Here is a 57,671-nt window from a genome sequence, read left to right on the forward strand (position 1 = left end):
TCGCTCATCGCGCGCGGCGCGACATTGGCCGTGACGGAAATATTGCCGTGACCGCCCAGCAGCATCAATGCGATTGCGCTGGGATCGTCGCCGCTGTAGATGCCGAAATGTGCCGGCGCCGATTTGATCAGATGCGCTGCACGGTCGATGCTGCCGGTTGCTTCCTTCACGCCGATGATGCCTGGCACCTGGGCGCAACGCAGGATCGTTTCGTTAGACATATCCGCGACCGTACGGCCCGGCACGTTGTACAGGATCACCGGCAGATCAACCGTCTCCGCGATCTTCGCGAAGTGACGGTAGATGCCTTCCTGGGTCGGCTTGTTGTAGTACGGCACGACCTGCAGCGAAGCGTCTGCGCCGACTTCCTTAGCCTGGCGCGTCAGCTCGATGGCTTCCGTGGTCGAGTTGCCGCCCGAACCGGCGATCACCGGAATGCGCCCAGCCGTATGCTCGACGGCAGTCTTGACCATCAACACGTGCTCTTCCACCGACAGGGTGGCCGATTCGCCGCTCGTGCCGACCACGACCAGCGCATTCGTACCCTCTTCGATGTGCCAGTCGATCAGCTTGCGAAACGCCGGCAGGTCGAGGCTGCCGTCTTCGAGCATGGGGGTCAGGATGGCGGGAATGCTGCCGCGAATCTGCGGGCCGTTGCCGTGAATGCTGTTAGTCATGAAACGCCATGAATTTAATCAGTAAACCGCGATTGTAGCGGATTAGCCTGTCACTCCGTAACAAGGCCGAGGTCCGGTTTCTCCCTAAGCTCGTGTTTCGCCGGGTTCGTGGCCGAGTTCGTACTGCGGTGGGTCGTCCTGTTGCTGCCCAGCAGCGGGCGCCGTCTCGCGCACCGCGCAAATGCGCTGGATGAAAGCCGCGCGCGGTTGCGCGAGAAAACCATCCTGAAACGCCACCACGCGTAGCCGCGGCCGCACCGCATCCAGCAGTTCACCGGCCCGCAATAAAAAGGCCGGATTGGATGGCTTACCGACCGTTTCATTGCCTTGCGCGAACGTCTCGTAGATGAGGACACCGCCCGGCGCCAGCGCATTCAGCAACGCACCGAACAGCGGGCGATGCAGATAGTTCGTCACCACCACGGCGGAGAATCGGGCGTCGTCCGGCAGCGGCCACGGGGCGCCTTCCAGATCGGCGGTCAGCGTGGTGATGTGCGCTACATCGCGCATCGTGGCGAGCGCTGCGGCATCGCGATCGAGCGCCGTTACCGGATGCCCGCGCGCCGCAAACCAGCGGGCGTGCCGCCCTGCCCCTGACGCGACATCGAGCACCGAGCCGCCCGCGGCCACCAGATGCGCCCACTTGCGCACCCAGCGCGACGGCTCGCCGAGCGTCGCGTGGGATTGAGAGGCGGTGGTTTCGCTCATGGCTGCACAAATAGACAGATCAATGCCGACGCGCGTTGAAGCAGATCGTGCTCATGCTCATGCTTCGCGCGCCTCGATCATTGCATCCATCAGTTGTAGGAGAGGCCCATCGCCTCGCGTACGTCACGCATGGTTTCGGTGGCGAACTTGCGGGCCTTGTCGCAACCGTCGGCCACGATCGCGCGCAGCAGCGACGGATCGTCCATGTACTTCTGCGCTCGCTCGAGCATGGGCTGCTGTTCACGCAGGATGCCTTCGATCACCGGTTGCTTGCACTCCAGACAGCCAATGCCCGCCGAACGGCAACCCTTCTGCACCCATTCGTGCGTGGTTTCGTCGGTGTAGACCTGATGCAGTTGCCACACCGGGCATTTGTCCGGATCGCCTGGATCGGTGCGGCGCACGCGCGCCGGATCGGTCGGCATGGTGCGGACTTTCTTGCTGATCGTCTCCGCGTCCTCGCGCAGACCGATCGTGTTGCCGTACGACTTGGACATCTTCTGCCCATCCAGACCCGGCATACGCGAAGCTTCAGTCAGCATGGCCTGCGGCTCGACCAGAATGATCTTGCGCGAACCTTCCAGGTAGCCGAACAGTCGCTCACGGTCGTTCATGGACAGGCTTTGCGACTCCTGCAACATGGCGCGCGCCTGCTCGAGTGCTTCGTCGTCACCTTCCTGCTGATAGGCGTTGCGCAGTTCGTGATACAGCTTCGAGCGCTTGCCGCCGAGCTTCTTGGCGGCTTCGTTCGCCTTCTCCTCGAAACCCGGTTCACGGCCGTACAGATAGTTGAAACGGCGCGCGATTTCGCGCGTCATCTCGACGTGCGGCACCTGATCTTCGCCGACCGGCACCAGCGAGCCGCGATACAGCAGGATGTCCGCCGCCATCAGCACCGGATAGCCGAGGAAGCCGTAGGTGGACAGATCCTTGTCCTTCAGCTTCTCCATCTGCTCCTTGTAGGTCGGCACGCGTTCGAGCCAACCGAGCGGCGTGCTCATGCCGAGCAGCAGCGCCAGTTCGGCGTGCTCCGGCACCTTGCTCTGGATGAACAGCGTGGCCTGCGCCGGATCGATGCCCGAAGCCAGCCAGTCGATCAGCACTTCCCAGACGTTCTTTTCGATCACCTCGGGGGTTTCGTAGTGCGTCGTGAGGGCATGCCAGTCCACCACGCAGAAGAAACACGGATACTCGGATTGCAGACGGACCCAGTTTTTCAGCACACCGTGATAGTGGCCGAGGTGCAGGGAGCCGGTAGGCCGCATGCCGGAGAAGATACGGTCAGGGAACATGGTTTTATTGAAAGAGCGAAACGAGGGGAGTCAGGATAGCGGTGACAGCGTCGTAACCCAAGTTGACGAGCGGCGCCAGCCAGTAACGGGTCAGGATACCGGTCATCACCAGTGCCATCACGATAAAGAAACCATACGGCTCGAGGCGCGCCAGTGCAATGGCCTGACGCGGCGGCAACAACGCGGTCACCACGCGGCCGCCGTCGAGTGGCGGCAACGGGAACAGATTGATCACGCCCAACACCAGATTGACGCCCACGCCGGCCGCCGCCATGCGGTTAAAAAACGGCTCGTCCACGCTCAGCACCGCGAGCGCAACACCGAATACGCCCCACACCAGCGCCTGCACGAAATTGCACATCGGACCGGCCAGCGCCACCCACAGGCTGCCCCAGCGCGGATTGCGCAGATTGCCGAAGGCCACCGGTACGGGCTTGGCGTAACCGAACATGAACGCACCGCTGGTGGCGAAATACAGCAGCAGCGGAATGGCGATCGTGCCGAGCGGATCGATGTGACGCATCGGATTGAACGACACCCGGCCGAGCACGTAGGCCGTATTGTCTCCCAGCAGACGCGCCACATAGCCGTGAGCGGCTTCGTGCAGCGTGATGGCGAAGATGACGGGTAAAGCGTAGACCGCGACGGTCTGAATCAGGGAAGAGTCCATAGCCTGCTATTGTAACAACGCGATTGCGTGCGTCTGTCCGCTTTCGCTCACGCGGGCTGTTCGAGGCCAAATGGTGCGAGGCTCCCACGCCCTGCCCGCACCAGCACGGGTTCCGCGCCGGTCAGATCGACGATGGTGGACGGCTCGCACGGGCACGGACCGCCGTCGATCACCAGATCGAGTTGCTTTTCGAGGCGCGCGCGGATTTCCTCCGCGTCGTTCAACGGCTGGGTTTCGTCCGGCATGATCAGGGTTGTGCCGAGCAGCGGCTGACCGAGTTCTTCGAGGATCGCCAAAGTGATGGCGTGATCGGGCACCCGCAGTCCGATCGTTTTGCGCGACGGATGCGAAAGGCGCCGCGGCACTTCCTTGGTGGCCTGCAACACGAACACGTAGGGCCCCGGCGTCACGGACTTGATGAGCCGGTACTGACGGTTATCGACCATCGCGAAGTTCGACAGCTCGGACAGATCGCGCACCAGCAACGACAGCAGTTGCCGCTCGTCGAGTCCGCGGATGCGGCGCAGGCGTTCCACGGCGTCCTTGTCGTCGAGATGGCAGGTGAGCGCGTAGCTGGAGTCGGTCGGCATCGCGACCACGCCGCCGTCGTTGATGATCTGCACGGCCTGCTTGATCAGGCGCGGCTGCGGATTATCCGGATGGATCCGAAAGAATTGGGACATGGTGATGGATGGATGCGGCGCGGCCGCTGGCTCGAAAAGGGGCTGTGCGCGATGCGTGCAAGGCAGACAATGAACGGAGCGTGTGCGTTTTCGAAGCAAGCCGCGGAACCGCTCGCGGAATCACGCGCAAAGCCCCTCGCGCTTTCCCCTTCGCGGGCACGCCCCTCGCGTGACGTCACAGCCAGCGTTCCCACACGGGCTTCAGATCGGACGGCAGCGGCGGCAGGCTGCCCAGGTCGACGCGGCCTTCGCCCGCCGCGTGAAAATCCGAGCCGCGCGACGCTTCGAAGCCGAAGCGGCGCGCCACGTCCGCGTATTCGCGATACTGATCTGGCGTGTGGCTGCCGGTTACGACCTCGATCGCCTTGCCGCCCAGTTCGATGAATTCGCCGAACAAGGCGTCGAACTCGACCGGCGTGTATTCATAGCGCCCCGGATGGGCGATCACCGCTTCGCCGCCTGCCTGCTGGATCCAGCGTACCGCGTCCGTGAGCTTGGACCAGCGGTGCGCGATATAGCCGGGCTTGCCGTCGCCGAGGAAGCGCGTGAACGCATCCTGGGTGGATTTCGCGTAGCCGTGTTCGACCATGAAGCGGGCGAAGTGCGTGCGCGAGATCATGTCCGGATTGGAAACGTATTTCAGCGCGCCCTCGTAGGCATTTGGAACGCCGAGCGTTTCAAGCAGTTCGCCGATGGCCTCGGCACGCGCAGCGCGACCGTTACGGGTGCGCTCGAGACCGTCGATCAGCGCCTGGCAATCGGGATCGATGTTCAGCCCGACGACGTGCACCGTACGCGAGGCCCATGTCACTGAAATCTCGACGCCCGCGAGGTAGCCCATGCCGAGCTCCTCCGCGACGCGACGCGCCTCGTGCTGGCCGCCCACCTCATCGTGGTCGGTCAGCGCCCACAGCGTGACACCGCCCGCGTGGGCGCGGCGCGCGACGTCGGCGGGAGCAAACTGGCCGTCGGAGACAGTGGAATGGCAATGCAGGTCGGCGTTCATGAGCGTCTTAAGAAGGTTCTGCACTCATTTTACTGCAACGCAGTAAATCAAAGCGGGCGATTGATTGGCCCTTTATTGGACCCTTTTGCTCCGCCGGGAAAGTCGCTTTGCCCGAGCCGCATGGCCGCCACGCCTTCGTTCTTTGGCGCGGTTTCCGTTGGATTTCCTTTGGCATCGCATCGGCCCCGCGTTGACGATCTTTCGGAAACCCTTCGCGGCAATCCTCTGGGATCGGCCCGCCCTCCGCAGGCACCAGGCAGGGCGCTTTGCTAATCACGCCCCTTTCAATGCCGCCCTACTGAAGCCTGGTCCGAGCCCCGTCACGCGCAAAACGCCTCGATCAGCGCCGCCACCTGTTCTGGCTGATCGTGATGCACCATGTGGCCGGCATCCTCGATGATCTTTTCGCGCCAGTCGGGGAAGGCGCTGAAGCGCGCCTTGAATTCGTCGAGCGGAATGTCGCCGGCGATCTGCGCGAGCGTGGGTGACGCAACAGCTTCGACGTGCAGGACACGGGCTCGCACTTTGGCCCAGACCGCCATCACTTCGTCGAGACGGTACAGCAGCGGCCCGCGCAGCTTGTGCGCCGGGTCGGCCAGCAGCATGAAGCCGCCCTCGCCGTCCGGCTTCGACCAGTGTTCGGCAAGAAAGCGCGCGCGCTGCGGCGCGAGGCGCGGATTGGTTTTAGTGAGCCGCGCGGCGACTTCCTCGAGCGACGCGTAATGTCTTAGGCGCGGCGGCTCACGCAATTCGTCGAGCCAGCTACGCAGCCTATGCGGTGACTGCGCCGCCTTCCCCGGCGCGAGACCAAAGCCCTCCAGGTCCACCACGCGCCGCACCCGCTCGGGGCGCACGCCGGCATACAGGCAAACCACGTTGGCGCCCATGCTGTGCCCGACCAGATTGACCTCGCCCGATGGCGCGTAGTGGTCGAGCAACGCGTCGAGGTCGGCCAGGTATTCCTGGAACCAGTAGGTGCTGCCACCGTGTTCCGCCACCGGCCAACCGGAAAGGCCGAAACCCCGTGCGTCCGCCGCGATCACCTGCCAGTCGCCACCCAGCGCGTCCACCACGAACTGGAACGACGCTGCCACGTCCATCCAGCCGTGCAGCATGAAGAGCGTGGGGGCATGCGGATTGCCCCATCGCCGCACGTGAAGGCGAACGCCACGGACGGTCAGGAAATCGGACTCGGAAGAGTTCATGGACAAGGCGTACCCGAAAAAAAAGAATGGTCGTTCGATTATAACGAGATAGCGGGCATTGCGCTTGGGATGGCGAGTGCTAGCCTCGCGCCGGAACCGCCGTTTCTAGGGGTCTTCATGGTGTTTCGGACCTGGCAGTACAACTTGGCTCATACCCCTCGAGGCTTCAGGCCCACCTCGCTCACTCGCCGACCGCCTCAGTCCACCGTTGGCGCACCGGCTTCGAGCCCGGCCAGCGCCGCCAATTCAGCCTCGTCGAAACCCGCGTCCCGACGCGCCTCGAAGTTGAACGGACCGCGCAAGCGGGGCGCGTGATATTGCCCGGCGAGCCGGGTATAGGTGATGTGCGGATCGAGCGCGCCCGCCTCGCACAGGTGCCGGAACCAGCGATTACCGATCAGCACGTGACCAATCTCGTCACGCAGGATCACGTCCAGTATCGCCGCCGAGGCGTGATCGCCCGCCTGTTGCAGACGCGCGCGAATCGGCGGCGAGGCGTCGAGACCGCGCGCCTCCAGCGTACGCGGCACCAGCGCCATGCGCGCCAGCACGTCGCCACGGGTGCGCTCGCACATGTCCCACAGGCCGTCGTGAGCGGGAAAGTCGCCGTACGCGTGGCCGAATTCCGCAAGCCGCTCGATCAGCAGCGAAAAATGATGCGCCTCTTCCGCCGCCACCTTGAGCCAGTCCGTGTAGAACGCGACCGGCATGCCGGGAAAGCGCCAGACAGCGTCGAGGGCGAGGTTGATGGCGTTGAATTCGATATGCGCGAGGGCATGCAGCAACACCGCCCGCCCTTCCGGCGATTGCATGCTGCGCCGCCCGAGCTTGCGCGGCTCGACCAGTTCGGGGCGCTCGGGACGCCCCGGCAAGTCGGAGGGCTCGTCGAGAGCGATAGCGGACGAACAGATGGCGCGACCGTCCAGCACGGCCGCATACAGGCTGCGCGCGGCGGCGGCCTTGACGAGCGGGTCACGCTCACGCAATGAGGCCAGCGCATCGCGGCGGGCGCAAAACGGAGCGGAAGTCGTCAAGGGCGTGGCGGAATTCATCAGGAACGGGCAAAGGAAACGGTGTGCAGCCGCATAGTGGCGGGCCTACACAACCGTTTACAATACCCGATTCGATTGCATGGCGCGTTACGCTGACGCGTCCGGGAAACCCGCCGGGGAAGTCAGTGCTGGTCAACGGTGGTCGTGCCGAACGGCTGGAAAGCGGCCGGAAAAAGCGGCTCTGAAAGGCAGCAGTCAATGCCAGCGGCAAACACGCCGCTGCGGCAGGACCCTGACGCTTTCCACGCCGCACCGCGTTGAGCCGCAAAGCACCCGCGACGGCAAGCGGCAGGCGGCACAGCACCGGGAGCGCCCAGCCAGACCCTGCGCCACCCCGCATGCGAAACGCAGGACGGCCGCAGCCCGCGCCGAGGCGCAAGCGCTCATCCACACAGGAGACACAATGGCAATCTACAAGCTTGGCGATGCAGCCCCGACCATCCACGAAAGCGTGTTCGTCGCGGATACGGCGACCATCATCGGCAATGTGACCCTCGAAGAAAACTCGAGCGTGTGGTTTGGCGCGGCGTTGCGCGGCGATAACGAGCCAATCACGCTTGGCGCGGGTAGCAATATTCAGGAAAACGCCGTGCTGCACACGGACGCCGGTTTTCCTCTGACCATTGAAGCGAATGTGACCGTCGGCCATCAGGCCATGCTGCACGGTTGCACCGTCAAGGAAGGCGCGCTCATCGGAATTCAGGCGGTGGTCTTGAATGGCGCGGTAATCGGCCGCAACTGTCTGGTCGGAGCGGGCGCCATCGTGACCGAGGGCAAGGTGTTTCCCGATAACTCGCTGATCCTGGGCGCGCCCGCCAAAGCGGTGCGTGAACTGACCGAGGCGGACATCGCCCGCATGCGTGACGGCACCACTCACTATGCCGAGCGCCGGGCCTATTACAAGGCGCAGCTCGTACGGATCGGCTAATCACGCCGCGACGTGCGACGCGCCGGCGCAGCAGCCTGCTGCGCTATTTGACCGAGGAAATGTTGTGAACGACCAGTTGCAAAAATTCATGTTCAGCGCGGCGCCGGTGCGTGGCGAAATCGTTTCGCTGCGCAATACCTGGCAGGAAGTGCTGACCCGTCGCGACTATCCGGCGCCGGTGCGCACGGTACTCGGCGAAATGATGGCCGCGTGCGCGCTGCTTTCCGCGAACCTCAAGTTCGACGGCACGCTCATCATGCAGATTTTCGGCGACGGTCCGGTCAAGATGCTGGTGGTGCAATGCAGTTCGGACCTGTCGATGCGCGCCACGGCCAAGTTTTCCGGCGATGCCGACAGCACGATCAGCGACAGCACCTCGCTCATTGATCTCGTCAACGCGAGCGGCCACGGCCGCTGCGTGATCACGCTCGACCCGCGCGACAAGCAGCCCGGCCAGCAGCCCTATCAAAGTATCGTGCCGCTGTCGGGCGTCGATGGCCCGCTCAAGTCGATGGCCGAAGTGCTCGAACATTACATGCATCACTCCGAGCAGCTCGACACCCGTCTTTGGCTCGCGGCCAATACGGAGCGTGCCGTCGGCATGCTGTTGCAGAAGCTGCCGGGCGACGGCGGCATCGTCCCGCATCCGGGCGAGCTCGACGCGGACACGTGGGAGCGCGTGTGCGTGCTGGGCGGCACGCTGTCGCAGGAAGAACTGCTGAAGGAAGAGCCGGAGACCCTGTTCCGCCGCCTCTTCTGGCAAGAGAACGTACAGCATTTCGAACCCGCGCCGGCGCGCTTCGAATGCACTTGTTCGCGCGAAAAAGTGGGCGCGATGCTGAAGATGCTCGGCCGTGAGGAAGTGGACAGCGTGCTCGAAGAACGCGGCCACGTGGAGATTCACTGCGAGTTCTGCAATCAGCGTTACGAGTTCGATCCGGTGGACGTCGCGCAGCTTTTCGTGGCAACTGAACTGTCGCAGGGCGTGTCGCCGGCTGCGCAGCAGCGGCATTGAAGTGAGACGCTGCCCGTCACTGCGGTGTGCGGCGGGCGGCTGATAGCAGGGCTATTTAGAGAAGACGGCGCAGCGCAGTGCGTGTCGCGAGCGCCACTCAGTGCGCCACTCAGTGCGCCACTCAATGCGCCGGTTTGGCTTCCTTGGACGCAACGTCCTTCGAGCCTTTATGCTTGCGATCCGGCTTCGCACGCGATTCCGGATTCGGCACGACACGGACGGGCGCGGCCGACACTTCACCACGCGTCGAGGTAGTCGGTGAAGCATTGCTCGGCGTCGGCAGCGGCGCGTTGGGCGCCACGAACTGCACGAACACTTCGCCGTCTTTCACCATCCCCATCTCATAACGGGCGCGTTCTTCGACCGCCGCGGTGCCGGTTTGCAGATCCTGCACTTCCCCGCCGATCCGCTCGTTACGCAGCTTCTCGTCGTTATTCTTCTGGAGCTGTTGCGCCAGTTCATTCTGGAGTTCATGCACGCGCAGCCAGCCGCCATGCCCCCACCAAAGCGGGTACTGGATCAACACCAGCAGTACGATCAGGACAGCAGTGACAAGCCGCATGAGGTCAGCACGATAAATACACGCCGCCCTGCGCTATACGCAGGGCGGCGTGCTGAATCAAAAACGAAGGATAACCGGCTCAATGGTCAAGCCCGGTGGTCAAGACGGGCGTTCAACGCAGATTGTAGAACGCCGACTTGCCCGGGTAGCTCGCGATATCGCCCAGATCCTCTTCAATACGCAGCAACTGATTGTATTTGGAGATACGGTCGCTGCGCGAGAGGGAACCCGTCTTGATCTGACCGGCGTTCAGGCCGACCGCGATATCCGCGATGGTCGAATCTTCGGTTTCGCCCGAACGGTGCGAGATCACGGCCGTGTAACCGGCGCGCTTGGCCATTTCGATGGCGGCGAAGGTTTCCGTGAGCGTACCGATCTGGTTGATCTTGATCAGGATCGAGTTGGCGATGCCCTTCTCAATGCCTTCCTTCAGGATGCGCGTGTTGGTGACGAACAGGTCGTCGCCCACCAGCTGGATCTTCTTGCCGAGCTTTTCGGTGAGGACTTTCCAGCCGGCCCAGTCGCTTTCGTGCATGCCGTCTTCGATCGACACGATCGGGAATTTGTCGGCGAGCGCGCCGAGGTAGTCCGCGAATTCCGTCGACGACAGTTGCAGGCCTTCGCCCGCCAACTGGTACTTGCCGTCGTGATAGAACTCACTCGCTGCGCAGTCGAGCGCCAGCAGCACGTCTTCACCGGCACGGTAGCCGGCTTTCTCGATAGCCTGTACGACCGTGGAGAGACACTCTTCGTTGCTACCGAAGTTCGGTGCGAAACCGCCCTCGTCGCCCACTGCCGTGCTCATGCCGCGATCGCTCAGGATCTTCTTCAGCGCGTGGAACACTTCGGCGCCGCAACGCAGTGCTTCGCGGAAGGTCGGCTGGCTGACCGGCACGATCATGAATTCCTGGATGTCCAGGCTGTTGTTGGCGTGCGCGCCACCGTTGACGATGTTCATCATCGGCACCGGCAGTTGCATCGCGCCCGAGCCGCCGAAGTAGCGGTACAGCGGCAGGCCGGCCTCTTCAGCGGCGGCCTTGGCCACGGCCATCGAAACAGCCAGCATGGCGTTGGCGCCGAGACGCGACTTGTTGTCCGTGCCGTCGAGTTCCAGCAGCGTCTTGTCGAGGAAAGCCTGCTCGGAAGCGTCGAGGCCCATGATCGCCTCGGAGATTTCCGTGTTGATGTGCTCGACCGCCTTCAACACGCCCTTGCCGCCGTAGCGGCCGGTTTCACCGTCGCGCAGTTCGATGGCTTCGCGCGAACCCGTCGATGCACCCGACGGCACCGCAGCGCGGCCCATCGTGCCCGATTCGAGCAGCACGTCACATTCGACGGTGGGGTTGCCTCGCGAATCGAGAATCTCCCGACCGATGATATCTACGATAGCACTCATGGTTTCCTCAAGAAATGACGTTGGATTCTTACGGTGAAACAGCGTCCGGCGTACGAAGCTGCGCCTCTAACCGGACACTTTCGACGACCATTGGGTTCGAACGATAAGCAGACGCGCTGTCCCGGTCAATACGGCTCGTGACCTGGTACAGCGCATGGAACAGCATCAGTTGAAGTCGCTTTCAAGGAACGGCGCGCGCTTCACCGCCTGATCGAGCGTCAGCAACGTTTCGAGCAGGTCGGCCATGCGATGCAGCGGCACGGCGTTCGGGCCATCCGACTTGGCTTCCGCCGGCTTCGGATGGGTTTCCATGAAGAGCCCCGCCACGCCCGTTGCTACTGCGGCGCGCGCGAGTACCGGCACGAACTCGCGCTGACCGCCCGAGCTGGTGCCCTGACCGCCCGGCAACTGCACCGAGTGGGTGGCATCGAAGACAACCGGCGCGCCGGTTTCGCGCATGATGGCCAGCGAGCGCATGTCCGACACGAGGTTGTTATAGCCGAACGACACGCCGCGCTCGCACGCCATGAAGCGGTCTTCGGAAAGACCGGCTTCTCGCGCAGCCTCACGCGCCTTGTCGATGACGTTTTTCATGTCGTGCGGCGCGAGAAACTGGCCCTTCTTGATATTGACCGGTTTGCCCGAACGCGCGCAGGCATGGATGAAATCGGTTTGACGGCACAGAAACGCGGGCGTTTGCAGCACGTCCACCACGGAAGCGACCTGTTCGATCTCGGACTCGCTGTGCACGTCCGTCAGAACCGGCACGCCCAGTTGCCGCTTCACTTCCGACAGAATGCGCAAACCTTCGTCCATGCCCAGACCGCGAAACGACTTGCCGCTGCTGCGGTTGGCCTTGTCGTACGACGATTTGTAGATGAACGGGATGTTCAGCTTCGCGCAGATTTCCTTCAGACGCCCGGCGGTGTCGATCGTCATCTGCTCCGATTCGACCACACAGGTGCCTGCGATCAGGAAAAACGGCTTGTCCAGTCCGATGTCGAAATCGCCCAGTTTCATGCTTTCTCCTCGACGCTCGACATTTGCAGTTGATGCGCCAGCGCCGCTTCGACAAACGACTTGAAGAGCGGATGACCGTCACGCGGCGTCGAAGTGAATTCCGGGTGGAATTGCACGCCGACGAACCACGGGTGCATGCTGCGCGGCAGTTCCATCATTTCCGGCAGATCTTCGCTCGGCGTGCGCGCGCTGATCACGAGGCCGCCCGCTTCGAGTTGCGGCACGAAGCGGTTGTTGACTTCATAACGGTGACGGTGACGCTCGTTCACGTCCTTGCCGTAGATCTCTTCGGCCATCGTGCCGGGTTTGATCGGGCAACGTTGCGAACCGAGACGCATCGTGCCGCCGAGGTCCGACTCTTCGGTGCGCTTTTCGACGCGGCCGTCACGGTCGTACCACTCGGTGATCAACGCAACCACGCGGTTCGGCGTGTTCTGGTCGAACTCGGTGCTGTTGGCGTCCTTCAGGCCCACCACGTCACGCGCGAATTCGATCACGGCGAGCTGCATGCCGAGGCAGATGCCGAGGTACGGCACCTTCGCTTCGCGTGCATAACGGATTGCAGCGATCTTGCCTTCGGTGCCGCGACGGCCGAAGCCGCCCGGCACGAGTACCGCATCCAGATGCTTGAGGCTGTCGACGCCTTGCGTCTCGACTTCTTCCGAATCGATGTATTCGATGTTGACCTTGGTCGAAGTATGAATCGACGCATGGCGCAGCGCTTCGATCAGCGACTTGTACGACTCGGTGAGGTCCACGTACTTGCCGACCATGCCGATCGTGACTTCGTGCTTCGGATGTTCGAGCTTCTCGACCATTTCCGACCAGATGGACAGGTCAGCGGGCTTCGGCGTGAGCTTGAGCTCTTCGCAGACGATCGCGTCCATGCCCTGGTCGTGCAGCATTTGCGGAATCTTGTAGATGCTGTCCGCGTCCCACACGGAGATCACCGCGTCTTCCGGGACGTTGGAGAACATCGAGATCTTGGCGCGCTCGTCGTCCGGAATGCGGCGGTCGGCGCGGCACAGCAGCACGTGCGGCGAGATACCGATCTCGCGCAGCTTCTGCACGCTGTGCTGGGTAGGCTTGGTTTTCAGTTCGCCGGCCGTGGCGACCCAGGGCACCAGCGTCAGGTGCACGAAGCACGCGCTGTTGCGGCCAAGGCGCAGGCTCATCTGACGCGCGGCTTCGAGAAACGGCAGCGATTCGATGTCACCCACGGTGCCGCCCACTTCGACGATGGCGACGTCCGGCTCGCCGCACGTGGCCGACGCAGCGCCACGTTCGACGAACGCCTGGATTTCGTTCGTGATGTGCGGGATCACCTGCACGGTCTTGCCCAGATAATCGCCGCGGCGTTCCTTGCGGATCACCGATTCATAAATCTGGCCCGTGGTGAAGTTGTTGGCCTTGCGCATCTTCGTGCTGATGAAGCGCTCATAGTGGCCGAGGTCGAGGTCCGTCTCCGCTCCGTCTTCCGTCACGAACACTTCGCCGTGTTGAAACGGGCTCATCGTGCCGGGGTCGACATTGATGTAGGGATCGAGCTTGAGGAGGGTGACTTTGAGACCGCGCGATTCGAGGATCGCGGCGAGGGAAGCGGCGGCAATACCCTTGCCGAGGGAAGAAACTACGCCGCCGGTGACGAAAACATATTTGGTCATCGCTGGATGCTCGCGGGAAAAACGGATTATACCGTAAAGCAGGGTCTCAACCCAGCGAAATGCGCGACGCACGCACCGATCCCGCACCGTTTTTTGCCCGGCATTGCACTGCCCTGTCATCCATGCGTGGTAGCGGCTATGTCACTCGCTGCGTTCGAGTTCGCGCAACATCCTTTGCACCGCGCGCACGGTTTCGAGCGGCTTTTCCATAGGGAACAGATGGCTGCCTTCGATCCATTCCAGATGGGTGCCTGTTACACGGCGGGTGGCTTCGAGCCCGGCCTGACGGATTTCCTTCGAATGCGTTCCGGCGATGAAGCCCACCGGCACCGGCGCGCCGCGTGCGAGCCGCGAACCGAGCGTATGCGGCAAGGTCTTGTAGATCCGGTATTCAGTGCGCCGGTCGAAGGCAAGCGCGCGCGAGCCATCCGGCGAGGACTGCGGAATGCCGAAGTCGATATAGTCGGACAACATCCGTTCGTCCCAGCGGGCGAACGCGGGTTTCGAGTGGAAGTGCCGCCATGCTTCGTCGCGGCTCGCCCATTGCGTGCGGCGCGAACGGGTGGCCGCCGCGGGCGAAAGGCGCTCGTCGAGTCCCGTCCATTGCGACACGCGCAGCATGCTGCTGCGCCAGCCGGCGATCACCGGCGAATCGAGCATCACCACGCCGCGCACCCACTGCGGTTTCTTGAGCGCCGCCATCAAGGACAGATACCCGCCCAGTGAATGACCGAGCAGCCAGACCGGCTGCTCATACGAGCGGCTGATGTCGTCCAGCAGTTGTTCCACCAGATGCGGCCAGTCCTGCGTGACGGGAAAGCGTACGTCGTGACCGATGCGCTCGATGAAACGCACGTCGTAGTCGTCGGCCAGTTCGGCGAAGATGGTCCGGTAAGTGGACGCGGGAAAACCGTTCGCGTGCGAGAAGTGAATGATGTTTTTCAATGCTGCTGTCTCCGTTCCTGATTCTGTTGTTCGAAGCGCACGGCGGGTTGCGCCGTGGCTTTCTTCAATCCATCCAGTACCGGTGATGCGCAGTGTGGTAGCGTTCGAGCGTGAGCGTTGCCGTGGGTCCGGTTGCATTTGGCGCCGTAGCGCCTGCTGCGGGTTCGCTATGCGCCGCGCCGTCTTGCGTCAGCGCGCCCTCCGCCACGATTTGCACGGCGCCGTCCTCGTCGCTGCGTGTCAGTTCGATGTGCCGCGCCAGATAGCGCTCGAAGACTCCGGGGTTGGGGTGGTGAAAACGGTTGCGATAGCCTACCTGAAATACCGCAATGAGCGGCTCGATAGAGTCGAGGAACGGCTCGGTCGAAGATGTCCTGCTGCCGTGATGCGGCACGACCAATATCTGGGCACGCAAGGCGTCGCGATTGCGGGCCAGCAGAATGCGCTCCTGCGGCGCTTCGATGTCAGCGGCAAGCAGCGCCACGAGAGGCGGTGGCGTAGTTGCCGTACTCGCTGCGCTCGTCGTACTTACTGAATCTGCCGTGCCTTCCGCGCTTCGGTGGCCTTCACCCCCACGCTGCCCCGCCGTGCTGACACGCAACACACAACAGTGATCGTTCGGCTTGCCTTGCAGCGGTCCCGCATCAGGCCACAGCAGGGTGAAATCCACGCCATCCCATTGCCAATGCTGGCCGGCCGCGCACGGCACCGTCTGCGCCCCGCTCGCTTTTGCTTTCGCCCACAGCGCGTTGGACGGCGCCAGCGCGGCGAGCAGTTGCCGCACCTGCACGCCCTCCAGCACGGCAGGCGCGCCACCCGAGTGGTCCGAATCCGCATGGCTGATCACCATCGTATCCAGTGTGGACACGCCGTGCGCCTGCAGATACGGCACCACGACGCGCTCGCCCGCATGCGTCGATTCCGGACCCGGTCCCGCGTCGAACAGCAAGCTGTGGTGGGTGGTTTCAACCAGGATGGACGAGCCCTGCCCGATGTCGAGCGCCGTCAGCCGGAACGCGCCCGGCGCCGGCGCGGCGGGCGCGGGCCACAGCAGCGGCAGCCACGTGAGCGGCGCGGCCCAGCGCAACGGCCAGCCGCGCGGCGCGAGGCACCAGACCACGCCGACCGCAGCGGCCGCGAGCGGCCAGACACCTGGCTGCGGCAGGCGCCACAACGTCCATGCTGGACCCGACGCCTTCTGCAGGGCCGTGACGAGCCATACGAGCAGCTCATGCGCGAGGTGAAACGCATGGGCGTCCAATGGCTGGGGCAGCGCGACGCCGGCCAGCACGGCGGGCGTTACCAGCAGACTGACCCACGGAATCGCGAACGCGTTAGCCAACGGTCCAACGAGCGGAATCTGCCAGAACCAGTACACCGTCAAGGGTGCGAGCGCGAGCGTGATGGCCATCTGCACGTGAGCGGCGCTACGCACGCGTTCTATCAAGCGCCGCGATGCTGCACGCAACCAAACGAGGACGGCAGCAGCGGCGCGTGCTTGCCGCGAAGCAGCGTCATCGAGAGCGCCCCCTCCTTGCAGTGCGAAGGCCGCTTTCGCGTCATCGCGCTGGGCGTCATCCAGCACGCGCGGACGCCCCGACATCGCATACAGGATCGCTGCCACCGCGCAGAACGACAGCCAGAAGCCCGCCGCCAGCACCGCCCATGGATCGAGCAGCACCACCAGACCGAGCGCCCATGCAAGCACCACTGAGAGCGCCACTGTGCGCCCACTGACGAATGCCAGCGCCACCACACCCGCCATCCACAACGCGCGCTGCGCGGGCAGGTTGAAGCCCGCGAGCGCGGCATGCATCGCGGCGAACAACGCACCCGCTGATATCGCGACCTTCTGCGCCGGCATCCATAGCGGCCAGTGGCGGCCGATGAAACCCGAGCGCCGCCACCACGCACCGACGAGCCATGCTGCGAGACCCGCGACGAAGCCGATATGCAGCCCCGAGATCGCCACCAGATGACTCGTGCCGGTGCTGCGCATCAAGGCCCAGTCGGCGGCACTGACTTCGTCCTGCGCACCCACCGCAAGCGCCACGACGATACCGCGATGCGGCGCGTCGGCCAGCACCGCATCAATTCTTTCGCGCAACGCGGCGCGCCAGCGATCCACCCAGACAGCGGGGCCGCTTGCATAGCCTTCGAGCCGTTGCGCCGTCGTCGGCACGTTCACGTAACCGGTGGCGCGGACGTTGCGCGCCAGCAAGGCCGCTTCGGCATCACGCACGCCCTCGTTGGCATTGCCGTGCGCGCGTTTGAGCCGCACGTTGAAACGCCAGCGCGCGCCTGGTTCGAGCAAGGGTGGCGGCGCGGCGCCTCTCTGATCGATCCACGACAGTTGCAGCGTGCGCGGAAAATGGATTAACGGCGGGGTGACGGATTCGACGTCGAATAGAAAACGGGCGCCCTTGTCGTCATGAGAGGGCAAGCCGCGAATGGCGCCACTGACTTGCAGGTCACGCCCTTCCCATTCGGTTGGCAGGTTATAGGCGAGTCGCATGTCCGCACGCCACGCAGCGTAGCCAAACCCTGCGCATCCTGCTGCGAGCCACAGCGCGCACCAACCACTCATTAAACGCACGCGCCCGCGTTCACCACGCAAGCCCCAACCGGCCGCGGCAAGCGCCGTCGCTCCGAGCAGGCAAAGCACTAACCAGCCTCGCCAACGTGGCAACGCCGCCTGCTGCTGCAACCCAATGACACCCAACACAAATCCGCACCACACTGGCCGCATGCGCCCTCCCTTCTACCCGTCAACCGGCCGCAAACGGAGCATGCGATCAGGTCAGCTTTGGTAGACGAACAGGACTGCCGGACGCGTGATGCGCCCGGCGCGACACACGGGAACGATTATGCAGAGGAAAGCGCGAGCCGGGGCAGCGCAGCGTGAGCGTTAGCCGTTGTGCCTATGGCAAGCTCATCCAGATCGATGCCGCGCAGTTGCGCGAGGCCCGCGCCGATGGCGGGAATCTGATCGGGCGTATTGCGCTGGCGATACAGCCAGGAAGGGGCGATGTCGGGCGCGTCGGTTTCGACGACCAGCGCATCGAGAGGCAGTTGGGTGGCGAGACGGCGAATTTGCAGCGCGCGCTCGAACGTGAGATTGCCGCCGAAACCCAGATGCATGCCGTGATCGATGAACGCCTGGGCCTGCTGAAAACTGCCATTGAACGCATGGGCGATGCCGCTGTGCACGGCGTGCCTGCGCAAGCCCTTCAGCACCTGATCCTGCGATTTGCGCACATGGCAGATCACCGGCAAGTTGAATTCGTGTGCGAGCTTGAGCTGCTCGTTGTAGAAGAATTGCTGACGATCGTCGTCGAGGCCCGGCACGAAGTAATCGAGCCCGATCTCACCCAGGCCGACGAAGAGCGGGTCGTCGAGACTCGCTTCGATCTCCATGCGCAATGCGTCGAGATCGCCGTCCTCGGCGCGCGGCGTGAAGAGCGGGTGAATCCCCAGCGCGTATGCACCGCCGCGCACCCGATGCGCCAGCTCGCGCACCGTCGCGAAATTTTCGCGCGCCACACCGGGAATCACGATGCGCCCCACCCCCACCTCCACGGCGGCCGCGGCGACTGCGTCACGATCCGCGTCGAACTCCGACGCGTCGAGATGGCAGTGTGTGTCGATCCACATGCGCGGCCTCGGGGAAGGAAGTTACACCGGTACGGTCGGCTCTTCGTACAGCACGCCGTCACGCAGACGCATCGTGCGGTCGCAGCGCGCCGCGAGATCCGGATCGTGCGTGACGATCACGAAACTGGTGTCGAAGGTGCGCGACAGTTCCAGCATCAGGTTGAACACCGTATCCGCCGTGCCGCCGTCCAGGTTGCCCGTGGGTTCGTCCGCCAGCACGCAGGCCGGATTGGTCACCAGCGCGCGCGCAATCGCCACGCGCTGCCGTTCGCCGCCGGACAACTCGCCCGGACGATGCTTCGCGCGGTGTGCAAGACCGACGCGTTCGAGCGTGGCGAGCGCCGTGCGGCGTGCTTCATCTGTGGGAACACGGCGAATCCGCAGCGGCATCGCGACGTTGTCGAGTGCGGTGAATTCCGCGAGCAGATGGTGAAACTGATAGACGAAACCCAGCGCGCGATTACGCAGATCGTTGCGCTCACGCTCGGAGAGTTTGGTGAACGGTTTGCCCAGCACTGAGACCTGACCCGCGCTCGGATCGTCGAGGCCACCGAGTACGTGCAGCAGCGTGCTCTTGCCCGAGCCCGACGCGCCGACGATGGCGAGCTTCTCGCCACGACGCACCGAGAGTTGCGTGTTGTTGAGCACCTGCACGTTCAGGCCGCCCTGAATGAACGACTTCGAGATGCCGGTGGCTTCGAGGACGTACGGATGCAGCGCGCCATCCTGACCCACCGCTTTGGATTCCAGACGATCATTCATAACGCAGCGCCTCCGCAGGACGGACCTTCGCGCCGCGCCAGCTCGGATAGAGCGTAGCCAGCGACGCCAGCACGAACGCGATCACACCGATCTTGATCACGTCGCCCGGCACCAGTTCCGATGGCAGCTCGCTGATGAAGTACACCGAGGGCGGCAGGAATTGCACACCCAACAGATGCTCGATCATCGGCACGAGCCACGGAATGCTCCACGCAATCAGACAGCCCAGCGCCACACCGGTCGCCGTGCCGATAAAGCCGATCGTCACACCCTGCACGACGAAAATCTTCATGATCGAGCCCGGCTGCGCACCGAGCGTGCGCAGGATGGCGATGTCCGCCTGCTTGTTGGTCACTGTCATCACCAACGACGACACCAGATTGAACGCCGCCACCGCGATGATCAGCGTCAGGATAATGAACATCATGCGTTTTTCGATCTGCACCGCCGAGAACCAGGTTTTGTTCTGCTGGGTCCAGTCGCGAATGTAAAGATCACCGGAAAGCGTGCGCGCGAGTTGATGCGCGACCTCCGGCGCCCGCTGCATGTCTTTCAGACGCAGCCGCACGCCCGTGGGCGCCGGCAGCCGGAACAGCACCTGCGCGTCCTGAATGTTGATCAGCGCGAGCGTACTGTCGTATTCGTAGTGGCCGGACTCGAAGATGCCCACCACCGTGAACTGCTTCAGACGCGGCAGCATCCCGGCTGGCGTAATCGTGCCCTCCGGCGCGACGAGGGTGATCTTGTCGCCGACCATCACGCCGAGATTGGCTGCGAGATCGGTGCCGAGCACGATGCCGAATTCGCCAGGCTTCAGGTCGGTCAACTGGCCGCCCTTCATTTCCTTATAGATGTCGGACACCTGCGGTTCGAGCGCCGGATCCACGCCGCGCAACGCGACGCCGCTCACGGCGTCCTGGCGCGTGAGCAGCGCCTGCGCATCGACGTACGGCGCGGCGCCAATCACTTCCTTGTTCTGGCGCGCTTCCTTGGCCGTCAACTGCCAGTTGGGCATCGAACCGGTCGGCGAGAAGATCTCGACGTGCGCGAGCACCGACAGCATGCGGTCGCGCACTTCCTTCTGGAAGCCGTTCATCACCGAGAGCACGACGATCAGCGCCGCGACGCCCAGCGCAATGCCGGACATCGAAACGAGCGCGATGAACGAGATGAAGCCGTTGCCGGTCGTGCGTTTGCCGGCGCGCGTGTAGCGCCAGCCAATCTGCCATTCGTAGGGAAATTTCAAGCGAATCCTTTTCTGCGTTCTGCGATGGCATGCACTGCCACCATGACCGGGCACTCTCCTGCCCTCTTTTAGCCCTTTTTAGAGGTCTTTTAGCCTGTTTTACGGCCTGATTGTGTTCTGATTACGTTCGTTCCTGCTGGGCGGGCTGTTTCGACCCGCTGCCGACCTTATTCGCTGGCTGCGCGGCGGAAGTCATTCGCCCCGGTGGCTTCTCAACCGCACATGCACGGCACACGCACAGGGCCCTGAGCGTTGGTGTCGGACGGCGGCAGATGGTTCCGGTGTGGCCCATGCCACGGCGCTTACCGCCCTTGCCGGCCCTTGTCCGTCCTTGGGACGGGCAATACCGGCCGCGCAGACAAACCCGGGGCAACCACAAAACCGCCGCCCCATCCATCAGCAATCAAGCGCGAAGTTTGCCATACAATGCGCAGCATCATGCACGCCAACCGTCTTCACCTCCTTCTGCCCTTCGCGCTGCCCGCCGCAGCCGACGCCTCCACCGCGCTGCATGGCATCGACAGCCCGGCCCTCGACCGACTGGTCGCGCGGGCCACGCTCGTCGAGCAGGTGATCGGCGAGGACTTCCAGCGCACGCTGCCGCACGAGCGCTGGGTGGCGCGCCAGTTCGGCGCCGTCCCCCGCACCGCCGCCGCAGCCGACGAAGCGCCCCTCGCCCCCTACATGTTGCGCGCCGACGGCGGCGAGCCGGGCGCCGCGATCTGGGCCTGCATCCAGCCGGTGCACGTGCGGATTGCGCATGATCATCTGGTGCTGATCGACCCCGCGGCGCTCGAACTGACCGACGCGGAAGCAGCGGCCTTGCTCGACGTGGCGCGTCCGCTGATCGAGGAACTCGGTGTGCGCATCGTCGCGCCGAAGCCGCAGCGCTGGTATCTGTCCAGTGACGCGTTCGGCACGCTCGCGGGCGCCTCGCCGCTACGCGCGAGCGGCCGCAACATCGAAATCTGGTTGCCCCACGAAGCGCATACCGGTGAACGTTCGCGCGCCTGGATGAAGCTGCAGAACGAGGTGCAGATGGCCTGGTTCGAGCACCCGGTCAACGAAACCCGCGAAGCGCGCGGCCTGCCCGCGGTCAACTCGATCTGGTTTCATGCCCAGGGCGTTGCGCAGCCAGTGACGAGCCCGTTTGCACGGGTCCTGTCCGACGCCGCCGCTACGCGCGGTCTGGCAATGACGGCGGGCGTCGAAACCGGTCAGCCGCCGGCTTCGTATGCAGCCTTCGCCGCCGGTGCCAAAGCGGGTATCGAAGCAGATACGAAAGCGCCGGCCGGCGCGCGCGACGGCGCGCCCTCAACTGCTGTCACGCTGGTCGAACTCGATCCGTTTTCGGCGCCCTTCATCGAGCAGGACTGGGCCCGCTGGAACGACGCCTTCGCCGCCCTGCAGACTGACTGGTTCGCCCCGGCCCTCGCCGCGCTGGAAGCGGGGCAACTCGGCGAACTGGGCCTCACGCTGTGCGGCGACACCGGCTCCGTGACGCTCACCGTCAAGCGCGGCGATCTGCGCAAATTCTGGCGGCGGCGCGTGCTCGCCTCGCTGTTGATCGAATGATGCGCTGGCCCATGAAACCTACGATAAACCGCACCGCCCCGCTCGTGAAGCCACGCACGCTTCAGACCACGTCCCACCCCATGATCACCGTTCTCCTCGCATGACTCGAATCGTTACGCGCACCTGCTCTCCGGTCGACGCTGAAGTCCTGACCCGTCACGGGCTGCATCCGGTGCTGGCCCGTCTGTATGCCGCGCGCGGCGTCTGTCAGCCCGATGAGATCGAAACCGGCCTCGCCCGGCTCGTGCCGCCCGCTCACCTGAAAGGTTGCGAAGACGCCGCGACGCTGCTCGCGGATGCGCTCGAGGCGCAGCGCCAGATGCTGGTCGTGGCGGATTACGATTGCGACGGCGCGACCGCCTGCGCCGTGGCCGTGCGCGGCCTGCGCATGTTCGGCGCGCGGATCGATTATCTGGTGCCGAACCGCTTTGAATACGGTTACGGCCTGACGCCCGAAATCGTGGCGCTCGCCGCACGCAGCGCGTCCGGCAAGCCGGATCTGCTGATCACGGTGGATAACGGCATCGCCAGCGTCGACGGAGTGGAGGCGGCCAACGCGTTGGGTATCGACGTGCTGGTGACGGACCACCATCTTCCCGGCGACGAATTGCCCGCCGCCCGCGCGATCGTCAATCCGAATCAGCCGGGTTGCAGCTTCCCGAGCAAATGCATTGCCGGAGTCGGCGTGATGTTCTACGTGCTGCTCGCGCTGCGCGCCGAACTGCGCCGCCGTGGCGCGTTCAACGACGCGCGCCCCGAGCCGCGCCTCGACGGTCTGCTCGATCTGGTCGCGCTCGGCACGGTGGCCGACGTCGTCAAGCTGGACGGCAATAACCGCGTACTGGTCGCACAAGGTTTGCAGCGTATCCGCAAGGGCAAGATGCAGCCGGGTATCGCCGCGCTGTTTCGCGCCGCCGCGCGCGACGCCCGCAACGCCTCCGGCTTCGATCTAGGCTTTGCGCTCGGTCCGCGCCTGAACGCGGCGGGCCGGCTGTCGGACATGTCGCTGGGTATTGAATGCCTCACCACCGACGATATTGGCCGCGCGTGGGAACTCGCGCAGCAACTCGACGCGATCAACCGCGAACGGCGCGAAATCGAAGCCGGCATGCAGCAGCAGGCGCTCGACGATCTGTCGACGATCGACCCGGCCGGTGCCGCCACCCTCACCCTCTTCAACGCCGGCTGGCATCAGGGCGTAATCGGCATCGTCGCAGGGCGGTTGAAGGAAAAATTCCACCGGCCTGCTTTCACGTTCGCGCCCGCTGACGAGACCGGCGTGCTCGTCAAAGGCTCCGGACGCTCGATCCCGGGCTTCCATCTGCGTGACGCGCTGGATCTGATCTCGAAGCGCGAACCGGGTCTGATCGTCAAGTTCGGCGGCCACGCGATGGCCGCGGGCATGACGCTCGCCGCCGCGGATTTGCCGCGCTTTACCGCGGCGTTCGAGGTGGTGGGGCGCGAATGGCTCACCGCCGATGCGCTCGCGCGCGTCGTCGAAACCGACGGCGATCTCGAAGACGCGTATTTCACGCCGCAATTCGTCGAGATGCTCGACGCGGCCGTGTGGGGCCAGGGCTTTCCGGCGCCGGTGTTCTCCGGCGAATTCGAGGTCGCCTCGCAGGCGCTCGTGAAGGACAAGCATCTGAAGCTGCAACTGCTGCGCGGACGGCAACGCTTCAACGCGATCTGGTTCAACCATACGGACTCCTTGCCCGCACGCGCGACCATCGCCTACCGGCTCGCCAGTGACACGTGGAATGGTGTCTCCCGCGTGCAGTTGATCGTGGAGCATGCCGGGGAATAGCCTCGATCGGCTATAATTTGCCCTTTTTACGAAGCCACAAAAGATCGACATGGAAGCGGAACGTCTCAACGCGATCGAAGCCTCTCTGGCCGACCTGCGCCGTCGCGCGGGCGAGCTACGGGGGTATCTTTGACTACGACGACAAAGCACTGCGTCTAATCGAAGTCAACCGGGAACTCGAAGACCCCAACGTCTGGAACGACTCGAAGCACGCCCAGGCCCTCGGCCGGGAGAAAAAGCTGCTCGACGACGTGGTCGGCAAACTCACCTCGCTCGACAACGACCTGCGCGATGCGCAAGACCTGTTCGGCATGGCGCGCGAAGAAGATGACGAGGAAACCCTCGTTGCCTGCGAAAGCGACGCGGCGGCTCTGGAACAACGCGTGGCCGACATGGAATTCCGCCGCATGTTCTCCAACGCGGCCGATCCGAACAACGCCTTCCTCGATATTCAGGCCGGCGCCGGCGGCACCGAAGCGTGCGACTGGGCCTCGATGCTGCTGCGCCAGTACCTGCGCTACTGCGAGCGCAAGGGCTTCAAGACCGAAGTGCTGGAGCAGACCGACGGCGACGTCGCGGGCATCAAGAACGCCACCATCAAGATCGAAGGCGAATACGCGTACGGCTTTCTGCGTACCGAAACCGGCGTGCACCGCCTCGTGCGCAAGTCGCCGTTCGATTCGTCGGGCGGCCGCCATACGTCGTTCTCGTCGGTGTTCGTGTACCCGGAGATCGACGACTCGATCGAAGTGGACATCAACCCGGCCGATCTGCGCATCGACACCTATCGCGCGTCCGGCGCGGGCGGTCAGCACATCAACAAGACCGACTCCGCCGTGCGGATCACGCACATGCCATCGGGCATCGTCGTGCAGTGCCAGAACGACCGTTCGCAGCACCGTAACCGCGCCGAAGCCATGGCCATGCTGAAATCGCGTCTGTACGAAGCGGAAATCCGCAAGCGTCAGGCCGAGCAGGACAAGCTCGAAGCAGGCAAGACCGATGTGGGTTGGGGTCATCAGATCCGCTCGTACGTGCTGGACAACAGCCGCATCAAGGATCTGCGCACCAACGTGGAAATCAGCAATACCAAGAGCGTGCTCGATGGCGATCTCGATCCGTTCATCAGCGCCAGCCTGAAACAGGGCATTTAAGCTTAAAGCGAGCGACCCTGAGGGGCCGCGGGCCACTGATTGATTGTGGTCCTGAAACCTCGGGGTTCCGCACGCAATAAGCACAACGGGCGCGGCGCTGTACGTGCCGCGCCAACCCTGCTTTAACGTCTGCCACTGTCCTCGCGCCGGGCTTTACGAGGCCAGCGTGACGAACCGAATGCAGTTCGCCCGCACGCCGGAACACTGGCCGTGCCAACCGAAGCCGTACTACCTGAGTGCGGGCCACCCGAATGCGGGCCAGCCGCATGCGGCCCAACCCAACAACAGACCATCATGACCGAACCGATCCAGCCGAACGCCGTGCCCGAGGGGGACGACAACAAGATCATCGCCGAGCGCCGCGAAAAGCTGCGCGAGTTGCGTGAACAGGGCGTCGCCTATCCGAACGACTTCCGCCCCACTCATCACGCCGGCGATCTGCAGAAGCAGTACGCGGAAACGGACAAGGAAGCGCTCGAAGCCAATCCGCTGCAAGTCGCGCTCGCCGGCCGGATGATGCTAAAGCGCGTGATGGGCAAGGCCAGCTTCGCCACCGTGCGCGACGGCTCGGGCCAGATCCAGTTCTTCATCACGCCCGCCGACGTCGGCGAAGCGACCTACGACGCCTTCAAGAAGTGGGACCTGGGCGATATCGTGGCGGCGCGCGGCGTGCTGTTCCGCACCAACAAGGGCGAACTGTCGATCCGCTGCACGGAACTGCGCCTGCTGTCGAAGTCGCTGCGTCCGTTGCCGGACAAGTTCCACGGCCTCGCCGATCAGGAAATGAAGTATCGCCAGCGCTACGTCGATCTGATCGTCACGCCGGAAACGCGCGACACCTTCATTGCGCGCACCAAGGCAATGTCGTCGATCCGCAAGTTCATGGCCGACGCCGACTTCATGGAAGTCGAAACGCCGATGCTGCACCCAATCCCCGGCGGCGCGGCAGCCAAGCCGTTCGTCACGCATCACAATGCGCTGGATATGCAGATGTTCCTGCGCATCGCGCCGGAGCTGTACCTGAAGCGGCTGGTGGTGGGCGGCTTCGAGCGCGTGTTCGAGATCAACCGGAATTTCCGTAACGAGGGCGTCTCCGTGCGCCACAACCCGGAATTCACGATGATCGAGTTCTACGCGGCGTACACCGATTATCAGTGGCTGATGGACTTCACCGAGCAGTTGATTCGCCAGGCGGCGATCGACGCGCGCGGCACTGGCGTGATCACCTACCAGGGACGCGAACTGGATCTGTCGAAGCCGTTCCATCGTCTGACGATCAACCAGGCCATTCAAAAGTACGCGCCGCAATACACCGACGCTCAACTGGCCGACGACGCATTCCTGCGTACCGAACTGAAGAAGTTCGGCGTGGATGCTTCGCAGCCGCAGTTCCTGAACGCCGGCGTGGGCGCCCTGCAACTGGCGCTCTTCGAAGAGACGGCCGAGTCGCAACTGTGGGAGCCGACCTACATCATCGACTACCCGATCGAGGTGTCGCCGCTCGCGCGTGCGTCGGACAAGGTGGCCGGCATCACCGAGCGTTTCGAGCTGTTCATCACGGGCCGCGAGATCGCCAACGGCTTTTCGGAACTGAACGATCCGGAAGACCAGGCCGCGCGCTTCAAGAAGCAGGTCGACCAGAAAGATGCCGGCGACGAAGAAGCGATGTTCTACGACGCCGACTACATCCGCGCGCTCGAGTACGGCATGCCGCCGGCCGGCGGCTGCGGCATCGGCATCGACCGTCTGGTCATGCTGCTCACTGACAGCCCGAGCATCCGCGACGTGATCCTGTTCCCGCATCTGCGCCGCGAAGACTGAGCGGTTCGAGGATTCAGCGCAGCGTGGCTGCACGATGAAACGCCCGGCTTTGTGCCGGGCGTTTTCATTGGCGGGTTCTCACTGCTACGCGCGTCGCGAACACCTGATGACTCCGCGCCTGACGATGGTTTGTAACTATCAGTAAAAGCTGCATGGGTCGGCGTGCACGATGCCTGTGCACATGCTGCGTCCATGCGGCAATCCGGTACAGCTGGACCGCGCTTTGCTACACCGTTGCTATCGGCACCTCTCGTCAAGCTTTCAGATTTGGTTACAACTTGAAACCTTGGCCCGAACGCGCGGCCCGAGACTATGTCTTAATAATGTACAGACGACTCTGCCTCAGACGGAGATTCACCATGAGCAACCCGAACAGCACACAACCACGCCGGATTCACCCGCTTGTCGCGACCGCGGCAGGCGCCGTCATCATCGCCAGCCTGGCCGCCACAGCGGCCGTGACTGGTGTGTTCACGAAGGCGTCGAGCAGCAGCGCCCAGAACGATCAGACTCAGGCCGCGCAGGTGGCCACGCAACCGGCGGTGGTCGATTCTTCCCAGCCTGCCAATCCTTCGACTTATGCGCAGCAACAGCCCGCTCAACAGCAGCAGGCCCAGCAGCCCGCGCAACCGGCTGAGGCTCAGCAGCAACAGGCTCAGGCCGCGCCGTCAGCAGCGCCGCCCGCCCCTGCACCGGCTCAGCAACCGTATGTCCAGCAGCAGCCGGCGCAGAACGGCCAGTACGCGCAGCAGCCGCCGCAACAGCCGGCGTACTGCGCGAGTTGCGGGACGGTCGTGGCCATTTCGGCGGTCCGTCAGGAAGGTCATGGCACCGGCGTCGGCGCAGTTGGCGGCGCAGTGGTCGGCGGTCTGGTCGGTAACCAGTTCGGCGGCGGCGTAGGCCGTGGCGCAATGACTGTGCTGGGTGCCGTAGGCGGCGGTTTTGCGGGTAATTCGGTCGAAAAACATATCCGCAGCACCACGTCCTACTCGGTGCACGTACGCATGGAAAGCGGCAAGAACCGCTACTTCACGTATCACGATGCGCCGCCGTTCCAGCAGGGCGAACATGTGCGTATTGAAAACGGCGCGCTGGTCGCGGGCTAACGGCTTGTTTTGATCAGGATGACGCAGGCAGCGTCGTAGCACTCATCTGGCTCGACGCAGCGGTGTGACGCGCACTCGTACTGCCTGACTCAAATAAAAATGGCGATTCCAATGGAATCGCCATTTTTTTGCCTTGCGCGCCGCAACGCTAACTCAGCGTCGCAGCTCGGTACCGCTCAATAATCCGCGTCTTCGATCCACGCTGCCTGAATCGCTTCGAGGATCTTCTCGTTGGAACGGTTCGGGTCGTCATCGAAACCCTCCAGTTCCGTCACCCAGCGGTGCAGATCGGTGAAGCGCACCTGCTGCGGATCCACGTCCGGATGCTTGTCGGTGAGGGCCATCGCGATGTCTTGCGTGTCGGTCCACTTCATGGCTGCGCGCTCCTGTTAGTGATTTTCCTTCGCGTGATTGATCGAATAACGCGGGATTTCAACGACCAGATCCTGCTCCGCCGGCACCAGGGCCTGGCACGACAGACGCGATTCGGGTTCGAGACCCCACGCCTTGTCGAGCAGATCGTCTTCCTCTTCCTCCGACGGCGTGAGCGCAGTGAAGCCCTCACGCACGATCACATGACACGTCGTGCACGCACACGACTTCTCGCACGCGTGCTCGATTTCGATGCCGTGGTCCAGCAGATTGTCGCAGATGCTCTTGCCCGGCACAGCATCGATGACCGCGCCTTCCGGGCACAGTTCGACGTGGGGCAGTACAACGATTTGAGGCATACGGATTCCGTTCGGTCTGGGGCGCGGCAGCGGTCTTGCGGGCTGCCTGCCATTTTACTGGCGGCGCGCGCTTTGTGACGCGCACCGCGTGTTTCGTTGCAGGGAAGTGCCGGCGCGACGAATCAGATCTCGTCGAGCTTGCGCCCGGCGAGCGCGCGGCGGATACCCTTGTTCATGCGCCGGGCGGCGAATTCATCGGTGCCTTCGGCGAGCGTTTTGGTGGCGGCTTCGATAGCGTCGGCGTCGCTGCTTTGCGCCACTTCGCGCAACGCGGTGACGAGCGCATCGAGCGCGGCACGTTCGTCGTCGTCGAGCAGTTCGGCGTCGGCGGCAAGCGCGGCATCCGTGGCTTCGATCAGGCGTTGCGCTTCCACCTGGGCTTCGCGCAGCGCGCGCGCCCGCATGTCCACTTCGGCCGTCGTGAAGCTGTCTTCCAGCATCTTCGCGATATCGTCGTCGGCGAGACCGTACGACGGTTTCACCACCACCGATGCTTCCACGCCCGACAGTTGCTCACGCGCGAACACCGACAACAGCCCATCCGCGTCGACCTGATACGTCACGCGGATACGCGCGGCGCCGGCGGCCATCGGCGGAATGCCGCGCAGTTCGAAACGCGCGAGCGAGCGGCAGTCGCTCACCAGTTCGCGTTCGCCCTGCACGACGTGGATCGCCATCGCCGTCTGGCCGTCCTTGAAGGTCGTGAAATCCTGCGCGCGCGCAACCGGAATAGTCGAATTACGCGGGATGATCTTCTCGGTCAGGCCGCCCATCGTCTCGACGCCGAGCGAAAGCGGGATCACATCGAGTAGCAGCCAGTCGTCACCCTCGCCGCCGCGGTTGCCGGCCAGCAGATCGGCCTGAATGGCCGCGCCGAGCGCGACCACCTGGTCGGGATTGAGATTGGTCAGGGGCGGCTGGCCAAACAGCTTTTCGACCGCACGCCGCACCACCGGCATACGCGTCGCGCCGCCCACCAGCACCACACCCTTGATTTCTTTGGTCGTGACCTTGGCGTCGCGCAGCGCTTTCTTGGTCGGCCCAAGCGTGCGTTGCACGAGTTCCTGCGTGATCTTTTCGAAGGTGACGTCGTCGATGATCAGATCAAGTTGCGCGCCATTCGAAAGCGTTGCAACGAGCCTGGCCTGCGGCCCGTCCGACAGCGCTTCCTTGGCAACGCGCACGCTATCCAGCAGCAGGCGCACGTCTTCCGCGGCGAGCGATTGCGGTGCGATGCCGGCCTCTTCCAGCACGTGACGGTACAGCGAATGGTCGAAGTCGTCGCCACCGAGCGCCGAGTCGCCGCCTGCCGCGAGCACTTCGAACACGCCTTTGGTGAGCTTCAGGATGGACAGGTCGAAAGTGCCGCCGCCGAGGTCGTACACGGCGTACAGGCCTTCCGAACCGTTATCGAGTCCGTAGGCGATGGCGGCTGCCGTGGGTTCGTTGAGCAGACGCAGCACGTTCAGGCCCGCCAGACGCGCGGCGTCCTTGGTAGCCTGGCGCTGCGCTTCGTCGAAATACGCGGGCACGGTGATGACGGCGCCGACCAGATCGTCGCCGAGCGTGTCTTCCGCGCGCTGGCGCAGCGTGGCCAGAATTTCCGCTGACACTTCGACCGGGCTTTTCACGCCGTCGACGGTGCGAATCTGCACCATGCCTGGCGCGTCGATGAAGTCGTACGGCGCGTTCTCGGCGCCTTCCACCTCGCTCTTGCCACGGCCCATGAAGCGCTTGACGGAGACGATCGTGTTGCGCGGATCCGTCGCCGCTTCGGCCTTGGCCGTGCGGCCGATGCGGCGTCCACCCTTTTCAAGGTAACGCACCACCGAAGGCAGCAGCACATGGCCGTCCGCGTCGGGCAGCACGTCGGGGACGCCGCTGCGCACCGCGGCGACGAGGGAGTTGGTGGTGCCGAGATCGATGCCGACCGCGAGGCGCCGCTGATGCGGCGCGGGCGCCATGCCGGGTTCGGAGATTTGCAGTAAAGCCATCTTGATCTTCTTCTGGGACCGTACGATCCCGTCCTGAATGGTTCGCGTTGCTGGGTTGCTGCCGCTTTTACTCTGCTGGTGCGTTGCTTGTGCGTTGCTTCTGCTCTGCGTGTGCGTTTTGCGCTGCTCACACCGTGAACGCATCGAGCGTCCACCGCGTGACAGACTGCGGCACGCCGACGTTGCTAATTCTCGAGCCGTTCGATCTGCGCGCCGATTTCCGACGCCACCCGTTCGATGAACATCAGTTGCCGCACGGCCTCGCCCGCTGCCTGATTCGCACCGCTGTCGAGCAGTGCGGCGAGCTTCGTGAAGCGTACCTGTTCTTCGTCGCGCAGGTCGGTAAGCAGTGCATCGAGCGCGTCGACATTCTTCGCCGCCGCGGCGTCTTCGATACTCTCGCGCCATTCCATCTGCTGCATCAGGAACGCCGGCTCCATCGCCGTGTTGTTCTCCGCGCCCACGTCGATTCCGCGCAGCTTCAGCAGATACGTGGCGCGCTTCAACGGATCGCGCAAGGTCTGGTACGCCTCGTTGGCGCGCGTCGCCCACTGCATGGCGACACGCTTTTGCGCGTCGCCTGCCGCGGCGAAGCGGTCAGGGTGAACCTGCGATTGCACCGTGCGATACGCGTGATCGAGCGCGCTCGCGTCCAGCGTGTATTGCGTCGGCAAACCGAACAGGTCGAAGTGGCTGTCGTTCAGCGAGGCCATCAAATGAGGTTGTCCGTTCAAGGGGTACGTCTACGGTGACCGGAAGATCGCAGCAGACGTGACGTCAAATTAAAAAGGCGGCACGCGCCGCCTTTTTTCCGCTTCGCGCGGACTGAACCCGGTCAGACGCGGAACGACTCGCCGCAGCCGCACTCGTCCTTCACGTTCGGGTTGTTGAACTTGAAGCCTTCGTTCAGCCCTTCCCGTGCGAAATCGAGTTCCGTGCCGTCGATGTAGGCGAGGCTCTTCGGATCGACAATGATCTTCACGCCGTTGCAGTCGAACACCTGATCTTCCGGCGCGAGTTCATCCACGTATTCGAGCTTGTAGGCGAGTCCCGAGCACCCCGTCGTACGCACGCCGAGGCGCAGGCCCACGCCTTTGCCGCGGCGGACCAGGTACTTCTGAACGTGCTGTGCTGCCTTTTCGGTCAACGTAATTGCCATAGCGTTTCTCAGTGCAACCTTAAGCGGCGTGCTGCTTTTCGCCTGCTTGCGCCACGTCAGCGGCACCGCCGTGACGTTGCTTGTAGTCTGCAACCGCTGCCTTGATCGCGTCTTCCGCGAGGATCGAGCAGTGGATCTTGACCGGCGGCAGCGCGAGTTCTTCAGCGATCTGCGTGTTCTTGATGGACATGGCCTGGTCGAGCGTCTTGCCCTTTACCCATTCGGTGACGAGCGAGCTCGATGCGATAGCCGAACCGCAACCGTAGGTCTTGAACTTCGCGTCTTCGATGATGCCGTCCGCACCCACGCGGATCTGCAGCTTCATCACGTCGCCGCAAGCCGGCGCGCCGACCATGCCGGTACCCACGGCGTCGTCGTCCTTCGCGAACGAACCGACGTTGCGCGGATTTTCGTAATGGTCCAGAACCTTTTCGCTATAAGCCATGATTACACTCCTTGATTCGTTTCAACCTGCATTCGGTGCGAAGTTTCGCTCGGTATTTCGTTCAGCGGGGCGCTGCATCTTTGCAGCGCCAGGCGACTCATTGCAACTTAGTGCGCCGCCCACTGGATGGTCGAAATATCGATCCCGTCCTTGTACATTTCCCACAGCGGCGACAGATCGCGCAGCTTCGAAATCTTGTTCTTCAGCAGGTTGATGACGTAATCGACGTCCTGCTCCGTCGTGAAGCGACCCACCGTGAAGCGGATCGAGCTGTGCGCCAGTTCGTCGTTGCGGCCGAGGGCGCGCAGCACATACGAAGGCTCCAGCGAGGCCGACGTGCACGCCGAACCCGACGACACCGCGACATCCTTCACCGCCATGATCAGCGACTCGCCTTCGACGAAGTTGAAGCTGATGTTCAGGTTGTGCGGCACACGCTTTTCCATGTCGCCGTTCACATAGGTTTCTTCCATTTCCGACAGGCCGCGCAGCAGACGGTCGCGCAGCATGCGGATACGCTCGTTTTCCGTGGCCATTTCTTCGCGGGCAATGCGGAAAGCCTCACCCATGCCGACGATCTGATGCGTGGCCAGCGTGCCCGAACGCATGCCGCGCTCGTGACCACCGCCGTGCATCTGCGCTTCGATGCGCACGCGCGGCTTGCGGCGTACGTACAGCGCGCCGATGCCCTTCGGGCCATACGTCTTGTGCGCCGAGAACGACATCAGGTCGACCTTCAGCTTCTGCAGGTCGATCTCGATCTTGCCGGTAGCCTGGGCGGCGTCGACGTGGAAAATGATGCCCTTTTCGCGGCAGATTTCGCCGATCGTCTCGATGTCCTGGATCACGCCGATTTCGTTATTCACCGACATGACCGACACCAGAATCGTATCGGGACGCAATGCAGCCTTGAACACGTCGAGGTCGATCAGGCCGTCGTCCTTGACGTCCAGATACGTGACTTCATAGCCTTCGCGCTCGAGCTCGCGGCAGGTGTCGAGCACGGCCTTGTGCTCAGTTTTCACCGTGATGATGTGCTTGCCCTTGCTCTTGTAGAAGTGCGCGGCACCCTTGATGGCGAGGTTGTCCGACTCCGTGGCGCCCGAGGTCCAGATGATTTCGCGCGGATCGGCGTTGACGAGCGCAGCGACGTTTTCGCGCGCTTCCTCGACCGCACGTTCCGCGTCCCAGCCATACGAGTGGCTACGCGATGCGGGGTTGCCGAACTGCTCACGCAGGTACGGAATCATCTTGTCCACCACGCGCGGGTCGACCGGAGTCGTGGCGCTGTAGTCCATGTAAATGGGCAGGTGGGGAATGTCGTTGTTCATGAATCGCTCCGGGGACATCATTGCTCTGGCTTAACGTTCTTCAGGATTTGCGTCCGGGCGCGCCGCTAGACCACGGCGCTTCGCCACTGCGACGCCTTTCGAACCCTCAGGAACCGGCCATGTTAAAAACGGAATTGGGCCCTAGCGGCGCCACGCGGGTCGGCTCGACCACGGGCGGCTCGCTGCGGCGGTCGCGCAGCACAGCCGGCGCGCCTTCACGCGAGCGTTGCTGATCGACCAGATCCTTGAGGGACACGGAATCCAGATACTCGACCATCTTCTGGTTGAGCGTGGACCACAGTTCGTGCGTCATGCAGTGGCCGTCGTGCTGCTTGGTGCCTTCGCACGTGCCCTTGCCGCCGCATTGCGTGGCATCGAGCGGCTCGTCGACGGCGATGATGATGTCCGCGACAGTCACGTTCTCGGCACGGCGGGCCAGATTGTAGCCACCACCGGGCCCGCGCACGGACTCGACGATCTCATGACGGCGCAGCTTGCCGAACAACTGCTCAAGATAAGACAGGGAAATATGCTGGCGCTGGCTGATACCCGCAAGCGTCACCGGGCCCTGCTCCTGGCGCAGCGCCAGGTCAATCATCGCCGTGACGGCGAAACGGCCTTTCGTGGTGAGTCTCATGATGTATGGGGGTCGCAATTCTCGACAAGTTTTGTCAAGTATAAATACATGAGCGATTTAGTCAAGTATCCCTGACGCGAATTGGGTCATTTGCTTAATTAGCTGAGCGCCCGGATCACGCGTTCCGCTCACCGCGCCAACTGCGGATGCAACACGGCGAGCAGACCGCGGCAGGCGGCCTCGCATTGGTCCAGCACCTGCTCGAATCCCGCCACACCGCCAAAATACGGATCGGCGACTTCCCGCTCGCCTGCCCAGCGCTGGTCGGATTCCGGCACGAATTCCATCAGCAGGCGAAGTTTGTCGCGCTGTGATGGCGGACAAAGCTTGCCCAGATTGGCGAGATTCGCGTCGTCCATCGCAATCAGCAGGTCGAAACGCTCGAAGTCCGGCGCCGCGATCTGGCGGCCACGCAAATCCGACAGATCGTAGCCGCGCCGGGCGGCCGCACGCTGCGCACGCTCGTCGGGTGGCTGACCGATGTGCCAGTCGCCGGTGCCGGCAGAATCTACCGCGATACGCCCGTCCAGCTTTGCCTCGCTAATCTGATGCCGCATCACCGCCTCGGCAGTCGGGGAACGACAGATGTTCCCGAGACAGACAAAGCAGATGGAGATGGTTTTCATCACAGGCTCAAAATGGGCAACCGGCGGTCGCCAGCGTAGCGTGCCGCGATTATACAAAGGGTGCGAAATTCACGCCGACGGGGTGCCAGGTGGATCCGGCGCCCTTGGGCGGCCTCAGACTCTTGCGCCTGGTTCCCACTCTCCGTTCTCTCGCCTTGGTGTGCGGTGATGGCTTCGGAGGCACGCTTAAGATTTGCCGTTTGCCGGTCTTTTCAAACACTCGATTAACCGCGCATCGCCTCGTACTACGCCTGCAGCTCGGCGAACTGCGTGTCAGGCCAGATAAAACTCATCCTATACAACCGCTTGCTTCAGGACACTTCCGCTGCCGACATGGTTGCCACGCCGTGCACGTGCTTCACCGGCATGGCGGCGTTGCCGTCCACCAGCCCATAGGACACCGCGCGCGCCAGTTCCGCGCTCAATTGATCCGCGCCAAGGGGCGGCTGGGCGATCCGCGACGCGGTTTCGCTTCCCACATACAAACAGGCAGCCGCTGCAAGCGGCACAAACACGGCCAATGGCCAATACATCGATATTTTCATTTTCATGATGTCGCTCTCTTCCGGTAGAGGCACCGGTGGATCAATACCCACTATGCCCAGTCGAAATGATATAGAGATAATCAATCGGGAAAAACCCATCCCCGTGCGACACAGCGTTGCATGAATGAAAACAGTGGGCCCGCAACGCCCGTAGAACGGGGCCGCGCGAACCTTGAACGTCCGGCATGGAATGCTTACAAACTTCTACAAACATTCTTTCTACGCGCCTGCACAATAGCGGTTCGACAAGAAACGCCGCACGGCGCAGCCTGATCCATGCCCAGAATCCAACGCATCATTCCTGTTTTTGTGTCCATTCTCGCCACCACGGCCCTCCTCGGTGGCTGCGCGGTCTATCCGGACGCCGGCCCTGGCTACGGCGGCGCATATGGCGGTGGCTACGGCGGCGGCTATTACGGCGACAGCGGGCCGGTGGTCGTGCAGCCGTCGGTTTCGGTTGGCTTTGGCAGCTATTCCGGCCCGGGCTATTACGATCAGCGCGGCTCGCGGGGTGGTTACGGTTCCGGCTATCACGGGCAGCCGCCGCAGCGCGGAGATGACCGGCCGTCGTGGTCGCACAATGGATCAGGCGGCGGACCCGGCAACGGGGGCGGCCGTGGACCGCAAAACGGTCCGCAAAATGCGCCGCCACCCCAGCGCGGCGCGTCGGGCTACCCGCCGAGCGCGGGTAGCGGGCAACATCCAGGCGCCCCACAGCAGCAACCCAGCCGCAGCGGCGGCCAGGGCGGCTCCCGCTATGGCGACGGCCGCAGCGCCCAAAACGGCTACGGCAACAATCACTAGCAAGGCGGAGGGCGATGGCATGCAGACGCACGCCATCGCCATGCTCTATTAGCCAAGATGACTGCGCTGTGCCGCGTATAGCTCGCGAAACGTCCGACCGACCGGCGCGGGCAGATCCCGTGTATTGGTCCAGCCCTCAGCGAGCGGCAGACGCGCAATGGCACGCTTGCGGCCGCCCATTGTTTCCAGCACGCGTACGGCGAGCTTGGTGAAAAGCGCGTAAGCATCCGGATGCAGCGCCAGAAAACCCCACACCGCCAATCCGGCTCGCTCGCGCCACGGACGCAGGCGACGCTCGACCTGTTTCTCACGTAACTTGCGCAGCAGATCGGAAAGCGGAATGCCAACCGGACAAACGCTGTTGCACTCCCCGCACAACGTGGCCGCCTGCGGCAGATCCAGCGCCTTGTCGATCCCAACGTAACTCGGCGTCAACACGGAGCCCATCGGGCCCGGATAGACCCACCCGTACGCATGGCCGCCCACCTTCTGATACACCGGACAGTGGTTCATGCAGGCACCGCAGCGGATACAGCGCAGCATTTCCTGAAAGTCGCCGCCAATCAGCCCCGTCCGCCCACCGTCGACCAGCACCACATACATATGCTCGGGACCGTCCTGGTCGCCGGGCCCACGCGGCCCCGTCAGGAGCGAGAAGTAGTTCGGCGCGGACTGCCCGGTCGCCGAGCGCGGGAGCAGGCGCATTGCGGTAGCGAGGTCTTCGAGCGTCGGCAGCACCTTTTCGATGCCGGTCACCGCGACGTGCACGCGCGGCATCACCGTACACATGCCTTCGTTGCCCTCGTTCGTCACCAGCGCCACGCTACCGGTTTCGGCCACGATGAAGTTGCCGCCGGTCACGCCCATGTCGGCGCTCATGAAGTGCGGACGCAATACTTCGCGCGCCTCGCGCGTCATGTCGGGGATTTCGCTGAGGCGCGGCTTCTGATGCGTTTTCGCAAACAGTTCGGCGATCTCGTCCTTATCCTTGTGAACGACGGGCGCGATGATGTGGCTCGGCGGTTCGTTGTCGTTGATCTGCAGGATGTACTCGCCAAGATCGGTCTCGATGGACTGCACGCCCATCTGGCCGAGCACCTCGTTCAGGCGCATTTCCTCGGTGACCATCGACTTGGTCTTGATGACCTTCTTCACGCCGTGCTGGCGCGCGATATCCGCAACCAGCCGCGCCGCCTCCTGGGTCGTTTCCGCAAACAGCACGGTGGCACCGCGTCGCGTCGCTTCGCGCTCGAAGGTTTCGAGCCAGACATCGAGATTATCCAGCGCGCGGTTGCGGCGCTCCTTCAGCGCGGCTCGCGTGGCCTGAAAGTCGATTTCGGTGATCGCGCTCGCGCGCGCCGACACAAACTTGGTCGACAGCTTGGTGAGGTTCTGTTGCAGGCGCTGGTCGGCGAGCTTCTGACCAGCGCGCGCCTTGAACTGCATCGTCTGAATTTCCATGGCGGCCTTTGCGATCCCAGGAATGCGGGCGCTGACACGAGCAGTGAGCAGTGCCGTGCGAGGGGTGATCGTTTCGTTATGTCCGGGGACGCGTCACGCGTCGCCGGCCAGCACTTGCGCAATGTGCAGCACGCGCGTCGTCGTATCGCCCTGACGGCGCAGGCGCCCTTCTATATTGAGCATGCAGCCGAGATCGCCCAGCACGACTGCCCCGGTGCCGCTGGCGCTGATATTGGCGCATTTCTCGTCGACGATCGCCGTCGAGATATCGCCGTACTTGACTGCGAACGTGCCGCCAAAGCCGCAGCAATGCTCGCAGTCCTTCATCTCCACGAGCGAGATGCCGGCTTGCTCCAGCAACGCGCGCGGCTGCGCTTTCACGCCGAGTTCGCGCAGGCCCGAGCAGGAGTCGTGATACGTGACAGGGCCCGTGAATTCGCCCGGCGTGATTGACGCATTGGCGAGCGTCGTGACCCTGGCCACGTTGACGAGAAAATCCGTCAGTTCGTACACCTTGGGACGCAGCCGGCCGAAGCGGCCCATCATCTGCGGATCGTCGGCGAACAGATCGCCGTAGTGCACCCGGATCATGCCGCCGCACGACCCCGACGGCACCACGATGTAATCGAACTGCTCGAATTCGCGCAGGGTCTTTTCAGCGAGATCGCGCGCCAGTTTGCGGTCGCCGGAGTTGTAGGCCGGTTGTCCGCAGCATGTCTGCGCGGGCGGTACGACGACCTCGTAACCCGCGCCCTCGAGCAGCTTGATGACCGAGAAACCGATCTCGGGACGCATCAGATCAATCAGGCAGGTGACGAACAATCCGACTCGCATGGGCGCTCCTTCGGGAAAACGTCCCTGATTATCCGCTGTTTGGGGAACAATACCAACGCCGCAGGCCGTTGCCGTCCTTCTCCGACGTAGCCTCGTCCGGTTTGGAATCCCGCCTCCAACGGCGTTCGCTTTTTTCACAATACGATATACAATCAATTCTCCGCTGTTTGACGCGTCAACCGATTCTCCCCATGAGCGACACGAACCCGGATCCCAAGACCTCGATCCAGGTGATCGAACGCATGATGCGCCTGCTCGATGCACTCGCGGCGCATAGCGACCCGGTCAGCCTGAAAGAGCTCGCCTTGCGCACCGAGCTGCATCCGTCCACGGCCCATCGCATCCTCAACGACATGGTGACGTGTCGCCTCGTCGACCGTTCGGATCCGGGCACGTACCGGCTCGGCATGCGGCTGCTCGAACTGGGCAATCTGGTGAAGGCGCGTCTGTCAGTGCGTGACGCAGCGTTGATGCCCATGCGGGAACTGCATCGTCAGACGGGTCAGACAGTCAACCTCTCGGTCCGTCAGGGCGATGAGATCGTTTATATAGAACGTGCCTATTCCGAGCGCTCCGGCATGCAGGTCGTGCGCGCCATTGGCGGCCGGGCGCCGCTGCATCTGACCTCGGTGGGCAAGCTCTTTCTCGCCGCGGACGAATCGACGCGGGTGCGCGCGTATGCGACGCGCACTGGTCTGTCGGGGCACACGCAGAACAGCATCACCGATCTCGCCAAGCTCGAGCGCGAACTCAGCCACGTGCGCCAGCAGTCGTGCGCGCGGGACAACGAAGAACTGGAACTGGGCGTGCGTTGCATCGCCGCGGGCATCTATGACGATACGGGCAAACTGGTCGCGGGACTTTCGTTGTCGGCACCGGCCGACCGGTTGCAGGATTCGTGGCTGAGCCAGCTCAGCAAGACCGCGCTGGTGATTTCCGAGTCCCTTGGTTACCAGCCCGAGACGCCGCAAGGGCACGGCCACGTGCAGCAGCACGCGTGAAGGTGTGTTTCGGTTCCGAGTCTGAATTGCTTGCCTGAATTGCGCACCTGGCTGCGCGGCAGCTGAAGTTACGTGAACCAGGCGCGAGACGCCATCACGCTGCACGGCAGCTAGTTGCCGCCACCGCAAACAAAAAGCCCCGCTTCTGCGGGGCTTTTTGTTTTCAAGCGGTGCTGTCCAACCCGGCTAGACGATCCGGGTCATCGCACGTCACGCTCAGGTACCCGCGCCGTTTGCGTCGGCGCTGGTGATGTGCTGATCGCCACCATTGTCGAGCCACGTACGCAGACGCGTCGCATCGGCGAAACGCGAATACTTGCCCGACGAATCGAGCAACACGACGATCATCGGACGACCGTGGATGGTGGCCTGCATCACGAGGCACTCACCCGCTTCGTTAATGAAGCCAGTCTTCTGCAGACCGATGTCCCACGTCGGATTGCGCACCAGCGCGTTCGTGCTGTTGTAGGCGATCGAGCGCTTGCCCGTGTAGACCTCGTAGCTGCGGTCCGTGGAGAACTCGCGGATCATCGGGTACTGGTAAGCCGCGTTGACCATCTTCACCAGGTCACGCGCGCTCGACACGTTCTCGCTCGTCAGACCCGACGGGCTTTCGAAGTGCGTGTCGGTCATGCCGAGTTGCTTGGCCTTGGCGTTCATCGCCGCGATAAACGCCGGACGGCCGCCCGGGAAGTAACGCGACAGCGCGGCGGCGGCACGGTTTTCCGACGCCATCAACGCGATATGCAGCATGTCTTCACGCGACAGCACCGAGCCCACCGCGAGGCGCGAACCGGTGTTCTTGATGTAGTCGCGGTCTTCGTCCGTGACTTCGATCTGCTCGGTGAGCGCGGCCTTCGAGTCGAGCACCACCATCGCGGTCATCAGCTTCGAGATCGAGGCGATAGGCACCACGGCGCGCGAGTTCTTGTCGAACAGCGTGTCGCCGGTGTTCTGGTCGATCACGTAGGCGACGCTCGAGCGCAGCGCCAGTCCGTCCGTTGCTTCATGCAGACCGAACGCCTGGCCAACCGGCTGACGCGGTTCGAAGGCCACCTGACGCACCACCGAGTGACGGCGGCCGTTCATCGAGTACGAGACGCGATGGCGACGGGATTCGACCTTGGGCGTGTCGTCGTCCGCAGCCGCGCTTTGCGCCGCCCTGGATGACTTTGCGGCCACCTTGGCGCCCGGCTTCTTCGCCGATTTGCCAGGTTTGACCGTTTTTTTGCTGACCTTGGCGGGAGCGGTAGACGCCGCCGCGAAAGCATCCACAGGCGCAGCAAACGCGGCGGCGATGACCACTGAAGTGGCCACCGAGACAGCGGTGCTGAGGGCGACGCCGTGGATCACTTTGAGCGACGAGAAAATGTCGGTTTTCATTGGTGTTCTATCAGGGGCGGCGAGAGTTTTACGCAAGTGTAGTAAAACCACGAAAAATTAGCAATATTAAGCACTTATCGGCGCTCCTTAAACCGGCTTGTAAGATCCGATTGCCAAAGGCCTATAAGCTTTGCAGATTCGATGAGGAAAAACGATCGACTCCGCGGATGTTCAGCGAGACCGCCATGCACAGGATTCGGGCGATCCTTGCAGCATAACGGCAATTTTCAAATAACCTTGATTCGGGGAAATACGGTCGCCCCGCGGGAAGCGAAGCTCCGCGAAGCCACTGCCCGCCGCTGCTTCTTTGGGGCAGGACCGCTCCAACGACTATCGAATTCGATCCGGCAATTAAGTACCTGCCGGAATCCGACCGTCGCGCATTCGACCGGGATGCAGCATTAACGTTCCGTGACACATTCCGGTTTACACACTTTTCTGACAGATCGCAGAAAAGCCCGAAATTTTTTGACGAAGCGACCCGCGCGTTGCAGTGCAGCTAAAACGAAAACAGCACGTCATTTCGGGTAAAAAATACCGTAAAAGCGCGCACTAAACGTGTGCATCGGTCGTTCCGACATCTCTCATTAATGGGGCGCGTGCTTCATAAGCTATTGATTTATTGACGTTTTCTTGGTATGGTGCGACGCACAAAAAGTGCTTGACATTCGTTGGCATCATCCTAAAATGAGTGTCATTGCTGCGATGCACAATCCGTCGTGGCCCAATGTGTGTGATTCAAAGTCTTGCCATTAACCCAACGCGGTCCGCGTCAGACGGGCCGCTATCCAGGAGCGTAAACATGACTCTGCTGACCCCTGAGCAAATCGCCGCAGCACAGAAAGCCAACTTCGAGACTTTCTTCGGCCTGACCACCAAAGCATTCGAAGGCATCGAAAAGCTGGTCGAGTTGAACCTGCAAGTCGTGAAGTCGACGCTCGCGGAAAGCCAGGAAAATGCACAACGGGCCCTGTCGGTGAAGGACGCCCAGGAATTCCTCGCGCTGCAAGCCAGCCTGACGCAACCGGTGTCGGAAAAGGCGCTGTCGTATGGCCGTCACGTGTACGAAATCGTGTCCGCTACGCAAGCTGAATTCGCACGCGTTGCTGAAGCTCAATACGACGAACAGAACCGCAAGGTGCAGTCGCTGGTCGACAACGTCGCCAAGAACGCACCGGCCGGTTCGGAAACCGCCGTCGCCGTGATGAAGTCGGCTATCACCGCCGCCAACACGACGTACGAAACGGTTCACAAGGCAACCAAGCAAGCCGTCGAAATCGCTGAAAGCAACTTCAACGCAGCCGCTACGGCAGCGTCGAAGGCAGCTACGCAAGCCGCTGCACAAGCTTCGCGTTCGGCAAAGAAGGCTGTCTAAGGTTTTAGCCTCGTGCTGGTTGGCGCCTCGGGTATCAATCTGAGGTACCAACGCAAAGCATAAAAAAAACGCCGGTCACCTTGAATGGGGCCGGCGTTTTTCATTGGATGAAGAGAATCCGTTGAACCTCAGCGGCCAATAAAAAAGGCGCGCCCTTTGCGGGGCGCGCCTTTTTTTCTCGTGACGGTTAGTGCCATCTCAGTGGGGCTATTCGCGCATACGCGTCCTGCGGACCGCGTCGCGCGAGCGCTCCTGCCGTATTACTTCTTTTTCTGCGGCGGCAGATCGGTACAGACGCCTTCGTACAATTCAGCGGCCATGCCAACCGATTCACCCAGCGTCGGATGCGGATGGATGGTCTTGCCGATATCCGTTGCGTCCGCACCCATTTCGATGGCGAGACACACTTCGCTGATCAGGTCGCCGGCATTCAGACCCACGATGCCGCCGCCGATCACGCGATGCGTTTCCTCGTCGAAGATCAGCTTGGTGAAGCCCTCGTCGCGGCCGTTGGCAATCGCGCGGCCCGAAGCGGCCCACGGGAACACCGCCTTGCCGTACTTGACGCCTTCCGCCTTCAACTGGTCTTCGGTCTTGCCGGCCCAAGCCACTTCCGGATCGGTGTACGCAACCGAAGGAATCTGCAGCGCGTCGAAGTAAGCCTTCTCGCCATGCGCGGCCTCGGCGGCCACGTGACCTTCGTGGACTGCCTTGTGCGCGAGCATCGGCTGACCGACGATATCGCCGATCGCGAAGATATGCGGCACGTTGGTGCGCATCTGCTTGTCGACTTCGATGAAGCCGCGATCCGTCACGGCGACGCCGGCCTTGTCGGCACCAATCTTCTTGCCGTTCGGGCTGCGGCCCACGGCGACCAGCACCAGGTCGTAGCGTTGCGGTTCGGCCGGGGCTTTTTCGCCTTCGAACGACACGTAGATACCGTCTTCTTTGGCTTCCGCCGCAGTCGTCCTGGTCTTCAGCATGACGTTAGCGAAACGCTTGCTGTTGTACTTCTCCCAGACCTTGACGAGATCGCGGTCGGCGCCGGCCATCAGGCCGTCGAGCATTTCGACGACGTCGATCTGCGAGCCGAGCGTCGAGTACACCGTCGCCATTTCCAGACCGATGATGCCGCCACCGATCACGAGCATGCGCTGGGGCAGCTGACGCAGTTCGAGCGCGCCGGTCGAATCGACGACACGCGGGTCTTCCGGAATGAACGGCAGCTTCACTGCTTGCGAGCCCGCGGCGATGATGGCCTGCTTGAACTTGACGACCTTCTTGCCGCCTTCCGTTTCGACCTCGATGTGATTCGGATCGACGAACGTGCCGGTGCCGGTGACGACTTCGACCTTGCGCATCTTGGCCATGCCGGCGAGACCGCCGGTGAGCTTCTTGACGACGCCGGACTTGAAGTCGCGCAACTTGTCGAGATCGACCTGCGGCTTGCCGAAGGTGATGCCGTGCGCGCCGAGCGCCTCGGCTTCGTCGATCACGAGCGCGGTATGCAGCAGCGCCTTGGACGGAATACAGCCCACATTAAGGCAGACGCCACCGAGCGTCGCGTAGCGCTCGATGAGGACCGTTTTCATGCCGAGGTCAGCGGAGCGGAACGCCGCCGAATAGCCGCCGGGGCCCGAACCGAGCACGACCATGTCGCATTCGATGTCGGCCTTGCCGGAGAAGCTGCCCGCTTGCGGAGCGGGCGCGGCAGCCTTGGGCGCAGCAGCAGCTTGCGGCTTGGCTTCAGCTTGAGCCGGCGCTTTCTCAGGTTCTTTGGCGGGCTCTTTAGCGGGAGCCTTGGCTGCCTCTTTGGCGGGGGCCGCCTCCGCCGAGGTTTCGACGATAGCGATGAGGGTCCCCTGGGAGACCTTATCACCGGCTTTGACGCGGACTTCCTTGACAGTGCCGGCGGTATCGCTGGGCACTTCGATGGAAGCCTTGTCGGACTCGAGCGTCATGAGAGCTTGTTCGTTCTCGATGACATCGCCCGGTTTGATATTGACTTCGATGACGTCGACATCCTTGAAATCACCGATGTCCGGCACCTTCACTTCGACGAGACTCATAGTGTCCCCTTCTCTTATTGATCGTTGACGAATAGAAGAACCCATACTTTCGGGCTGACAGTCACCTGTGGCGAAGACAGAAACATCCTTTGCTGTCCGCCCAAGGACGCGCCTTTCTTTTGCCTACTTTTCTTTGGAAGACGCCCCGAAGGAAGTGCCCTTGGGGTGCAAAGAAAAGTAGGTGCTGCCCCGCACAGGGGCGACGCAAATAGACCGACATGAAAGCAGGTTCAACGACGAGCGCGGATGACCACAAAACCGCGCCGCCGGCATTCATCACCTGATCAAAGACTCACACGCCGAAAATCGGCAAGAATCGCACCCAGATACGCATTGAACCGCGCGGCTTCAGCCCCGTCGATAACCCGATGGTCATACGACAACGACAACGGCATGGTCAGCCGAGGCACAAACTGCTTCCCATCCCACACCGGCTTCATGGCGCTACGCGACAGACCCAGAATGGCCACTTCAGGCGCATTGATGATCGGCGTGAAGTGAGTGCCGCCAATGCCACCCAGCGACGAAATCGAGAAACAGCCACCCTGCATCTGATCGGGCTTCAGCTTGCCTTCACGCGCAGCCTTCGACAACTCGGCCATTTCCTTCGCGATCTCCGCGAGGCCCTTCTGGTCCGCGTTGCGAATCACCGGCACCATCAGGCCGTTCGGCGTATCCGCAGCAAAGCCCACGTGGTAATACTGCTTGAACACGAGGTTGTCGCCGTCGAGGCTCGCGTTGAACGTCGGGAATTTCTTCAGGGCGGACACCACCGCCTTGATCACGAACGCCAGCATCGTGAACTTCACGCCGGCCTTTTCGTGTTCCTTGTTCAGTTGCACGCGCAGCGCTTCGAGGTCGGTGATATCCGCTTCGTCGTTGTTCGTGACGTGCGGAATCATGACCCAGTTGCGATGCAGGTTCGCGCCGGAAATCTTCTTGATGCGCGACAGCGGCTTCGGATCGACCGGGCCGAACTTCGTGAAATCCACCTTCGGCCACGGCAGCAGATTCAGCTCGCCACCCCCGCCGCCAGCGGCAGCCGGTGCGGCCGCGGGCGCTGCACGCTGGCCGGTCATCACACCCTTCACGAAGGCGGTGATGTCGTCCTGCGTAATGCGGCCCTTCGGACCCGTGCCCTGCACGCGCGACACGTCGACGCCCAGTTCGCGCGCGAACTTGCGCACCGACGGCGAAGCGTGGCTCGCCTTGCGCTCGCCGCCCTCACCGGCCGGGATCACTGGCGCCTGCGCGAGTGCGGACGGCGCAGCCGGAGCCGGGCTCGGCGTAGCCGGTGCGTCGGACGGCTTCTCAGCAGACTGTTTCGGTGCCGCGGCCGGGGCCGGGGCCGGAGCCGCCGCAGCGCCGCCGCCTTCGGCTTCGATCACCACGATCACCGAGCCTTCCGAGACCGTATCGCCGACCTTGACCTTCAATTCCTTGACGACACCCGCAGCCGTGCTCGGCACGTCCATCGTCGCCTTGTCGGATTCGAGCGTGACGAGCGACTGTTCCTTCTCGACGCGATCGCCAACCTTCACCGCGATCTCGATGACCGGAATGTCCTTGTAGTCGCCGATATCCGGCACCTTCACTTCCTGCACGCCACCGCCGCCGGCAGGCGCCGCAGCGGGCGCAGGTGCCGGGGCAGGCGCAGCAGCAGGCGCGGGCGCAGCCGCCGCACCATTCGCCTTCTCTGCGGCAGGCTTTTCGGCCGGTGCCGCCGCGGCGCCTTCGCCGCCCTCGAGCACGACGATCAGCGTACCTTCCGACACGTTGTCGCCAACCTTGACCTTCACTTCCTTGACGGTACCGGCAGCCGAACTCGGCACGTCCATGGTCGCCTTGTCTGACTCGAGCGTGACGAGCGACTGCTCTTTCTCGACGGTGTCACCCGCCTTCACCAGGACCTCGATTACAGGGATGTCCTTGTAATCGCCGATGTCCGGCACCTTGACTTCGATCGCTTGACTCATTGTTGGTGTCTCCTGGGCCGCGCACGCCACCGGCCCCTGGCGATCAGGGGCAGGCGCGCACGCATGGCACTCGGGGAATGATGCCTTAGACGGTCATCGGGTTGGGTTTGGCGGGATCAAGGTTGTACTTCTTGAGCGCCTCGGCGACGACCTTGCGCTCGATCGTCCCTTCGTCAGCCAGTGCGTTCAATGCAGCCACCGTGACCCAGTAACGATCCACCTCGAAGAAGTGGCGCAGCTTTTCACGGGTGTCCGAACGGCCATAGCCGTCGGTACCCAGTACGACGAACTTCTGCGGCACGAACGCACGGATCTGCTCGGTCAGCGCGCGCACGTAGTCGGTCGATGCGATGACCGGACCTTGCGCGTCCTTCAGCAGCTTCTCGACGTGCGAGACCTTCTTCTCTTCGGTCGGATGCAGCAGGTTCCAGCGCTGCACTTCGTGACCTTCGCGCGCCAGTTCCGTGAAGCTCGGCACGCTCCAGAGATCGGCGGCGACGCCCCAGTCGTTCTTCAGCAGGTCGGCGGCGGCGATCACTTCGTTGAAGATCGTGCCCGCGCCCATCAGTTGCACGCGCGGCGCCTTCTTGTCGGCCTCGGCCTTGCGGAACGCGTACATGCCCTTGATGATGTCGGCCGCCACGGAGTCGCCCTGCGGAATCGCCGGGTGCTCGTAGTTCTCGTTCATCACCGTGATGTAGTAGTACACGTCTTCCTGCTCCGCCACCATGCGGCGCAGGCCGTCCTGCATGATCACGGCGAGTTCGAAACCGAAGGTCGGGTCGTAGCTGATGCAGTTCGGCACCGAAGCCGCCCACAGCAGCGAGTGGCCGTCTTCGTGCTGCAGGCCTTCGCCGTTCAGCGTCGTGCGTCCGGCGGTACCGCCCAGCAGGAAGCCGCGCGAACGCATGTCGCCCGCCGCCCACGCCAGATCGCCGATGCGCTGGAAGCCGAACATCGAGTAGAAGATGTAGAACGGAATCATGATCTCGCCGTGCGTCGAATACGACGTCGCGGCTGCGATCCAGTCCGACATACCACCGGCTTCGTTGATGCCTTCCTGCAGGATCTGACCGGTTTCCGACTCACGGTAGAACATCAGCTGGTCGGAATCTTCCGGCACGTACTTCTGGCCTTGCTGATTCCAGATACCAATCTGACGGAACAGACCTTCCATACCGAAGGTACGCGACTCGTCCGGCACGATCGGCACGATGCGTTTGCCGAGCGCCTTGTCCTTCAGCAGGATGTTCAGGATCCGCACGAACGCCATCGTCGTGGAGATCTCACGGCCTTCGCCCGTGCCCTTCAGCAGCGGCTCGAACACCGCCAGTTCCGGCACCGGCAGCGACTCGGCCTTCTGGCGACGCGCCGGCAGATAACCGCCGAGGTCCTGACGGCGAGCGCGCATGTACTCGAGTTCCTTCGAACCTTCTTCGAACGTCAGATACGGCACGTCGACGATCTGTTCGTCGGTGATCGGCAGACGGAACTGGTCGCGGAACTTCTTCAGCTGCTCCACCTGCATCTTCTTCTGCTGGTGGGTGATGTTCATCGCCTGACCGGCTTCGCCCATGCCGTAGCCCTTGATCGTCTTCGCGAGAATGACGGTCGGCTGGCCCTGCGAATTCGAGGCTTCCGTGAACGCTGCGTAAATCTTGTGCGGATCGTGACCGCCGCGATTCAGATTCCAGATGTCCTCATCGGACCATTCGGCGACCAGCGCCTTCAGTTCCGGCGTATTGAAGAAGTGTTCGCGAACATACGCGCCCGACTCCGACTTGTACGTCTGGTATTCGCCGTCCACCACTTCCATCATGCGGCGCATCAGCGCGCCGGATTTGTCGCGCTGGAACAGCGCATCCCAGCGGCTGCCCCAGATGACCTTGATGACGTTCCAGCCCGCGCCGCGGAATTCGCTTTCGAGTTCCTGGATGATCTTGCCGTTACCGCGCACCGGACCGTCGAGGCGCTGCAGGTTACAGTTGATCACGAACACCAGGTTGTCGAGACGCTCGCGGCCGGCCATGCCGATCGCGCCGAGCGATTCCGGCTCATCCGTTTCGCCGTCGCCGAGGAACGCCCACACCTTGCGGCCGTCGGTCTTCGCAATGCCGCGCGCCTGCAGGTACTTCATGAAGCGCGCCTGATAGATCGCCATGATCGGGCCGAGGCCCATCGAGACGGTCGGGAACTGCCAGAAGTCCGGCATCAGCCACGGGTGCGGATACGACGAGATGCCCTCGCCGCCCACTTCCTGACGGAAGTTGTCGAGCTGGTTTTCGGTCAGACGGCCGAGCAGGAACGCGCGCGAATACACACCCGGCGACGAATGGCCCTGCACGAAGATCAGATCGCCGCCATGTTCAGCGGACGGCGCATGCCAGAAGTGGTTGTAGCCGACGTCATACAGCGTGGCGGCCGACGCGAACGAGGCGATGTGGCCGCCGACGTTGGTTTCCTTGCCGGCGCGCAGCACCATCGCCATTGCGTTCCAGCGGGTGTACGAACGGATGCGGTGTTCGATGTCCTGGTCGCCGGGGTTCTTGGCCTGGCGCGCGACGGGAATCGTGTTGATGTACGGCGTGTTGGCGGAGAACGGCAGATGTTCGCCATGCACACGCGCAAATTCGATTTGTTTCTCGATGAGATAGTGGGCGCGATCGGGGCCCACTGCAGAAATCACGCCATCCAGCGCTTCCAGCCATTCGCCGGTTTCCTGGGGATCGTCGTCTTTTTCGGCAGCGACATATTTCATGACTTCGTCGGGTACAGCGGACATGCTCGTCTCCTGAGGATAAGGAACGCTCTTTGAACAGACGACGCGGACGAGTGTGGCCGCGGCAGCTTCGGCCGATTGTAATAAGGCGCTCGTCGTCTGCGCAACAAAATTTTCGAATTACGAGATCGTTTCTCACAATGCGGAAAATTGTTGCGGCGCACCCTGATTTGACTGCCCGTCAACGGATACGTCGGCTAGTTTGCGCCGATTTACGCGACTTTCCGCGCTTTTTTGCGCCATTTGCTAGTTGCACGCTGCGCTACAATGCCAGCCATGTTGACCGAACGGCTTTTCGCACGCTCGGCGCGACCCGCCAAATCGACGGCGGACTCGTCGCCTTCCAGATGGCACCACGGACCGTGGTGGTCGAACTCGTATTTGCTCACGCCACTGCTGTCCATTCTGGTGTTCCTGGTGGTGATGAGCCTGATTCTATGGAGCCTGAACCGGCGCGAGCAGCAGCAACAGGAAGACACGCTGTACCGCAACGTCGCCTGGGCGCAGCAGCAAATTCGTCTCTCGATGACCGGCGCCCAGGAGCAGATTCAGGCCTTGGCGCGCGACGTCGTCGCCGGCCACGCGGATCCCCACTCCTTCCAGGTGTCTACCACGGACATCATGCAGGGGCATCCCGAAATTCTTTACATGAACTGGTACACGGCCGCGCAGCAACCGCGCTGGCCCAATACCGCCATGCCGGTGGCCGGTCAGCGTCTCGCGCGCCCGAGCGACGAGCAGATGGAGGAAGCGGTCAAGGCCGCCTTCAGCGACGCGCGCACCACCCGCCGCCAGGTTTATTCGCCGCTGATCTACGACGATCTCGGCAACGGCTACCTGACGCTGCAAACCCCGATCTACCGCGACCGCGACTTCCTCGGCACGATTGCCGCGGTGTTTTCCGTCGAAGGCATCCTCAAGCACGACATCCCGCCTGAGCTGTCGGCGAAGTACAAGATCTCGATCATCGACCTGAACAACCGCGAACTGGCCACCACGTCCACGCGGCCGCGCCTGCCGCGCGACATGTTCTACGACCTGCCGCTCGACCCGCCGGGGCAAGGCGTCTCGGTGCGCGTGTACGCGTTCCCGCAGATGACCAACTTCACCAACAACACGCTCGTGTGGCTGGTGGCGGGTCTGTCGTGCTTCGTGCTGTGGAGTTTATGGAGCCTGTGGAAACACACGCGCCAGCGCTTCGAGGCGCAGCAGGCGCTGTACGCGGAAGCGTTCTTCCGGCGCGCCATGGAAAACTCCGTGCTGATCGGCATGCGCGTGCTCGACATGCATGGGCGCATCACGCACGTGAACCCCGCGTTCTGCCGCATGACCGGTTGGGACGAGAGCGATCTGGTCGGCAAGAATGCGCCCTTCCCCTACTGGCCGCGTGACGCCTATCCCGAGATGCAGCGCCAGCTCGACATGACGCTGCGCGGCAAGGCGCCTTCGTCCGGCTTCGAGCTGCGCGTGCGGCGCAAGGACGGGTCGCTGTTTCACGCGCGGCTTTACGTGTCGCCGCTGATCGACAGCTCGGGCCGTCAGACCGGCTGGATGTCGTCGATGACCGACATCACGGAACCGAAGCGCGCCCGCGAAGAGCTTGCCGCCGCCCACGAGCGCTTCACCACCGTGCTCGAAAGTCTCGACGCCGCGGTGTCCGTGCTGGCCGCCGACGAAGCCGAACTGCTGTTCGCCAACCGCTACTATCGCCACCTGTTTGGCATCCGTCCGGACGGGCATCTGGAATTAGCGGGCGGCGGGTACGATAGCGCACAGGCGTCGTCCGATTCGATAGATATGGTCGATGCATACGCGGGACTGCCCGCCGCCGCGCTCACCGAAAGCACCGCCGACGCCCAGGAAGTCTATGTACAGGGCATCCAGAAGTGGTTCGAGGTGCGCCGCCAATACATTCAGTGGGTGGACGGCCATCTGGCGCAGATGCAGATCGCGACGGACATCACCACCCGCAAGCAGGCGCAGGAACTGGCGCGCCAGCAGGACGAAAAACTGCAGTTCACGAGCCGCCTGATGACGATGGGCGAAATGGCCTCGTCGCTCGCGCATGAACTGAACCAGCCGCTCGCGGCCATCAATAACTATTGCTCCGGAACCGTGGCACTGGTTAAATCTGGGCGGACCACACCTGACAATCTGCTGCCGGTGCTCGAAAAGACCGCGCAACAGGCAGTGCGGGCGGGCATGATCATCAAGCGGATTCGCGAGTTCGTGAAGCGCAGCGAGCCGAAACGCCAGGCCACGCGTGTCGCGGATATCGTCGCGGACGCGGTCGGGCTGGCCGAGATCGAGGCGCGCAAGCGGCGCATTCGCATCGTCACGGAACTGCGTGCGCGGCTGCCGGTGATCTACGTGGACCCGGTGCTGATCGAGCAGGTGCTGGTGAACCTGCTGAAGAACGCCGCCGAAGCCATGCACGACGCACGGCCGAACGCGGTGGATCCGGTGATCCGCGTGGTGGTCAAGCTGGATAGCGGCTTTGTTTGCATCAGTGTGGTCGATCAGGGGCCGGGGGTCGACGAGGCGACCGCCGAGCGTCTGTTTGAACCGTTTTACAGCACCAAGTCCGATGGCATGGGCATGGGGTTGAATATCTGCCGTTCGATTATTGAATCGCATCGCGGCCGCCTGTGGGTGGTGAACAACGTCGAGTCCGACGGCCACATCACAGGCGCCACGTTCCATTGCAGTCTGCCTATTGGAGAGCCTGACGGCCCGAGCAACGGCGGGTCCGAGGCGCCGACACCACAAACCGTTACGGGAGAGCTATGAACAGCCCAGTCACCACCCAGGAAACAGTCTTTGTCGTCGACGACGACGAGGCCGTGCGAGATTCGCTGCGCTGGCTACTGGAGGCGAACGGGTACCGGGTACAGTGCTTTTCCAGCGCCGAGCAGTTCATCGACGCGTGGCAGCCACACACGCACCCAGGCCAGATTGCCTGTCTGATCCTCGACGTGCGGATGTCCGGCATGAGCGGACTCGAGTTGCAGGAACGCCTGATCGCCGACAACGCGTCGCTGCCGATCATCTTCGTGACGGGCCACGGCGACGTGCCGATGGCGGTGTCGACGATGAAAAAAGGCGCGATGGATTTCATCGAAAAGCCGTTCGACGAAGCCGAACTGCGCAAGCTGGTCGAACGCATGCTCGACAAGGCGCGCAGCGAAAGCACCAGCGTGCAGCAACAGCGTGCGGCCGCCGAGCGGCTGGGCAAGCTGACGGCGCGTGAGCATCAGGTGCTCGAGCGCATCATCGCCGGCCGTCTGAACAAGCAGATCGCCGACGACCTCGGCATCAGCATCAAGACCGTCGAAGCACACCGCGCGAACATCATGGAAAAGCTGAACGTGAATACGGTCGCTGACCTGCTGCGTCTCGCGTTGTCGAACAAGCCGAAAGAAGCGCAATAAGCGTACTGGTTGCATGCATGCGGGCTGCGCGGCATGATCGCCCGCAGCCCGTTTCGCTTTTTGCGGCTTGCTCGCAAGCCACTCGTGGCGTTGTCCCGGTTCCGCTGATTCCCCCGATTTCCCCGATTCCCCTGATGCCCCTTGGCACCTCGCCGTTTCAATTCCCCGCTGTTTCCCCCCGCTTTCCTGCGAGGCGCCTCGCTGTGCCGCAGGCTGCGCATCAAACAACCTGCACTTCGTTCCTTGACTGCCCTGCGCATGCCGCGCGGAACGGATTGCTCGTCTGCCTTGAAACCTGCGCGCCGGTATAATGCTGTACTTCGCTGCGGCGCGCTTTTCGACACCCGACCGGTTGCTGTTGGAAAACGCCATCGCATCTGGCAAACGCGTTGTCTGAATCGCAGTCTGCACCACGCTTTTCAGTGCGCCTGAAATGCCACGACGCGCACCGCCGCTCGCCTTCCCGCTCTGCCCATCATCGACCCACGAATCGATCCACAATCGACCATAAGCGACCGACCATGACAGCCAAACTGATCGACGGCAACGCCCTGTCCAAAACCCTGCGCGCCGAAGTCGCCACGCGCGCCGCCGCGCTCACCGCCCGCGGCCATCAACCGGGCCTCGCGGTGGTACTCGTGGGCGACAACCCCGCCAGCGAAGTCTACGTGCGCAACAAGGTCAAGGCCTGCCAGGACAACGGCCTGTTTTCCTCGTACGACCGCTACCCGGCCACGCTCTCGGAAGCCGATCTGCTGGCACGTATCGACGAACTGAATCGCGACCCGAAGGTGCACGGCATCCTCGTACAGTTGCCGCTGCCGAAGCACATCGACAGTCACAAGGTGATCGAAGCAATCGCGCCGGAGAAAGACGTCGACGGTTTTCACGTCGCCAATGCCGGCGCGCTGATGACCGGCAAGCCGCTGTTTCGCCCCTGCACGCCGTACGGCATCATGAAGATGTTCGAGGCGTACGGGATCGATCTGAAGGGCGCGAATGCAGTGGTGATCGGCCGCTCGAATATCGTCGGCAAACCGATGGCGCTGCTGCTGCTGGAAGCCGGCGCTACCGTCACCATCTGCCATAGCAAGACGCGCGATCTCGCGGCGCATACCCGCCAGGCCGACGTGGTGGTCGCCGCCACCGGCATGCGCAACATCCTGACGGCGGAGATGGTGAAGCCAGGCGCGACGGTCATCGACGTGGGCATGAACCGCGACGAGGCCGGCAAGCTGTGCGGCGACGTGGACTTCGCGGGTGTCAAGGAAGTGGCGAGTTACATCACGCCCGTGCCGGGCGGCGTGGGTCCGATGACGATCACGATGCTGCTCGTCAATACCATCGAAGCCGCTGAACGCGCGGCGGGTGGCGTTTAACGCGAAGCCGCAGTCGCGGCGCGGCGGAATGCGGGCGGCGCGGTTTTGTTACGGTGTGGCGGGCGGCGCCACGCTGTATCGCCGCCCCCGCCGGTTTGACCCGCTTCTTCCTCGCTTTTTTCTCGCTTCTTTGCCGCCTCTTTGTTGTCCCTGCTTCTGTCCGGCTTCTGTCCTGCTTTTTTCGCTTCTTTTTTCTGCTTCTTTCGCTTCTTCGCGGCTCGTTCAAGCTTCTTCCTTGCCGCGCCCTCGTCTCCTCGCTCATCTTGTGTAGCAGCGCCGCCGTGCAGCGCGCACTGCTCAATCGTTCTGTTCAGACATCGTACTCGGCGCCCACCATCCAGCAGCACCACAGCAGCTTCAACGCACCGCCGTATCCGTCGACATCGGCACACCCAGCGAGCGCGGCGTGCGTGCAAGACGTCGCCGGCACCAGGTCAGCACGGGCCGCTCCACGAAGCGCCACGACAGCGCGGCACACCCCAGAATAAACGGCGCTGCGATCAACGTGGCGGTCTGATGATTCAGATGCGGGGCGATGTTCGCCACGCATTGCTGAACCATGAAGCCGTACAGATAGATCCCGTAGGAATAGTCGTTGCGCGGCACGAAGCGGTGCAACAGCGGTGTCGTGCCGATCCACATGACGCCGTACACGAAGGCCAGATAGAACAGCGGTTGCGCGCCGGCGGTGTCGCGAAACACCATGAACACCATCATCAGGCCGAGCGCGCCGAGGCCGTAAAACTCCAGCCGATCGCGCCAGCCATACAGCAGCATGCCGATCATGAAAAACGGCTCCGGCCAGAACGAATAGCCGCCCGGCTTTTCCGTGAAATCGCGCAGGCCGATGTCCAGATGCGGCAGGTGCAGCCGCACGGCAAACACGAGCAGCCCGAGCGCGGCGGCAAGCGTGGTGCCCCACCGGTTCGTCAGCAAACCGGCCACGCCCGTCACGAGCACGATCAGATAGCAGCGCACTTCGATGGGCAGGGTCCACAGCGGCGCGCAGATGTCCGGGTGAAAGCGGTTGGTTTCGAATACGCCCGGCAGCGCCCAGCCGGACTTCAGCACGATGGTCGAGAAGTTGTCCAGGTTGGCCCAGGTCGCGCCCGAAGCAAAATACTCGCGCAGCGGCAAGGTCGTGAACAGCGGTCCGAGAACGAAAATGGTCACGAGCGAGCCGCCCGCCACCGCCGGCCAGATGCGCGCAATGCGCAGCGCGACGAAGCGCGGCGCCGAACGTTGCCGGTCGAAACTGGCGGTCACCAGCATGCCGCTCATCATGAAGAATGCGTACACGCCGAAGGCCCCGAACCCGTCGAAACCCAGCGCGTTTTGTACCCAATCCGTGGTGCCGTCCGGTGCCTGGATGATGTACGAGTGACCGTACACCACCGCGATCGCAGCGAAGAGACGCACGAGGTCGAAGTTGTTGCCTTTGCGCGATAGAGCCTGCGAAAGCGGATTCATTGATACCTCTCCCGGATGAACAACGCCGCCGGCCCGTGGGCGTCCGCGCACGTCGGTGTACGTCGGTGTACGTCGGTGCGCGCCCATGTGCGTCCGTACCGATCGCGCACCAGGCGGGGCCGCCATCGCGCCCGTGGCGCGCAGCCCGCAACCGGCGAACCCGTAGCAGCCGCCCCTCGGCCAGCGTCGTGTCACGACAATGCCGCAGGGCAGCAAACACCTCCGTTCGGTCGCGCACAAACCGGCGCAAGCCGCGCCGCACGGTCATCTTAGGGTCACGGCAAAGCGCCCGGCTTTGCGCGTGGCCGCCACCGTCCCAACACCCTTCAACCGCCTGGCGCGCCACGCAAAACCCGAACTTCTGCTAATTTGTGCCATAGCCGCATTGGAATCGCCGCGCGCTGCCCCAATAATGTTGTTATCGGGTGCCGCCATGCGCCGCACCCGCCTTTTCACCCGCGTCAGACAGGAAGCCACATGTCCACTACTCAACCGACACAAGACAACCCGCTCCTCGATTTCTCCGACCTGCCGCGCTTTGGCGACATCCGCCCCGAACACGTGACCCCTGCCCTCGACGTGCTGCTCGCCAATGCGAGCGCCGCCGTCGAGCGCGCCAGTGAGCCCGTCACGCCCGCCTCGTGGGCGGACGTGGTCGAACCCGTGGAGCGCGTCACCGAGCCGCTCTCGCGCGCCTGGGGCGTGATTGGCCATCTGAACGCCGTCGCCGATACGCCAGAGCTGCGCGCCGCCTACGGCGAGAATCTGCCGCGCGTCACCGAATTCTGGTCGAGCATGGGGCAGAACCTCGCGCTCTACGAGAAGTACAAGGCGCTTGCGGCCAGCGGCGATTTCTCGTCGCTCACCGGCGAGCGCAAGAAGATTCTCGACAACGCACTGCGCGACTTCCGCCTCTCGGGCGCGGAACTGCCGGAAGACAAGAAGCCGCATTTCGCCGACCTGCAGGAACGTCAGGCCACCTTGTCGAAGTCGTTTTCGGATCACGTGCTGGATGCCACCAACGCGTACGCGTACCTCGTCGAAGACAAGGCGCAGCTCGTCGGCCTGCCGGAAGACGTGATCGCCGCCGCGCAGGAAGCGGCCGAGCGCGAAGGCAAGAGCGGCTGGAAATTCACGCTGCACTTCCCGTCGTATTTCCCCGTCATGCAGTATTCGGAAAACCGCCCGATGCGCGAAACCATGTACCGCGCGTACGTCACGCGTGCGTCGGAACTGGGCGGCACCTACGGCGGCGGCAAAGCGGAGTGGGACAACACCGGCAATATCGCCGAACAACTGAAACTGCGCGCTGAAGAGGCGCACATGCTCGGCTATCACAACTTCGCGGAAGTCTCGCTCGCGCCGAAGATGGCCGAGTCGCCCGCGCAGGTCATGGCCTTCCTCGAAGACCTCGCCACGCGCGCGCGTCCGCACGCAGAGCAGGACTGGAAGGAGTTGCGCGAATTCGCCGCCAGCGAACTCGGGCTCACCGAAATGCAGCCGTGGGACATGACCTTCGCGGCCGAACGTCTGCGTCAGAAGCGCTATTCGTTCTCCGAAAACGAGGTCAAGCAATACTTCCCGGAAGACGCCGTCTTCAAGGGTTTGTTCAAGGTGACGGAAACGCTGTTCGGCGTGAAGATCCGTCGCGATGAAGCCACCGTATGGCATCCGGACGTGCGCTTTTTCCGCGTCGAGAATCAGGACGGCGGGCTTGTCGCGCAGTTCTACCTCGATTTGTATGCGCGCGAAGGCAAGCGTGGCGGCGCATGGATGGACGACGCACGGGCCCGTCACAAGCACGCGCATGGCGGCGTGCAAACACCGGTCGCGTATCTGACCTGCAACTTCTCCGCACCGGTCGGCGGCAAGCCGGCCTGCTTCACGCACGACGAAGTGATCACGCTGTTCCACGAATTCGGCCACGGTCTGCATCACATGCTCACGCGCGTCGATGAACTGGGCGTGTCGGGCATCAACGGCGTGGAGTGGGATGCGGTCGAACTGCCGTCGCAGTTCATGGAAAACTTCTGCTGGGAATGGGACGTCCTGAGCGACATGACCTCGCACGTGGAAACGGCGAAGCCGCTGCCGCGTGACCTGTTCGACAAGATGCTCGCCGCGAAGAACTTCCAGAGCGGTCTCGGAACATTGCGTCAGATCGTGTTCTCGATGTTCGACATGAGGCTGCATACGGACTTCGATCCGAGCGGCACGAAGAACGCCAACGACCTCGCCCGCGACATCAACGAGCAGTTTCATGTCGTGCCGCAAGCTGCGTTCTCGCGCTGGC

General features: G+C 63.1%; 49 protein-coding genes (2 of these 49 only partly in view). 14 read left to right on the top strand and 35 right to left on the bottom strand.

The window, feature by feature from the left end; genetic code table 11:
• The 8 genes from dapA to D0B32_RS23665 all read right to left on the bottom strand — a co-directional run.
• Positions 1–677: the 5' portion of a 4-hydroxy-tetrahydrodipicolinate synthase gene (gene dapA / locus D0B32_RS23630; RefSeq protein WP_117336694.1), read on the bottom strand. 232 nt of this gene lie to the left of the window's left edge; the window shows 677 of its 909 coding nt (coding positions 1–677); the start codon lies at positions 675–677; its stop codon lies off the left edge, out of view.
• 84 nt (positions 678–761) lie between these two features.
• Entirely contained in the window at positions 762–1,385 is a 624-nt protein-coding gene (locus D0B32_RS23635; protein WP_117336695.1) for a bifunctional 2-polyprenyl-6-hydroxyphenol methylase/3-demethylubiquinol 3-O-methyltransferase UbiG, read from the bottom strand.
• Positions 1,386–1,474: 89 nt separating this feature from the next.
• The gene (locus D0B32_RS23640) at positions 1,475–2,677 is read right to left on the bottom strand and encodes a tryptophan--tRNA ligase (RefSeq protein ID WP_117336696.1); all 1,203 of its coding nucleotides are present in this window, start codon (positions 2,675–2,677) and stop codon (positions 1,475–1,477) included.
• Positions 2,678–2,681: 4 nt separating this feature from the next.
• Positions 2,682–3,347, bottom strand: a complete 666-nt coding sequence (locus D0B32_RS23645; RefSeq protein ID WP_117336697.1) for a site-2 protease family protein — start codon at positions 3,345–3,347, stop codon at positions 2,682–2,684.
• 47 nt (positions 3,348–3,394) lie between these two features.
• The gene (locus D0B32_RS23650) at positions 3,395–4,030 is read right to left on the bottom strand and encodes an L-threonylcarbamoyladenylate synthase (protein WP_117336698.1); all 636 of its coding nucleotides are present in this window, start codon (positions 4,028–4,030) and stop codon (positions 3,395–3,397) included.
• A 175-nt stretch (positions 4,031–4,205) separates the two neighbouring features.
• Positions 4,206–5,036: a 3',5'-nucleoside bisphosphate phosphatase gene (locus D0B32_RS23655; RefSeq protein ID WP_117336699.1), complete on the bottom strand. Its 831-nt coding sequence runs from the start codon at positions 5,034–5,036 to the stop codon at positions 4,206–4,208.
• A 320-nt stretch (positions 5,037–5,356) separates the two neighbouring features.
• On the bottom strand, positions 5,357–6,247 hold the full coding sequence (locus D0B32_RS23660; protein WP_181969882.1) for an alpha/beta fold hydrolase: 891 nt from the start codon (positions 6,245–6,247) through the stop codon (positions 5,357–5,359).
• Positions 6,248–6,438: 191 nt separating this feature from the next.
• Positions 6,439–7,275: a ferritin-like domain-containing protein gene (locus D0B32_RS23665; RefSeq protein WP_404935585.1), complete on the bottom strand. Its 837-nt coding sequence runs from the start codon at positions 7,273–7,275 to the stop codon at positions 6,439–6,441.
• Between the two features lie 421 nt (positions 7,276–7,696).
• Here D0B32_RS23665 and D0B32_RS23670 point away from each other — a divergent pair, with 421 nt between their 5' ends.
• Positions 7,697–8,221: a gamma carbonic anhydrase family protein gene (locus D0B32_RS23670; protein ID WP_117336702.1), complete on the top strand. Its 525-nt coding sequence runs from the start codon at positions 7,697–7,699 to the stop codon at positions 8,219–8,221.
• 64 nt (positions 8,222–8,285) lie between these two features.
• Positions 8,286–9,236, top strand: coding sequence for an Hsp33 family molecular chaperone HslO (hslO, locus tag D0B32_RS23675; protein ID WP_117336703.1), 951 nt, complete (start codon positions 8,286–8,288; stop codon positions 9,234–9,236).
• Positions 9,237–9,357: 121 nt separating this feature from the next.
• Here the strand turns inward: hslO and ftsB are convergent, their stop codons facing one another.
• The 9 genes from ftsB to D0B32_RS23720 all read right to left on the bottom strand — a co-directional run bounded on the left by ftsB (position 9,358) and on the right by D0B32_RS23720 (position 20,485).
• Positions 9,358–9,798, bottom strand: coding sequence for a cell division protein FtsB (gene ftsB / locus D0B32_RS23680; RefSeq protein ID WP_117336704.1), 441 nt, complete (start codon positions 9,796–9,798; stop codon positions 9,358–9,360).
• Positions 9,799–9,910: 112 nt separating this feature from the next.
• On the bottom strand, positions 9,911–11,194 hold the full coding sequence (gene eno / locus D0B32_RS23685) for a phosphopyruvate hydratase (RefSeq protein WP_117336705.1): 1,284 nt from the start codon (positions 11,192–11,194) through the stop codon (positions 9,911–9,913).
• A 165-nt stretch (positions 11,195–11,359) separates the two neighbouring features.
• The gene (gene kdsA, locus D0B32_RS23690) at positions 11,360–12,214 is read right to left on the bottom strand and encodes a 3-deoxy-8-phosphooctulonate synthase (protein WP_117336706.1); all 855 of its coding nucleotides are present in this window, start codon (positions 12,212–12,214) and stop codon (positions 11,360–11,362) included.
• The gene (locus D0B32_RS23695; RefSeq protein WP_117336707.1) at positions 12,211–13,878 is read right to left on the bottom strand and encodes a CTP synthase; all 1,668 of its coding nucleotides are present in this window, start codon (positions 13,876–13,878) and stop codon (positions 12,211–12,213) included. Before D0B32_RS23695 ends, kdsA begins: the two co-directional genes overlap by 4 nt.
• A 141-nt stretch (positions 13,879–14,019) precedes the next feature.
• A complete protein-coding gene (locus tag D0B32_RS23700; RefSeq protein ID WP_117336708.1) occupies positions 14,020–14,823 on the bottom strand; it encodes an alpha/beta fold hydrolase in 804 nt (267 codons plus the stop codon).
• A 64-nt stretch (positions 14,824–14,887) separates the two neighbouring features.
• Positions 14,888–17,572: a ComEC/Rec2 family competence protein gene (locus D0B32_RS23705; protein ID WP_117336709.1), complete on the bottom strand. Its 2,685-nt coding sequence runs from the start codon at positions 17,570–17,572 to the stop codon at positions 14,888–14,890.
• Between the two features lie 116 nt (positions 17,573–17,688).
• Entirely contained in the window at positions 17,689–18,477 is a 789-nt protein-coding gene (locus D0B32_RS23710) for a TatD family hydrolase (protein ID WP_117336710.1), read from the bottom strand.
• A gap of 21 nt (positions 18,478–18,498) precedes the next feature.
• Positions 18,499–19,239 carry a lipoprotein-releasing ABC transporter ATP-binding protein LolD gene (gene lolD, locus D0B32_RS23715; protein ID WP_117336711.1) on the bottom strand — a complete coding sequence of 247 codons (741 nt, stop codon included), beginning with the start codon at positions 19,237–19,239 and terminating at the stop codon, positions 18,499–18,501.
• Entirely contained in the window at positions 19,232–20,485 is a 1,254-nt protein-coding gene (locus D0B32_RS23720; RefSeq protein ID WP_117336712.1) for a lipoprotein-releasing ABC transporter permease subunit, read from the bottom strand. Before D0B32_RS23720 ends, lolD begins: the two co-directional genes overlap by 8 nt.
• Before the next feature lie 426 nt (positions 20,486–20,911).
• Here D0B32_RS23720 and D0B32_RS23725 point away from each other — a divergent pair, with 426 nt between their 5' ends.
• The 5 genes from D0B32_RS23725 (at position 20,912) to D0B32_RS23745 (ending at position 27,948) form a co-directional block, all read left to right on the top strand.
• Entirely contained in the window at positions 20,912–22,060 is a 1,149-nt protein-coding gene (locus D0B32_RS23725; protein WP_117336713.1) for a regulator, read from the top strand.
• 100 nt (positions 22,061–22,160) lie between these two features.
• Positions 22,161–23,867: a single-stranded-DNA-specific exonuclease RecJ gene (gene recJ, locus D0B32_RS23730; protein ID WP_117336714.1), complete on the top strand. Its 1,707-nt coding sequence runs from the start codon at positions 22,161–22,163 to the stop codon at positions 23,865–23,867.
• A 49-nt stretch (positions 23,868–23,916) separates the two neighbouring features.
• A protein-coding gene (gene prfB, locus D0B32_RS23735) for a peptide chain release factor 2 (protein WP_117336715.1) occupies positions 23,917–25,021 on the top strand; the annotation gives its coding sequence in 2 pieces (ribosomal slippage) (positions 23,917–23,997 and positions 23,999–25,021; 1,104 coding nt in all).
• A gap of 294 nt (positions 25,022–25,315) precedes the next feature.
• Complete coding sequence (lysS, locus tag D0B32_RS23740) at positions 25,316–26,842, top strand: lysine--tRNA ligase (RefSeq protein WP_117336716.1); 1,527 nt, start codon at positions 25,316–25,318, stop codon at positions 26,840–26,842.
• 359 nt (positions 26,843–27,201) lie between these two features.
• On the top strand, positions 27,202–27,948 hold the full coding sequence (locus D0B32_RS23745) for a glycine zipper 2TM domain-containing protein (protein ID WP_117336717.1): 747 nt from the start codon (positions 27,202–27,204) through the stop codon (positions 27,946–27,948).
• Positions 27,949–28,124: 176 nt separating this feature from the next.
• Here D0B32_RS23745 and iscX read toward each other — a convergent pair whose 3' ends face one another.
• From iscX to D0B32_RS23795, 10 genes are all read right to left on the bottom strand, one after another.
• Entirely contained in the window at positions 28,125–28,322 is a 198-nt protein-coding gene (gene iscX / locus D0B32_RS23750) for a Fe-S cluster assembly protein IscX (RefSeq protein ID WP_117336718.1), read from the bottom strand.
• Positions 28,323–28,337: 15 nt separating this feature from the next.
• Positions 28,338–28,679 (bottom strand): ISC system 2Fe-2S type ferredoxin, encoded by a 342-nt coding sequence (gene fdx, locus D0B32_RS23755; protein ID WP_117336719.1) that lies wholly within the window; start codon positions 28,677–28,679, stop codon positions 28,338–28,340.
• A gap of 122 nt (positions 28,680–28,801) precedes the next feature.
• Entirely contained in the window at positions 28,802–30,673 is a 1,872-nt protein-coding gene (gene hscA, locus D0B32_RS23760; RefSeq protein WP_117336720.1) for a Fe-S protein assembly chaperone HscA, read from the bottom strand.
• Between the two features lie 185 nt (positions 30,674–30,858).
• On the bottom strand, positions 30,859–31,386 hold the full coding sequence (gene hscB / locus D0B32_RS23765) for a Fe-S protein assembly co-chaperone HscB (protein WP_117336721.1): 528 nt from the start codon (positions 31,384–31,386) through the stop codon (positions 30,859–30,861).
• Between the two features lie 122 nt (positions 31,387–31,508).
• On the bottom strand, positions 31,509–31,832 hold the full coding sequence (gene iscA / locus D0B32_RS23770; RefSeq protein ID WP_074299878.1) for an iron-sulfur cluster assembly protein IscA: 324 nt from the start codon (positions 31,830–31,832) through the stop codon (positions 31,509–31,511).
• Positions 31,833–31,851: 19 nt separating this feature from the next.
• Positions 31,852–32,277, bottom strand: a complete 426-nt coding sequence (gene iscU, locus D0B32_RS23775) for a Fe-S cluster assembly scaffold IscU (protein WP_117336722.1) — start codon at positions 32,275–32,277, stop codon at positions 31,852–31,854.
• A gap of 107 nt (positions 32,278–32,384) precedes the next feature.
• Positions 32,385–33,608 (bottom strand): IscS subfamily cysteine desulfurase, encoded by a 1,224-nt coding sequence (locus D0B32_RS23780; RefSeq protein WP_117336723.1) that lies wholly within the window; start codon positions 33,606–33,608, stop codon positions 32,385–32,387.
• Between the two features lie 106 nt (positions 33,609–33,714).
• Positions 33,715–34,245, bottom strand: coding sequence for a Fe-S cluster assembly transcriptional regulator IscR (gene iscR / locus D0B32_RS23785; protein WP_117336724.1), 531 nt, complete (start codon positions 34,243–34,245; stop codon positions 33,715–33,717).
• Between the two features lie 128 nt (positions 34,246–34,373).
• The gene (locus D0B32_RS23790) at positions 34,374–34,871 is read right to left on the bottom strand and encodes a low molecular weight protein-tyrosine-phosphatase (protein ID WP_117336725.1); all 498 of its coding nucleotides are present in this window, start codon (positions 34,869–34,871) and stop codon (positions 34,374–34,376) included.
• Positions 34,872–35,182: 311 nt separating this feature from the next.
• On the bottom strand, positions 35,183–35,422 hold the full coding sequence (locus tag D0B32_RS23795) for a hypothetical protein (protein WP_117336726.1): 240 nt from the start codon (positions 35,420–35,422) through the stop codon (positions 35,183–35,185).
• A gap of 270 nt (positions 35,423–35,692) precedes the next feature.
• Between D0B32_RS23795 and D0B32_RS23800 the strand changes: the two genes are divergently transcribed.
• Positions 35,693–36,220 (top strand): hypothetical protein, encoded by a 528-nt coding sequence (locus D0B32_RS23800; RefSeq protein WP_117336727.1) that lies wholly within the window; start codon positions 35,693–35,695, stop codon positions 36,218–36,220.
• A gap of 48 nt (positions 36,221–36,268) precedes the next feature.
• Here the strand turns inward: D0B32_RS23800 and D0B32_RS23805 are convergent, their stop codons facing one another.
• Together D0B32_RS23805 and D0B32_RS23810 are read right to left on the bottom strand one after the other, a co-directional pair.
• On the bottom strand, positions 36,269–37,681 hold the full coding sequence (locus D0B32_RS23805; protein WP_117336728.1) for a lactate utilization protein B: 1,413 nt from the start codon (positions 37,679–37,681) through the stop codon (positions 36,269–36,271).
• A 93-nt stretch (positions 37,682–37,774) separates the two neighbouring features.
• Complete coding sequence (locus D0B32_RS23810) at positions 37,775–38,515, bottom strand: (Fe-S)-binding protein (protein ID WP_117336729.1); 741 nt, start codon at positions 38,513–38,515, stop codon at positions 37,775–37,777.
• A 191-nt stretch (positions 38,516–38,706) separates the two neighbouring features.
• Here D0B32_RS23810 and D0B32_RS23815 point away from each other — a divergent pair, with 191 nt between their 5' ends.
• Positions 38,707–39,516: an IclR family transcriptional regulator gene (locus D0B32_RS23815; protein WP_117336730.1), complete on the top strand. Its 810-nt coding sequence runs from the start codon at positions 38,707–38,709 to the stop codon at positions 39,514–39,516.
• 216 nt (positions 39,517–39,732) lie between these two features.
• Here D0B32_RS23815 and pbpG read toward each other — a convergent pair whose 3' ends face one another.
• A complete protein-coding gene (pbpG, locus tag D0B32_RS23820) occupies positions 39,733–40,899 on the bottom strand; it encodes a D-alanyl-D-alanine endopeptidase (protein WP_117336731.1) in 1,167 nt (388 codons plus the stop codon).
• 802 nt (positions 40,900–41,701) lie between these two features.
• Between pbpG and D0B32_RS23825 the strand changes: the two genes are divergently transcribed.
• Entirely contained in the window at positions 41,702–42,274 is a 573-nt protein-coding gene (locus tag D0B32_RS23825) for a phasin family protein (RefSeq protein WP_117336732.1), read from the top strand.
• A gap of 260 nt (positions 42,275–42,534) precedes the next feature.
• Here the strand turns inward: D0B32_RS23825 and lpdA are convergent, their stop codons facing one another.
• The 3 genes from lpdA to aceE form a co-directional block, all read right to left on the bottom strand.
• Positions 42,535–44,343 (bottom strand): dihydrolipoyl dehydrogenase, encoded by a 1,809-nt coding sequence (gene lpdA / locus D0B32_RS23830; protein WP_117336733.1) that lies wholly within the window; start codon positions 44,341–44,343, stop codon positions 42,535–42,537.
• Positions 44,344–44,627: 284 nt separating this feature from the next.
• Positions 44,628–46,319 carry a dihydrolipoyllysine-residue acetyltransferase gene (gene aceF / locus D0B32_RS23835; RefSeq protein ID WP_117336734.1) on the bottom strand — a complete coding sequence of 564 codons (1,692 nt, stop codon included), beginning with the start codon at positions 46,317–46,319 and terminating at the stop codon, positions 44,628–44,630.
• A gap of 85 nt (positions 46,320–46,404) precedes the next feature.
• Positions 46,405–49,101 (bottom strand): pyruvate dehydrogenase (acetyl-transferring), homodimeric type, encoded by a 2,697-nt coding sequence (gene aceE, locus D0B32_RS23840; RefSeq protein WP_117336735.1) that lies wholly within the window; start codon positions 49,099–49,101, stop codon positions 46,405–46,407.
• A gap of 273 nt (positions 49,102–49,374) precedes the next feature.
• On the opposite strand from aceE, the gene fixL reads away from it, so the two are divergent.
• The 3 genes from fixL (at position 49,375) to folD (ending at position 53,908) form a co-directional block, all read left to right on the top strand.
• A complete protein-coding gene (gene fixL / locus D0B32_RS23845) occupies positions 49,375–51,888 on the top strand; it encodes an oxygen sensor histidine kinase FixL (protein ID WP_117336818.1) in 2,514 nt (837 codons plus the stop codon).
• Positions 51,885–52,529: an oxygen response regulator transcription factor FixJ gene (gene fixJ, locus D0B32_RS23850; protein WP_117336736.1), complete on the top strand. Its 645-nt coding sequence runs from the start codon at positions 51,885–51,887 to the stop codon at positions 52,527–52,529. Before fixL ends, fixJ begins: the two co-directional genes overlap by 4 nt.
• 521 nt (positions 52,530–53,050) lie before the next feature.
• Entirely contained in the window at positions 53,051–53,908 is an 858-nt protein-coding gene (folD, locus tag D0B32_RS23855) for a bifunctional methylenetetrahydrofolate dehydrogenase/methenyltetrahydrofolate cyclohydrolase FolD (RefSeq protein ID WP_117336737.1), read from the top strand.
• On the opposite strand, the gene D0B32_RS32355 is transcribed toward folD, so the two are convergent.
• Together D0B32_RS32355 and D0B32_RS23860 are read right to left on the bottom strand one after the other, a co-directional pair.
• The gene (locus tag D0B32_RS32355; RefSeq protein WP_147329559.1) at positions 53,905–54,258 is read right to left on the bottom strand and encodes a hypothetical protein; all 354 of its coding nucleotides are present in this window, start codon (positions 54,256–54,258) and stop codon (positions 53,905–53,907) included. The genes folD and D0B32_RS32355 overlap by 4 nt on opposite strands.
• 7 nt (positions 54,259–54,265) lie before the next feature.
• On the bottom strand, positions 54,266–55,378 hold the full coding sequence (locus D0B32_RS23860; protein ID WP_117336738.1) for an acyltransferase: 1,113 nt from the start codon (positions 55,376–55,378) through the stop codon (positions 54,266–54,268).
• Positions 55,379–55,855: 477 nt separating this feature from the next.
• On the opposite strand from D0B32_RS23860, the gene D0B32_RS23865 reads away from it, so the two are divergent.
• Positions 55,856–57,671, top strand: the 5' portion of a protein-coding gene (locus D0B32_RS23865; protein ID WP_117336739.1) for a M3 family metallopeptidase. The gene runs 287 nt beyond the window's last position; only the first 1,816 of its 2,103 coding nucleotides appear in the window; the start codon lies at positions 55,856–55,858; its stop codon lies beyond the right edge, outside the window.

Source organism: Paraburkholderia sp. DHOC27, from assembly GCF_003429005.1.
GTDB lineage: Bacteria > Pseudomonadota > Gammaproteobacteria > Burkholderiales > Burkholderiaceae > Paraburkholderia.

Bases quoted from the DNA above. Each gene is read 5' to 3' on its own strand.
- D0B32_RS23695 (WP_117336707.1), bottom strand. From the start codon at position 13,878: ATGACCAAATATGTTTTCGTCACCGGCGGCGTAGTTTCTTCCCTCGGC.
- fixL (WP_117336818.1), top strand. From the start codon at position 49,375: ATGTTGACCGAACGGCTTTTCGCACGCTCGGCGCGACCCGCCAAATCG.
- iscA (WP_074299878.1), bottom strand. From the start codon at position 31,832: ATGGCAATTACGTTGACCGAAAAGGCAGCACAGCACGTTCAGAAGTAC.
- hscB (WP_117336721.1), bottom strand. From the start codon at position 31,386: ATGGCCTCGCTGAACGACAGCCACTTCGACCTGTTCGGTTTGCCGACG.
- D0B32_RS23650 (WP_117336698.1), bottom strand. From the start codon at position 4,030: ATGTCCCAATTCTTTCGGATCCATCCGGATAATCCGCAGCCGCGCCTG.
- recJ (WP_117336714.1), top strand. From the start codon at position 22,161: ATGACTCGAATCGTTACGCGCACCTGCTCTCCGGTCGACGCTGAAGTC.
- iscR (WP_117336724.1), bottom strand. From the start codon at position 34,245: ATGAGACTCACCACGAAAGGCCGTTTCGCCGTCACGGCGATGATTGAC.
- folD (WP_117336737.1), top strand. From the start codon at position 53,051: ATGACAGCCAAACTGATCGACGGCAACGCCCTGTCCAAAACCCTGCGC.
- iscU (WP_117336722.1), bottom strand. From the start codon at position 32,277: ATGGCTTATAGCGAAAAGGTTCTGGACCATTACGAAAATCCGCGCAAC.
- D0B32_RS23725 (WP_117336713.1), top strand. From the start codon at position 20,912: ATGCGCAGCATCATGCACGCCAACCGTCTTCACCTCCTTCTGCCCTTC.
- kdsA (WP_117336706.1), bottom strand. From the start codon at position 12,214: ATGAAACTGGGCGATTTCGACATCGGACTGGACAAGCCGTTTTTCCTG.
- aceE (WP_117336735.1), bottom strand. From the start codon at position 49,101: ATGTCCGCTGTACCCGACGAAGTCATGAAATATGTCGCTGCCGAAAAA.
- pbpG (WP_117336731.1), bottom strand. From the start codon at position 40,899: ATGAAAACCGACATTTTCTCGTCGCTCAAAGTGATCCACGGCGTCGCC.
- D0B32_RS23780 (WP_117336723.1), bottom strand. From the start codon at position 33,608: ATGAACAACGACATTCCCCACCTGCCCATTTACATGGACTACAGCGCC.
- eno (WP_117336705.1), bottom strand. From the start codon at position 11,194: ATGAGTGCTATCGTAGATATCATCGGTCGGGAGATTCTCGATTCGCGA.
- D0B32_RS23815 (WP_117336730.1), top strand. From the start codon at position 38,707: ATGAGCGACACGAACCCGGATCCCAAGACCTCGATCCAGGTGATCGAA.
- D0B32_RS23745 (WP_117336717.1), top strand. From the start codon at position 27,202: ATGAGCAACCCGAACAGCACACAACCACGCCGGATTCACCCGCTTGTC.
- lpdA (WP_117336733.1), bottom strand. From the start codon at position 44,343: ATGAGTCTCGTCGAAGTGAAGGTGCCGGACATCGGTGATTTCAAGGAT.
- D0B32_RS23640 (WP_117336696.1), bottom strand. From the start codon at position 2,677: ATGTTCCCTGACCGTATCTTCTCCGGCATGCGGCCTACCGGCTCCCTG.
- D0B32_RS23645 (WP_117336697.1), bottom strand. From the start codon at position 3,347: ATGGACTCTTCCCTGATTCAGACCGTCGCGGTCTACGCTTTACCCGTC.
- D0B32_RS23705 (WP_117336709.1), bottom strand. From the start codon at position 17,572: ATGCGGCCAGTGTGGTGCGGATTTGTGTTGGGTGTCATTGGGTTGCAG.
- D0B32_RS23795 (WP_117336726.1), bottom strand. From the start codon at position 35,422: ATGAAAATGAAAATATCGATGTATTGGCCATTGGCCGTGTTTGTGCCG.
- D0B32_RS23635 (WP_117336695.1), bottom strand. From the start codon at position 1,385: ATGAGCGAAACCACCGCCTCTCAATCCCACGCGACGCTCGGCGAGCCG.
- iscX (WP_117336718.1), bottom strand. From the start codon at position 28,322: ATGAAGTGGACCGACACGCAAGACATCGCGATGGCCCTCACCGACAAG.
- aceF (WP_117336734.1), bottom strand. From the start codon at position 46,319: ATGAGTCAAGCGATCGAAGTCAAGGTGCCGGACATCGGCGATTACAAG.
- fixJ (WP_117336736.1), top strand. From the start codon at position 51,885: ATGAACAGCCCAGTCACCACCCAGGAAACAGTCTTTGTCGTCGACGAC.
- D0B32_RS23790 (WP_117336725.1), bottom strand. From the start codon at position 34,871: ATGAAAACCATCTCCATCTGCTTTGTCTGTCTCGGGAACATCTGTCGT.
- ftsB (WP_117336704.1), bottom strand. From the start codon at position 9,798: ATGCGGCTTGTCACTGCTGTCCTGATCGTACTGCTGGTGTTGATCCAG.
- fdx (WP_117336719.1), bottom strand. From the start codon at position 28,679: ATGCCTCAAATCGTTGTACTGCCCCACGTCGAACTGTGCCCGGAAGGC.
- D0B32_RS23670 (WP_117336702.1), top strand. From the start codon at position 7,697: ATGGCAATCTACAAGCTTGGCGATGCAGCCCCGACCATCCACGAAAGC.
- lolD (WP_117336711.1), bottom strand. From the start codon at position 19,239: ATGAATGATCGTCTGGAATCCAAAGCGGTGGGTCAGGATGGCGCGCTG.
- D0B32_RS23860 (WP_117336738.1), bottom strand. From the start codon at position 55,378: ATGAATCCGCTTTCGCAGGCTCTATCGCGCAAAGGCAACAACTTCGAC.
- D0B32_RS23710 (WP_117336710.1), bottom strand. From the start codon at position 18,477: ATGTGGATCGACACACACTGCCATCTCGACGCGTCGGAGTTCGACGCG.
- D0B32_RS23805 (WP_117336728.1), bottom strand. From the start codon at position 37,681: ATGGAAATTCAGACGATGCAGTTCAAGGCGCGCGCTGGTCAGAAGCTC.
- lysS (WP_117336716.1), top strand. From the start codon at position 25,316: ATGACCGAACCGATCCAGCCGAACGCCGTGCCCGAGGGGGACGACAAC.
- D0B32_RS23655 (WP_117336699.1), bottom strand. From the start codon at position 5,036: ATGAACGCCGACCTGCATTGCCATTCCACTGTCTCCGACGGCCAGTTT.
- hscA (WP_117336720.1), bottom strand. From the start codon at position 30,673: ATGGCTTTACTGCAAATCTCCGAACCCGGCATGGCGCCCGCGCCGCAT.
- D0B32_RS23800 (WP_117336727.1), top strand. From the start codon at position 35,693: ATGCCCAGAATCCAACGCATCATTCCTGTTTTTGTGTCCATTCTCGCC.
- D0B32_RS23825 (WP_117336732.1), top strand. From the start codon at position 41,702: ATGACTCTGCTGACCCCTGAGCAAATCGCCGCAGCACAGAAAGCCAAC.
- D0B32_RS23810 (WP_117336729.1), bottom strand. From the start codon at position 38,515: ATGCGAGTCGGATTGTTCGTCACCTGCCTGATTGATCTGATGCGTCCC.